General features: G+C 64.6%; 34 protein-coding genes and 1 pseudogene. 15 read left to right on the top strand and 20 right to left on the bottom strand.

What is annotated here, in order from left to right; translation table 11 throughout:
• A partial coding sequence (locus CHB99_RS14850; RefSeq protein ID WP_141137290.1) for a retention module-containing protein occupies positions 1–4,472 on the bottom strand: 4,472 nt, incomplete at its 3' end.
• A gap of 515 nt (positions 4,473–4,987) precedes the next feature.
• Here CHB99_RS14850 and CHB99_RS14845 point away from each other — a divergent pair.
• The 3 genes from CHB99_RS14845 (at position 4,988) to CHB99_RS14835 (ending at position 10,072) form a co-directional block, all read left to right on the top strand.
• On the top strand, positions 4,988–6,361 hold the full coding sequence (locus CHB99_RS14845) for a TolC family outer membrane protein (RefSeq protein ID WP_042129152.1): 1,374 nt from the start codon (positions 4,988–4,990) through the stop codon (positions 6,359–6,361).
• A 36-nt stretch (positions 6,362–6,397) separates the two neighbouring features.
• On the top strand, positions 6,398–8,551 hold the full coding sequence (locus CHB99_RS14840; protein ID WP_042129154.1) for a type I secretion system permease/ATPase: 2,154 nt from the start codon (positions 6,398–6,400) through the stop codon (positions 8,549–8,551).
• Between the two features lie 174 nt (positions 8,552–8,725).
• Complete coding sequence (locus CHB99_RS14835; RefSeq protein ID WP_042129156.1) at positions 8,726–10,072, top strand: HlyD family type I secretion periplasmic adaptor subunit; 1,347 nt, start codon at positions 8,726–8,728, stop codon at positions 10,070–10,072.
• A gap of 144 nt (positions 10,073–10,216) precedes the next feature.
• On the opposite strand, the gene CHB99_RS14830 is transcribed toward CHB99_RS14835, so the two are convergent.
• The 4 genes and pseudogenes from CHB99_RS14830 to CHB99_RS14820 all read right to left on the bottom strand — a co-directional run bounded on the left by CHB99_RS14830 (position 10,217) and on the right by CHB99_RS14820 (position 13,486).
• Complete coding sequence (locus tag CHB99_RS14830) at positions 10,217–10,810, bottom strand: tRNA-uridine aminocarboxypropyltransferase (RefSeq protein ID WP_042129158.1); 594 nt, start codon at positions 10,808–10,810, stop codon at positions 10,217–10,219.
• A 78-nt stretch (positions 10,811–10,888) separates the two neighbouring features.
• Positions 10,889–11,917 (bottom strand): methyl-accepting chemotaxis protein, encoded by a 1,029-nt coding sequence (locus tag CHB99_RS14825; RefSeq protein ID WP_377697981.1) that lies wholly within the window; start codon positions 11,915–11,917, stop codon positions 10,889–10,891.
• Between the two features lie 255 nt (positions 11,918–12,172).
• Positions 12,173–12,454, bottom strand: a pseudogene (locus tag CHB99_RS30605) (PAS domain-containing protein); the annotation flags it as partial.
• Positions 12,455–12,592: 138 nt separating this feature from the next.
• On the bottom strand, positions 12,593–13,486 hold the full coding sequence (locus CHB99_RS14820) for a LysR family transcriptional regulator (RefSeq protein ID WP_042129162.1): 894 nt from the start codon (positions 13,484–13,486) through the stop codon (positions 12,593–12,595).
• Positions 13,487–13,709: 223 nt separating this feature from the next.
• On the opposite strand from CHB99_RS14820, the gene speB reads away from it, so the two are divergent.
• Positions 13,710–14,660 (top strand): agmatinase, encoded by a 951-nt coding sequence (gene speB / locus CHB99_RS14815; RefSeq protein ID WP_042129164.1) that lies wholly within the window; start codon positions 13,710–13,712, stop codon positions 14,658–14,660.
• A 146-nt stretch (positions 14,661–14,806) separates the two neighbouring features.
• Positions 14,807–16,186 carry a sodium:solute symporter family protein gene (locus CHB99_RS14810; protein WP_042129166.1) on the top strand — a complete coding sequence of 460 codons (1,380 nt, stop codon included), beginning with the start codon at positions 14,807–14,809 and terminating at the stop codon, positions 16,184–16,186.
• Positions 16,187–16,307: 121 nt separating this feature from the next.
• On the opposite strand, the gene CHB99_RS30340 is transcribed toward CHB99_RS14810, so the two are convergent.
• Together CHB99_RS30340 and ptrR are read right to left on the bottom strand one after the other, a co-directional pair.
• Positions 16,308–16,430, bottom strand: a complete 123-nt coding sequence (locus tag CHB99_RS30340; protein WP_281177191.1) for a PA1414 family protein — start codon at positions 16,428–16,430, stop codon at positions 16,308–16,310.
• Between the two features lie 112 nt (positions 16,431–16,542).
• Positions 16,543–17,436 (bottom strand): putrescine utilization regulator PtrR, encoded by an 894-nt coding sequence (gene ptrR, locus CHB99_RS14805; RefSeq protein ID WP_042129168.1) that lies wholly within the window; start codon positions 17,434–17,436, stop codon positions 16,543–16,545.
• Between the two features lie 108 nt (positions 17,437–17,544).
• Here ptrR and CHB99_RS14800 point away from each other — a divergent pair, with 108 nt between their 5' ends.
• On the top strand, positions 17,545–18,729 hold the full coding sequence (locus CHB99_RS14800) for a YbfB/YjiJ family MFS transporter (RefSeq protein WP_042129170.1): 1,185 nt from the start codon (positions 17,545–17,547) through the stop codon (positions 18,727–18,729).
• Here the strand turns inward: CHB99_RS14800 and CHB99_RS14795 are convergent.
• The 3 genes from CHB99_RS14795 to CHB99_RS14785 all read right to left on the bottom strand — a co-directional run bounded on the left by CHB99_RS14795 (position 18,674) and on the right by CHB99_RS14785 (position 21,775).
• Positions 18,674–19,606 (bottom strand): DMT family transporter, encoded by a 933-nt coding sequence (locus tag CHB99_RS14795; RefSeq protein WP_042129173.1) that lies wholly within the window; start codon positions 19,604–19,606, stop codon positions 18,674–18,676. The genes CHB99_RS14800 and CHB99_RS14795 overlap by 56 nt on opposite strands.
• A gap of 108 nt (positions 19,607–19,714) precedes the next feature.
• On the bottom strand, positions 19,715–20,110 hold the full coding sequence (locus CHB99_RS14790; RefSeq protein ID WP_042129175.1) for a hypothetical protein: 396 nt from the start codon (positions 20,108–20,110) through the stop codon (positions 19,715–19,717).
• A gap of 339 nt (positions 20,111–20,449) precedes the next feature.
• Positions 20,450–21,775, bottom strand: a complete 1,326-nt coding sequence (locus CHB99_RS14785) for a DEAD/DEAH box helicase (protein WP_042129177.1) — start codon at positions 21,773–21,775, stop codon at positions 20,450–20,452.
• A gap of 147 nt (positions 21,776–21,922) precedes the next feature.
• Between CHB99_RS14785 and CHB99_RS14780 the strand changes: the two genes are divergently transcribed.
• Positions 21,923–23,218 carry a mechanosensitive ion channel family protein gene (locus CHB99_RS14780; protein ID WP_042129179.1) on the top strand — a complete coding sequence of 432 codons (1,296 nt, stop codon included), beginning with the start codon at positions 21,923–21,925 and terminating at the stop codon, positions 23,216–23,218.
• Here the strand turns inward: CHB99_RS14780 and CHB99_RS14775 are convergent.
• From CHB99_RS14775 to CHB99_RS14765, 3 genes are all read right to left on the bottom strand, one after another.
• Positions 23,165–24,034, bottom strand: coding sequence for a carboxylate/amino acid/amine transporter (locus CHB99_RS14775; protein ID WP_042129181.1), 870 nt, complete (start codon positions 24,032–24,034; stop codon positions 23,165–23,167). The two genes, CHB99_RS14780 and CHB99_RS14775, sit on opposite strands and share 54 nt — an antisense overlap.
• Positions 24,035–24,369: 335 nt before the next feature.
• Positions 24,370–24,969: an FMN-dependent NADH-azoreductase gene (locus CHB99_RS14770; protein ID WP_042129183.1), complete on the bottom strand. Its 600-nt coding sequence runs from the start codon at positions 24,967–24,969 to the stop codon at positions 24,370–24,372.
• 101 nt (positions 24,970–25,070) lie between these two features.
• On the bottom strand, positions 25,071–25,400 hold the full coding sequence (locus CHB99_RS14765) for a 3-phosphoglycerate kinase (RefSeq protein ID WP_042129185.1): 330 nt from the start codon (positions 25,398–25,400) through the stop codon (positions 25,071–25,073).
• A gap of 50 nt (positions 25,401–25,450) precedes the next feature.
• Here CHB99_RS14765 and CHB99_RS14760 point away from each other — a divergent pair, with 50 nt between their 5' ends.
• From CHB99_RS14760 to CHB99_RS14745, 4 genes are all read left to right on the top strand, one after another.
• The gene (locus CHB99_RS14760) at positions 25,451–26,374 is read left to right on the top strand and encodes a PA3225 family LysR-type transcriptional regulator (RefSeq protein WP_042129187.1); all 924 of its coding nucleotides are present in this window, start codon (positions 25,451–25,453) and stop codon (positions 26,372–26,374) included.
• Between the two features lie 12 nt (positions 26,375–26,386).
• On the top strand, positions 26,387–27,202 hold the full coding sequence (locus CHB99_RS14755) for an alpha/beta fold hydrolase (RefSeq protein ID WP_042129189.1): 816 nt from the start codon (positions 26,387–26,389) through the stop codon (positions 27,200–27,202).
• Complete coding sequence (locus tag CHB99_RS14750; protein WP_042129191.1) at positions 27,196–27,753, top strand: peptidylprolyl isomerase; 558 nt, start codon at positions 27,196–27,198, stop codon at positions 27,751–27,753. The genes CHB99_RS14755 and CHB99_RS14750 overlap by 7 nt, the downstream gene beginning before the upstream one ends.
• Positions 27,754–27,820: 67 nt before the next feature.
• The gene (locus CHB99_RS14745; protein ID WP_042129193.1) at positions 27,821–29,656 is read left to right on the top strand and encodes an ABC transporter ATP-binding protein; all 1,836 of its coding nucleotides are present in this window, start codon (positions 27,821–27,823) and stop codon (positions 29,654–29,656) included.
• Between the two features lie 117 nt (positions 29,657–29,773).
• Here CHB99_RS14745 and CHB99_RS14740 read toward each other — a convergent pair whose 3' ends face one another.
• Positions 29,774–30,898: a GNAT family N-acetyltransferase gene (locus CHB99_RS14740; protein WP_042129195.1), complete on the bottom strand. Its 1,125-nt coding sequence runs from the start codon at positions 30,896–30,898 to the stop codon at positions 29,774–29,776.
• 325 nt (positions 30,899–31,223) lie between these two features.
• Here CHB99_RS14740 and CHB99_RS14735 point away from each other — a divergent pair, with 325 nt between their 5' ends.
• Positions 31,224–31,931: an Abi family protein gene (locus tag CHB99_RS14735; protein WP_052419541.1), complete on the top strand. Its 708-nt coding sequence runs from the start codon at positions 31,224–31,226 to the stop codon at positions 31,929–31,931.
• Between the two features lie 179 nt (positions 31,932–32,110).
• Here the strand turns inward: CHB99_RS14735 and gudD are convergent, their stop codons facing one another.
• Positions 32,111–33,478 carry a glucarate dehydratase gene (gene gudD, locus CHB99_RS14730; protein ID WP_089266553.1) on the bottom strand — a complete coding sequence of 456 codons (1,368 nt, stop codon included), beginning with the start codon at positions 33,476–33,478 and terminating at the stop codon, positions 32,111–32,113.
• Positions 33,479–33,502: 24 nt separating this feature from the next.
• Positions 33,503–34,852, bottom strand: coding sequence for an MFS transporter (locus CHB99_RS14725; RefSeq protein WP_042129199.1), 1,350 nt, complete (start codon positions 34,850–34,852; stop codon positions 33,503–33,505).
• 326 nt (positions 34,853–35,178) lie between these two features.
• Here CHB99_RS14725 and CHB99_RS14720 point away from each other — a divergent pair, with 326 nt between their 5' ends.
• Positions 35,179–35,892, top strand: coding sequence for a FadR/GntR family transcriptional regulator (locus CHB99_RS14720; RefSeq protein ID WP_089266547.1), 714 nt, complete (start codon positions 35,179–35,181; stop codon positions 35,890–35,892).
• 958 nt (positions 35,893–36,850) lie between these two features.
• Here the strand turns inward: CHB99_RS14720 and CHB99_RS14710 are convergent.
• The 3 genes from CHB99_RS14710 to hrpA all read right to left on the bottom strand — a co-directional run bounded on the left by CHB99_RS14710 (position 36,851) and on the right by hrpA (position 43,738).
• Positions 36,851–38,164, bottom strand: a complete 1,314-nt coding sequence (locus tag CHB99_RS14710; protein WP_042126524.1) for an OprO/OprP family phosphate-selective porin — start codon at positions 38,162–38,164, stop codon at positions 36,851–36,853.
• A 302-nt stretch (positions 38,165–38,466) separates the two neighbouring features.
• Entirely contained in the window at positions 38,467–39,588 is a 1,122-nt protein-coding gene (locus CHB99_RS14705; protein WP_042126525.1) for a beta-ketoacyl-ACP synthase III, read from the bottom strand.
• Between the two features lie 238 nt (positions 39,589–39,826).
• Entirely contained in the window at positions 39,827–43,738 is a 3,912-nt protein-coding gene (gene hrpA, locus CHB99_RS14700; protein ID WP_042126528.1) for an ATP-dependent RNA helicase HrpA, read from the bottom strand.
• A 569-nt stretch (positions 43,739–44,307) separates the two neighbouring features.
• Here hrpA and CHB99_RS14695 point away from each other — a divergent pair.
• Positions 44,308–45,672 (top strand): glutamine synthetase family protein, encoded by a 1,365-nt coding sequence (locus CHB99_RS14695; protein ID WP_042126530.1) that lies wholly within the window; start codon positions 44,308–44,310, stop codon positions 45,670–45,672.
• 32 nt (positions 45,673–45,704) lie between these two features.
• The gene (locus CHB99_RS14690) at positions 45,705–47,012 is read left to right on the top strand and encodes an NAD(P)/FAD-dependent oxidoreductase (protein WP_042126532.1); all 1,308 of its coding nucleotides are present in this window, start codon (positions 45,705–45,707) and stop codon (positions 47,010–47,012) included.
• Between the two features lie 177 nt (positions 47,013–47,189).
• Here the strand turns inward: CHB99_RS14690 and fadD1 are convergent, their stop codons facing one another.
• Positions 47,190–48,887, bottom strand: a complete 1,698-nt coding sequence (gene fadD1 / locus CHB99_RS14685) for a long-chain-fatty-acid--CoA ligase FadD1 (RefSeq protein ID WP_042126533.1) — start codon at positions 48,885–48,887, stop codon at positions 47,190–47,192.
• Positions 48,888–48,935 lie beyond the last annotated feature (48 nt).

Here is a 48,935-nt window from a genome sequence, read left to right as displayed (position 1 = left end):
CTTTCGGCCAGGCTATTCACGCCTCCCGCATTCAGCAGGGTGTAGCTGTAGGACACCGCCCCGGTGCTCGGGTCGTAGCCAGTGACTGTCAGCGTGTTGCCCAATGGCGTGGTCACGCTTTGTGGGAAGGTAGCTGCAACACCGCCAGCAATGACACTGATGCCCCCGACACTGAGGGTCTGCAGACCATCCGGAGCGCTGACGCTGAACGACCCAGTCTGAGTCAGAGCACCCGCGTCCGGGCTGCTGCCATCGCCCAGGTTCTTCTCGTAGACACTCAGTTCACCACCACTGGCATCCAGCCCGGTCAACACCACCGGATCGTTGAGGTTGCTGATATTCAGCACCAGATTCGCAGTGCTGGTATCCCCATCCGCATCGGTCAGGGTGTAGGCAAACGTCTCGGTGCCCGTACCTCCACCGTGCAGATTGAAGAAGTCCGGATCGGCCGGATTCAGGGTGTAGGTGTAGGAACCATCCGAAGCCAGGACCAGAGTCCCGTAGGTACCCACGAAAGTGCCGGCGGTAATCGGTCCGACAACCCGGTCAGCACCTTGCACATCATTGGTCAGCACATTGCCCGTCAGCACCGTGGCCGCTTCGGTCGCTACCGAGGCATTGCTGTCCGCCACCGCTGTCGGCACGTCATCGACGATATTCACGTCGAGGCTGCCGCTGATGGTGCTGCCGTCTGTATCCGTCGCGGTGACCGTGAAGCTCTCGGCCAGGCTATTCACGCCTCCCGCATTCAGCAGGGTGTAGCTGTAGGACACCGCCCCGGTGCTCGGGTCGTAGCCAGTGACTGTCAGCGTGTTACCCAAGGGCGTGGTCACGCTTTGTGGGAAGGTGGCTGCCACGCCGCCAGCAATGACACTGATGCCCCCGACACTGAGGGTCTGCAGACCATCCGGCGCGCTAACGCTGAACGACCCGGTCTGCGTCAGAGCACCCGCGTCCGGGCTGCTGCCATCGCCCAGGTTCTTCTCGTAGACACTCAGCTCGCCACCACTGGCATCCAGCCCGGTCAACACCACCGGATCGTTGAGGTTGGTGATATTCAGCACCAGATTCGCAGTGCTGGTATCCCCATCCGCATCAGTCAGGGTGTAGGCAAACGTCTCGATGCCCGTGCCGCCACCGTGCAGATTGAAGAAGTCCGGATCAGCGGGATTCAAGGTGTAGGTGTAGGAACCATCCGCCGCCAGGACCAGAGTGCCGTAGGTACCCACGAAGGTACCGGCGGTGATTGGTCCGACAACCCGGTCAGCACCTTGCACATCATTTGTCAGCACATTGCCCGTCAGTACCGTGGCCGCTTCGGTCGCTACCGAGGCATTGCTGTCCGCCACCGCTGTCGGTACGTCGTCGACGATATTCACGTCGAGACTGCCGCTGGTGGTGCTGCCGTCGGTGTCGGTCGCGGTGACCGTGAAACTTTCGGCCAGGCTATTCACGCCTCCCGCATTCAGCAGGGTGTAGCTGTAGGACACCGCCCCGGTGCTCGGGTCGTAGCCAGTGACTGTCAGCGTATTGCCCAAGGGCGTAGTCACGCTTTGTGGGAAGGTAGCTGCCACACCGCCAGAAATGACACTGATGCCCCCGACACTGAGGGTCTGCAGACCATCCGGCGCGCTGACGCTGAACGACCCGGTCTGGGTCAGAGCACCCGCGTCCGGGCTACTGCCATCGCCCAGGTTCTTCTCGTAGACACTCAGTTCACCACCACTGGCTTCCAACCCGGTCAACACCACCGGATCGTTGAGGTTGCTGATATTCAGCACCAGATTCGCAGTGCTGGTATCCCCATCCGCATCGGTCAGGGTGTAGGCAAACGTCTCGATACCCGTGCCGCCACCGTGCAGATTGAAGAAGTCCGGATCGGCCGGATTCAGGGTGTAGGTGTAGGAGCCGTCTGCTGCCAGAACCAGGGTGCCGTAGGTGCCCACGAAGGTGCCAGCGGTGATCGGTCCGACGACACGGTCAGCGCCTTGCACATCGTTGGTCAGAACATTGCCCGTCAGCACCGTGGCCGCTTCGGTCGCCACCGAGGCATTGCTGTCCGCCACCGCTGTCGGCACGTCGTCGACGATATTCACATCGAGGCTGCCGCTGATAGTGCTGCCATCGGTATCCGTCGCGGTGACCGTGAAGCTTTCGGTCAGGCTATTCACGCCTCCCGCATTCGCATGCGCTTCGCTGTCCAGCAGGGTGTAGCTGTAGGACACAACCCCGGTGCTCGGGTTGTAGCCGGTGACTGTCAGCGTATTGCCCAAGGGCGTGGTCACGCTTTGCGGGAAGGTAGCTGCCACACCGCCAGCAATGACATTGACACCACCGACGCTGAGAGTTTGCAGGCCATCCGGCGCACTCACGGTAAAGCTGCCGTTCTGGGTCAGCGCTCCGGTATCCGGGCTACTGCCGGTCGCCAGATTTCTCTCCAATACGCTGATCTCGCCACCACTGGCATCCAGCCCGGTCAACACCACCGGATCGTTGAGGTTGCTGATATTCAGCACCAGATTCGCAGTGCTGGTATCCCCATCCGCATCTGTCAGGGTGTAGGCAAACGTCTCGGTGCCCGTGCCGCCACCGTGCAGGTTGAAGAAGTCCGGATCCGCAGGGTTCAAGGTGTAGGTGTAGGAACCATCCGCCGCCAGGACCAGGGTCCCGTAGGTACCCACGAAGGTACCGGCGGTGATCGGTCCGACAACCCGGTCAGCGCCTTGCACGTCGTTGGTCAGCACGTTGCCAGTCAGCACCGTGGCCGCTTCGGTCGCCACCGAGGCATTGCTGTCCGCCACCGCTGTCGGTACGTCGTCGACGACGAGGACATTCAGGTTGATGCTGCTGGAGCTGCCATCGGTATCGGTGGCCACCACACTGAAGCTTTCGCCCAGGCTGTTGGTCGCGCCGCCGGCCGGGTGGGCCTCGTTTTCCAGCAGGGTGTAGCTGTAGGTCACCACGCCGGTGTTCGGATCGTAGCTGGTCACGGTGAGGGTATTGCCCAGGGGGGTGACCACCGACTGCGGCGAGGTGATCGCCACACCCCCCGTGATCACATTGATTCCGCCCACGCTCAGGCCCTGCAGACCATCCGCGGCGCTGACGGTGAAACTGCCGCTCTGGGTCAGGGCCGCCGCGTCGGGGCTGCTGCCGGTGCTCAGGTTCTTCTCGTAGACGCTGATGATCCCGCCATTGGCGCCGATGCCACCCAAGCTCACGCCGTCGTCGAGGTTGGTGATGTTCAGCACCAGGTTGGCGGTGCTGGTGTCGCCGTCGGCATCGGTCAGGGTGTAGGTGAAGGTTTCGCTGCCCTTGCCACCGCCATGCAGATTGACGAAGTCCGGGTCCGACGGATTCAGGGTGTAGGTGTAGGAGCCATCCGAAGCCAGGACCAGGGTGCCGTAGGTGCCGACAAAGGTGCCGGGAATGATCGGATTGGCGACCCGGTCGGCGCCCTGGATATCGTTGGGCAGCACATTGCCGGTCAGTACCGTGGACGCTTCGCTGGCGACAGACGGGTTGGTATCGTCCACCGCTCTTGGCACGTCGTCGACGATGGTGACATCGAGGCTGCCACTGGTAACGTCGCCATTGCTGTCGCTGGCCGAGACCGCGATGCTCTCGCCCAGGGAGCTGCCGGCGGAGGTCAGGGTGTAGCTGTAGCTGACCACGCCGGTGGCCGGGTCGTAGCCGGTGATCGTCAGCACGTTGCCGGTGGGGGTGGTGACGGACTGCCCGACACCGGTCACGGCGCCGCTGGTCAGCACATTGATGCCACCGACATTGAGGTTGAACACCCCATCCGCGGCCACCACGCTGAAGGTGCCGGTCTGTACCAGGGCAGCGCCATCGCTGGCCGAGCCCGACGGCAGATTGGCCTCGTTGACCGTGACCTCGCCCCCCGCCACCGACAGTCCTTCGAGGCTGATCGGGTTGTCGATCGCGGGCAATGCCTCGTTGTGATCGATCAGCCCGGTATCGAGATTGGCCAGCTCACCGAAGAAATTGAAGCCGGCCGTGGGAAAGCCGATGACCGGATCGACACGCCCACCGACCTCGGTGAGCAGCACGAAAGAATGTCCACCGCCCAGCGCCCCCGGCGCGCCATTGCCGGGACCGGCCGCGGTGGCCTCGGCGTCCAGGGTCGGGTCGCCGCCAGCGGCGATCGCTTGCTGAAGTTTCTCGACATCGGTCAGTTGCGCCTCGCTGGGGGTGATCACCTCCGGCGCCAGCACATGGGGAGCCTGGTTGGCCAACAGGGCATTGGACAGGGTCAGGCTGCTGTCGCGGCCCAGGGTCAGTTCCTCGCCGTTGGCCAGGTGCACCGCAACCGCCCCCGCCGCGCCGGTTTCCAGTTGTTCCCCCACGAACAACCGGTCCCCCTCGACCACCAACCGCCGGCTTCCATCAGCCTCGACCACGAACACCTGACCGACCACCTTGCTGACCACACCGATTGACTTAGCCATCTGGCCACTCCTCTCGACTTCCGACGTTCTCTTGCAGGAAAGCCTGTGGTGTCTCGTGGGAGAACCGCTATGACCGGGTCCGCCTCGATGTCGCGCGCCCTATCGGGGACCGCAGGTTTTCCCTGGAAAACCAATGGTCTGGGAAGGATTTTCGCGACGGAGTGACAACAATGACTGGCGAGCATTTAGCGTCAATTTTTCGTCGCCAGCGTTTCCGTTATCCCTCTTCCTCCACTCCTTTCTTGCCCTGTGCCGAAAAACGGCTTGAAAACTTTCTGGCGCCAGTAAAAAAGCGCCACAGCGCCCGGTATACATGACGCCTGGGTTAAACAATGTGCTGGATTTCTTAGACCGCATAAGTTTTTTTTCGCATAAGCCTTATGAAAATTTCTTCTTAGGTTTACGTGCAAATGTTCTTAGCTCAGTTGTTACAAGCCTGAAACGGTTTGAACCTTCTTTTTCGTCAATAATTTGGCGATCGCAAGACCAAAAATGGAATCAGGGAGAAGTAACCCATGCGCGTTTTGAACCCCATCACCAGTGCGTTGTTGTTGGCCATGACCTGTGCCAGTGCCCAGGCGATGTCGCTGCAGGAAGCCGTACAGAGCGCCGTGGATTACCACCCGGAAGCCAAGGCGGCGATCAACAGCCGGTTATCCGCGGATGAGGACGTGAAATTCGCCCGTGGCGGCTACTACCCGAGTGTCGACCTGGTGGCCGGCTATGGCCGCGAACGCTCGGACAACACCAATACCCGTGGTCTGAATGCAAACGGTACGCGCAACCACAACAAGGAAACGCTGAACTACACCCAGTCCGAACTGCGTCTGCGGCAGATGCTCTTCGACGGCTTCAATACCTCCAATGAAGTCGCCCGCACCGAAGCGGTGGTGAACTCCCGCGCCTACTACCTGCAAGCCACCTCGCAGACCGTGGCCCTGCGTGCCATCGAGGTCTACCTGGAGGTGCTCAAGCGCCGCGAGCTGGTGACCCTGGCCAAGAACAACCTGCAGGCACACCTGCGGGTCAACGACCAGATCGGCCTGCGCAGCGAACGCGGGGTGGGCAGCACCGCCGACCTCGATCAGTCCACCGCCCGCCGTGCGCTGGCGGAAAACAACCTGAACACCGCCGAAGTCGACCTGGCCGATGCCGAGGCCAACTTCTTCAGTGTCATCGGTCGCGAGGCCGATCAACTGGAAGCCCCGTCATCGATCCAGGGCCAGATGCCCGCCAGCCTCGGCGATGCGCGTCAGGACATGCTGGCGAACAACCCCTACCTGAAATCGGCGCAAGCCGACGTGCAGGCTGCCGAGCAACAATATGAAGTCGCCAAGTCACCCTTCTACCCGCGCCTGGATGCCGAGCTGTCCACCGCCGCCAACAACAACATGGGCGGCGAGGAAGGCCATGCCAACACCGACTGGCGGGCGGGCGTGGTGATGACCTACAACCTGTTCCGCGGTGGCAGCGACAAGGCCCGCCTGCAGTCCGACGCGCACAAGATCAACCAGGCCATGGACATCCGCAACAACGCCCTGCGCACCCTCAACGAGGACCTGTCGCTGTCATGGAACGCCATGAACAATGCGATCAAGCAGACCCCCTCGGCGCGGCAATACGCCGAAACCACCACACGGGTGCGTGCTGCCTACCAGGACCAGTTCGGCCTCGGCCAGCGCACCCTGCTCGATGTGCTGGACAGCGAGAACGAGCTGTACAACGCCAATCGGCGCTACGTGGAAGTGCGCTACATCGAAGAGTTCTCGCGCTACCGGGTGCTGGCCAACATGGGGGATCTGCTGACCCGGCAGAAGATCTCGCTGCCACCGGAAGCCATCGCCAAGAGCGAAGTGAAGACTGACGCGCGGTTACCTGAAATGCGTTGACTCGATTCCGTCCCCTCGGCGGAGAGGTAGGCCATTGTGACCAGCATGCAACCGGCGAGCTCGGCGGACCAACGCCAGAGTTTCGATGATCCGTTACTCGATGGGCTGTTGATCCTCTGCAAGCTGCACGGTTGCACGGCGAGCCGTGCCAGCCTGAGCAGCGGCCTGCCGTTGCCCCAGCAGCGGCTCGATTTCGACCTGCTGCCGCGCGCGGCGGCCCGCGCCGGATTGCAGGCACGCATCCTGCGCCGCGAGCTGTCTGCGATTGCCGCGCTCAACCTGCCGGTGCTGCTGCTGTTCAAGGACGGCCGCTGTGCCGTGCTGCGGCGCTGGAAGGACCAGGACCAGGCGCTGATCCTGCCCTGCGAAGCCGATGGCGGCGAGCAGTGGGTCAGCCGCGAGGAACTCGCCGAGGTCTATTCCGGCCACGCCCTGTTCGCCCGTCCCCGGCATGAGCTGGAACAGCAGCGCGCGCCGCTGGTGCCGCGGGTCCACGCCTGGTTTCGCGACACCCTGCAGCAATCCCGCTGGCTGTACAGCGATGCCCTGCTGGCCAGCCTGCTGATCAACCTGCTGGGCCTGCTGGTGCCGCTGTTCGTCATGCAGACCTACGACCGCGTGGTGCCCAACCAGGCCATCTCGACCCTGTGGGTGCTGGTCATCGGCCTGTTCATCGGCACGACGTTCGAACTGGTGCTGCGGGTGGTCCGTGCGCACCTGCTGGACCAGGCCGGCAAGAAGACCGACATGATCCTCTCGGCAACCCTGTTCGAGCGCATCACCGGCATGTCGATGAAGGCCCGCCCGGCCACCATCGGCGGCTTCGCCCAGAGCATCCACGACTTCCAGGGCCTGCGCGAATTCCTCACCGCGGTGACCCTGACCAGTGTCATCGACCTGCCCTTCGTGGTGCTGATGCTCGCCGTGATCGGCCTGCTCGGTGGCTGGCTGGTGCTGATCCCGATGATCGCCTTCCCGGTGACCATCGTCTTCGCCCTGCTGATCCAGGTGCGTCTGCGCGACACCGTGCAGAAGAGCCTGAGCCTCGGCGCGGTGCGCCAGGCGCTGCTGATCGAAACCCTCGGTGGCCTGGAAACCCTCAAGGCCTGCGGCGCCGAAAGCGAGCGCCAATACCAGTGGGAAAGTACCCACGGCGCCCTCACCCAACTGGACGCCCATGCCCGCAATCTGTCTGCCCTGGCCACCAACGGCACGCTGTTCGTCCAGCAGTTCTGCGGCATGGCGACCATCGTCGCCGGGGTCTACAGCATCATCGCCGGCAACCTCAGCGTCGGCGCCCTGGTGGCCTGCTACATGCTCGGCAGCCGGGTTCTCGCGCCACTGGGCCAGATCGCCGGGTTGATCACCCGCTACCAGCAGGCGCAACTGACCATGCGCAGCACCGATGCGCTGATGGCCCTGCCCCAAGAGCGCCGCGCCGACCAGCAGCCGCTGGAGCACGCCCGCCTGCAGGGCGCGCTGGAGGTCAGCCGGGTCAGCTTCCGCTATGCCGGACAGGCCGCGCCGGCCCTGAACAACGTCAGCTTCAGCGTCAAACCCGGCGAACGCATCGGCATCATCGGCCGCAGCGGCTCGGGCAAGAGCACCCTGGCGCGGCTGGTGATGGGCTTCTACGAACCGGACGACGGGCAGATCCTCCTCGACAACCTCGACCTGCGCCAACTGGACATCAGCGAACTGCGCCAGCAACTGGGCTACGTCGCCCACGACCTGCCGCTGCTGGCCGGCAGCCTGCGCGACAACCTGACCCTCGGCGCACGCTACGTCAGCGACGCGCGCATGCTCGAAGTGGCGGAACTGACCGGCGTCAGCGAACTGGCCAAGCAGCATCCACGGGGCTTCGACCGGCCCCTTGGCGAACGCGGCCAACTGCTCTCCGGTGGTCAGCGCCAGGCGGTACTGCTGGCCAGGGCGATGTTGCTGGAGCCGCCGATCGTGGTTCTCGACGAACCCACCAGCCACATGGACAACAGCAGCGAGGAACAACTGCGCCAGCGCCTGCATGGCTGGATCGAGGGCAAGACGTTGCTGCTGGTGACCCACCGCACCTCGATGCTCAGCCTGGTGGACCGCCTGCTGGTTCTGGACAACGGCAAGATCGTTGCCGACGGTGCCAAGGATGCGGTGATCGACGCCCTGCGCAAGGGCCGTATCGGTCAGGCGCTCTAACAAGATCGACGCGCTCCCTGTAGGAGCTGGCTTGCCTGCGATGGACCGCACAGCGGTCCCGGACCTCACCGCAATCAGGGACCGCTGCGCGGTCCATCGCAGGCAAGCCAGCTCCTACACACACGGGGCCGCACCAGCCAACGAGTCATGTGCTGTTTCACAAGAGGCGTACCCATGTCCTCCCTTCGCAGCTACTTCAACAGCTTCAGCAAGACCGCCGACCGCGACTACCTGCCGGACCTGGCCAGCGCCACGCTGCAGGATTCGCCACGGCTGTCGCGCATCACCGTGTGGCTGGCGGCGGCGTTGCTGCTGATCGCGCTGGTCTGGGCCAGGCTGGCGGTGCTCGATGAGGTGACCGTCGGCGAAGGCAAGGCGATCCCGTCGAGCAAGGTTCAGGTGATCCAGAACCTCGAAGGCGGCATCGTCACCGAGATCTTCGTCCGTGAAGGGCAGATGGTGAACAAGGGCGACACCCTGCTGCGCCTCGACGACACGCGCTTTCGCTCCAACAAGGGCGAGAGCGAGGCCGACCGCTATGCCCTCACCGCCCAGGTCGAACGCCTCTCGGCGGAGGCCGAGGGCAAGCCGTTCCAGCTCTCCGAGGAAGTACGCAGCAAGGCACCCCAGGTGGCCGAGGACGAACTGGCGCTGTACCAGTCGCGTCAGCGTCGCCTGAGCAGCGAGAAGCAGACCCTCAACGAGCAACTGCGGCAGAAGAACCAGGAACTGGCCGAGTTCCGCTCCAAACTGGAGCAATACCGCTCCGGGCTGGCCCTGCTGCAACAGGAGCTGGACATGTCGACGCCGCTGGTGAAGACCGGGGCGATCTCGCCGGTGGAAATCCTCCGCCTCAAGCGCAGCGCGGTGGAAGCCCGCGGCTCGATGAACGCCACCAGCCTGGCGATTCCCCGGGCCGAGGCGGCGGTGGCGGAAATCCGCAGCAAGATCGAGGAGTCCGAGGCCAGCTTCCGCTCCGAGGCGGCCAAGGAGCTCAACGAAAAACGTACCGACCTGTCGAAGATCACCGCCACCAGCGTCGCCATCGACGACCGGGTCAACCGCACCACGGTGGTGTCGCCGGTGCACGGCATCATCAAGCTGCTCAAGGTCAACACCATCGGCGGCGTGGTCCAGCCCGGCAGCGACCTGGTGGAAGTCGTGCCGCTGGAAGACAACCTGCTGATCGAGGCCAGGGTACGCCCGCAGGATGTGGCGTTCCTGCATCCGGGGCAGAGCGCCATGGTCAAGTTCAGTGCCTATGACTACTCCATCTATGGCGGGCTCAAGGCGAAGCTGGAACTGATCGGCGCCGACACCGTCACCGACGACAAGGGCAACGCGTTCTACATGATCCAGGTGCGCACCGACAAGAATCACCTGGGCGGGGACAACAAGCCGCTGCTGATCATCCCCGGAATGGTGGCGACGGTGGACATCATCACCGGCGAGAAGAGTGTGCTGGACTACCTGTTGAAGCCGGTGCTGAAGGCGCGCACGGAGGCGTTGCGCGAGCGTTGAGTCAGTGGGATCGGTGTCGCCTGCATCGCTGGCAATGCCAGCTCCCACAGGGTTCGGCGGCGCCCGCTGTCCCTGGACTCCACAGTTCGGTGGCGCACGCGGTCCTTGTGGGAGCTGGCGTTGCCAGCGATGAGGCCCGAAAGATCAACGCAGGTGATTACGCTCGAACGTCTCCCGCCCCATCGCCGCGATCTGCCCTTCGATCAGCGCATCGAACGGCCTGAGCAAGGCATCGAAACGCCCCTCCCCCTCCAGCGCATTCAACGCCTGGGTCACCGCCTCCACCGTCGACAATGCCCCCGCCTCCGGCGCCTTGCGCAGCCGATAGCGTGACGGCTGGACAGTGCCAAGGGTGACCCGTGGCAGCGTCTCCAGCAGCGGATTCAGATAGAGCAGCTTGCGTGCCTTGCGCCAGGTGCCGTCGGGCACGATCAGCAGCCAGGGACGAGAGTCCGTTGCATAGGATTGCAGCGCCGTTGCCTGTTCGCCGGGAAACAGCAACCCCACCCGATACCCCGGCGTGGCGATCAACGGCGCCAGGTCCTCGAACACCTCGCCCACGCGCAACTCCGCGTTATTCAGGCCAAGCGCCGCCAACCGCGCGGTATTCAGCGCATGACGAACTTCATCGGGATGCTGCAACAGCACCACGCGGGTGCGGCTGTCGAGGGACGGGATCAAGGGGCAAAGGCAGTGGTTCTGCGGACGCAGGCAACGTTCGCACTGGATTCTGGACATCGGGCTCTCCTGGGCGGGCAAGTGTGCCACAGCAGTCCCGGAAAACACCCACATCCCTGTGGGCCGGTCATCGCGAGGCTAGCGGTTGAAACGCTCCGCCAGGTCGTGCAGGTATTCCGCCATGCGTTCCAGTTCCAGGCTGATCTCGGCGCCCTGCCGGGCCTGGCCGGCGCTGCGATCGCACAACTGGGCGATGCGCACGATCTGCTGGTTGATGTCTTCCACCACATGGCTCTGCTGCTCGGACGCCGTGGCGATCTGCTGGCTCATGCCGGTGATGCGGCTGACCGCCTCGCTGATCCCGCCCAATGCCTGCTGCACCGCTTCGACACTGTGCACGCTGTCGCGGGAGATCTGCTCGCCCTTGCTGGCGCTGCTGACCGCGCGATCGGCACCGGCGCGCAACGAGGCGATGATCTGGTGGATTTCCTCGGTGGAGGCGCGGGTGCGCTGGGCCAGGGAACGCACTTCATCGGCCACCACGGCGAAACCACGCCCCTGCTCCCCGGCCCGCGCCGCTTCGATGGCGGCATTGAGCGCCAGCAGGTTGGTCTGCTCGGCGATCGAGGTGATCACATCCACCACGCTGCCGATGGACTGGGTCTGCTCGGCCAGGGCGTTGACCGCCGCACCGATATCGCTGACCGCCTCGGCCATGCTGCCCATCGCTTTCAGGCTCTGCTGCGCGAGTGTGCTGCCCTGGCGGGTCAGTTCGTCGGCATCGGACGCGGCGTGCGCGGTGCTCTGCACGTTGTGCGTGACCTGCTGGATGGTCGCCGCCATCTGCGCCACGGCGGTGGCCGACTGGTCGGTCTCGCTGCGCTGGCGATCGAGCATCTGCGCCTGGGCATCGGACAGATCCGAGGACTGCGAAGCCCGGGTGCGGACCCCGACGCCGGCATCCACCAGGCGCGTCAGCGCGGTCTGCAAGCGCGCCTCTTCGCTGATCATGGCCAGGTCCAGTTGCCCCTGCGGACCGAGGTTGCGGCTGTAGGTCAGGGCCACCAGCGGACTGGTGAAGGCTTTCGGGTGCTCGGCCAGGGTGCGCCGAATCACGCGGTTCTGCCGGCTTTCCAGGAGGTACCAGGCGCTCAGCAGGCTGGCCATGAGCACGCCCAGCGCGGCGTACCGCGGCAGCGTCAGGTAAGCGCCCACCGAGACCACCCCGGCGGCCAGCAGCGGCCAGCCATGCTCCAGCACATCGGCGACACGCGCCGCGACCGGCGTCGGCGAGCGCCCGGCGTTCAGCCGCGCGTACAGCGCCGAGGCCCGCGCCACCTGCTCGCGGCTCGGCAGCGAGCGAACCGACTCGTAGCCGCTGATCCGACCGTTCTCGTAGATCGCCGTGACATAGGCGCTGACCCAGTAGAAATCGCCGTTCTTGGCGCGGTTCTTGACCACGCCCATCCACGGCTTGCCGTCCTTGATGGTCTCCCACATATGGGCGAAGACCCCGGGTGGCATATCGGGATGGCGGACGATGTTGTGGGGCTGGCCGATCAGCTCTTCGCGGGTAAAACCGCTGATGGCGACGAAGGCGTCATTGCAGTAGGTGATGCGACTGCTGAGGTCGGTGGTTGAGATCAGTCGCTGTTCTTGGGGGAATGTTCTTTCCTGCTCAGTGACGGGCAAATTCTTGCGCATCTTGGGCGTTCCCTGCTGATGAGATTGTCGGAAAATTCATCACAGCAAGAAAAGGTCTAGCAGAGCATTCATCCGGATGTGGGCATCTGGCCAGTATTTTTACCATAGACACAAAGTATTAATGGCCAATAGCCGCCATCAAGCGGGCGTCAATTGCGCACGAAGCAGATCACGGAAAGTCTGGATCAAGGGTTCGCGGCTGCGACCACGGCGGATGATCATGGAAAAGGGCGCCTGGTATCCAAACGTGGCCGGCGACAGCACCCGCAGGTCGCCCTTATCGACCCAGGCCTGGGCATAGTGCTCGGGCAAATAGCCGATGTAGGCGCCGGACAGCACCAGGATCAGCTGCGCCTCCATGCTCTCCACCGTCGCCGCGCTGTGCTTGAAGCCGTGCCGGGCCAGTTCCGCCTGGCTCCAGTAACCGCGCCCGACCATGCGCTGCTGGGTGATGACCGGCTCGGGAATGCGCCGCTCGTGGTACAGCGGGTGGCGGTTGCTGCAATACAGCCAGTGCTGCTCGCGGTACAGCGGCTGGTAGACCAGCCCACTCATTCGCGTGGAGAAAGCCCCGATGGCCAGGTCCAGGCGGTTGTCCTGCACACCCAGCTGCAGCTCGTAGGGACTGGACACCGACAGGTGCAGGTGCACCGCCGGGTGTTCCTGGCTGTAGGCGCCGATGGCTTCGGCCAGGGGCAAGGCGCGGTCGCCGACGGTGGAGTCGATCACACCGAGGTTGAGGGTACCGCGCAGCTCGCCCTTGAGCGCCGCCGCGTACTGCTCGAAGCCATCCAGCTCGGCGAGCAGGCGCAGGGTCTCCTGATGGAACAGTTCACCCTTGCTGGTCAGGCTGAAACCGCCACGGCCGCGATGGCAGAGGACGATGCCCAGGGCGGACTCCAGCTGGCTCATGTAGGTGCTGATCGCCGAAGTGGACAGGTTGAGGTCGCGCTGGGCATTGGCGAAGCCCTGGTGGCGCACCACGCTGGCGAAAATGCGCAGCAGCTTCAGGTCGGGCAGGTTCGAGGCCATGAAAACGGGAGTCCGCGGGTCGGAAATGAGCACAGTCTAACCGTGCTTCGGCCGATAGTTCAGAAAATCCTGAACTAAGTATTTGCCGGTAGCGATTCTTCTCGCGCACTACCTTTTGCAGACTGCACCGCACAGCAACTGTTCCAGGACATTTCCGGCTGACTGGCCGTTGTCGAGAACAGATATCAACAACTAGAACAATCGAATCGATGAGGCCCGAACCGTGGACAAGATTCTTCACCAACCACTGGGCGGCAACGAAATGCCGCGCTTCGGCGGCATCGCGACCATGCTCCGCCTTCCTCACCTGCAAAGTCCCGCCGGCCTCGACGCCGCCTTCGTTGGCGTGCCGCTGGACATCGGCACCTCGCTGCGCTCCGGCACCCGCTTCGGCCCGCGGCAGATCCGCGCCGAGTCGGTGATGATCCGTCCGTACAACATGGCCACCGGCGCCGCGCCATTCGACTCGCTGTCGGTCGCCGATATCGGTGACGTGGCGATCAACACCTTCAACCTGCTCGACGCCGTGCGCATCATCGAAGAGGCCTACGACAAGATCGTCGAGCACAACGTCATCCCCCTGACCCTGGGCGGCGACCACACCATCACCCTGCCGATCCTGCGGGCCCTGCACAAGAAGCACGGCAAGATCGGCCTGGTCCACATCGACGCCCACGCCGATGTCAACGACCACATGTTCGGCGAGAAGATCGCCCACGGCACCACCTTCCGCCGCGCCGTGGAAGAAGGCCTGCTGGATTGCGATCGGGTGGTGCAGATCGGCCTGCGTGCCCAGGGCTACACCGCCGAGGACTTCAACTGGAGCCGCAAGCAGGGCTTCCGTGTGGTCCAGGCCGAAGAGTGCTGGCACAAGTCGCTGGCGCCGCTGATGGCGGAAGTCCGCGAGAAGGTCGATGGCGGCCCGGTGTACCTGTCGTTCGACATCGACGGTATCGACCCGGCCTGGGCGCCCGGCACCGGCACCCCGGAAATCGGCGGCCTGACCACCATCCAGGCGATGGAAATCATCCGTGGCTGCCAGGGCCTGAACCTGATCGGCTGCGACCTGGTGGAAGTCTCCCCGCCCTACGACACCACCGGCAACACCTCGTTGCTGGGTGCCAACCTGCTGTACGAAATGCTCTGCGTGCTGCCCGGCGTAGCCCGTCGCTGACGGCCAAGGCAAGGAGTTACATCGCTCGGCAGGAGCCATGACGGCGGCGCGTTGACGACGCGCCGCGCAACTACGAAGAAATGACCCGCGGCGGCCCACCGCACGCGGGATCGATCTCACATAAAAAAGATAATTGGAGACACCCCATGGCCTTGGACATATTCGTTGTACTGATATACGCCGCCGGCATGCTGTTGCTGGGCTGGTACGGCATGCGCCGCGCCAAGACCCACGAAGAATACCTGGTGGCCGGACGCAATCTCGGCCCGAGCCTGTACATGGGCACCATGGCGGCAACGGTCCTGGGTGGCGCGTCCACCGTCGGCACCGTGAAGCTGGGCTACGTCCACGGCATTTCCGGCTTCTGGCTGTGCGCCGCGCTGGGCCTGGGCATCATCGCCCTCAACCTGTTCCTCGCCAAACCGCTGCTGCGCCTGCGCATCTTCACCGTGACCCAGGTCCTGGAGCGGCGCTACAACCCGATGGCGCGCCAGGCCAGTGCGGTGATCATGCTGGCCTACGCGCTGATGATCGGCGTGACCTCGACCCTGGCCATCGGCACCGTACTGCAGGTGCTGTTCGAGCTGCCGTTCTGGGCCGCGATCCTGCTCGGCGGTGGCGTCGTGGTGGTGTACTCGACCATCGGCGGCATGTGGTCGCTGACCCTGACCGACATCGTCCAGTTCGTCATCAAGACCGTGGGCCTGATGTTCGTCCTGCTGCCAATCTGCCTGTACCGCGTCGGCGGCTGGGACGAGCTGGTGGCCAAACTGCCGGCGGCCAGCTTCAGCCTGACCACCATCGGCTGGGACACCATCATCACCTACTTCCTGATCTACTTCTTCGGCATCCTGATCGGCCAGGACATCTGGCAGCGGGTGTTCACCGCCCGTGACGAGAACGTGGCCAAGTACGCCGGTACCACCGCTGGCGTGTACTGCGTGATCTACGGCCTGGTCTGCGCGGTGATCGGCATGGCGGCTCACGTGCTGCTGCCGGACCTGGACAACGCCAACAACGCCTTCGCCGCCATCGTCAAATCGGCACTGCCGGACGGTATCCGCGGCCTGGTGATCGCCGCCGCGCTGGCCGCGATGATGTCCACCGCGAGTGCCGGCCTGCTGGCAGCGTCCACCGTACTGACCGAAGACCTGCTGCCGAAACTGCGTGGCGGCAAGCAGTCGAGCCTGACGATCAACCGCCTGTTCACCCTGCTGACCGGCCTGGCGGTACTGGGCATCGCCCTGGTGGTCGAGGACGTGATCAGCGCCCTGACCCTGGCCTACAACCTGCTGGTGGGTGGCATGCTGGTGCCGCTGATCGGTGCCATCTACTGGAAGCGCGCCACCACCCGCGGCGCCATCGTCAGCATGACCCTGGGCTTCGTCACTGCCCTGGCGTTCATGATCAAGGACGGCATGGATGCGAACACGCCGATCTACTACAGCCTGGCGATCGGCCTGGTGAGCTTCGTGGTGGTCAGCCTGACATCGCGTCCGGCGGTGAATGCGGCCAAGCTGGCCTGATATTGATGTAGGAGAAGAGGCCCGCGCTTGCCGCGGGCTTTTTCATTGTCCGGGACGGGCAAGCTCAGACCCCGTAGGAGCGTGGCTTGCCCGCGAAGGACCGCAACGCGGTCCCTGACGATCAGCGCCGCGGCTGCTGCTTGCGCTTCTCTTCGTCACTCGGAATCGGCACCGGCTGCATCGGCGGGATCAAGCCCAGCGCAACGGCGAGGTCGTGGAGCCAGTTCATCATCAGGTCTTTCATATGTCCCCCTTGAGGGTCATCGTCCAATCCAGTTTGGCTACGATGTTTCTTACACATCATAGTCTCAAGTCCTACGTATCGCTCACAGAAAACACGCCGTTTCTGACCTGCATCAAGCGCTGAGCGCCTCGCCGACGGACGGTCCCTGGTGCAGCGCTTCCTGCAGGTTGATCCAGGCATCCAGGTTCGCCCCGCGCATGCCGCGGCGCCACACCAGCCAGGTGGTGGCCTGGTCGAACGGGGTCTGCAGGCGATGCACCGCGACGTTCTCGCGCCCCGGCAGGCTGTCGAGCATGGACTGCGACATCAGCGCCACCCCGGAACCGGCCACCACGCAGGCGAGCATGCTCGGGTAGGACTCGATCTCCATGGCCCGGCCCATCGCCGCATGGTCGTGGGCGTACCAGGCTTCCAGGCGCATGCGATAGGAACAGCCCTTGCGGAAGGTGAACACCGCGCGCCCGGCCACATCCCGCGCGCTGCGCACTGGCGGATGCTCGGGTTCGGTGATCAGCACCAGGGTTTCCTCGCACAGCGGCACACCATCCAGCCCCGACAGCGACAGCGGGCCATCCAGCAGGGCGGCATCCAGGCGTCCGGCGAGCAGACCTTCGAGCAGCTCGCCGCTGGGCGCGGTCTGCACCTGCAGGTTCACCGCCGGATAAGCCTTGTGATAACGCGCCAGCAGGTCCGGCAGATGGATCGCCGCGGTGCTGTACATGCAGCCGAGAATGAACTCGCCGGCCGGCTGGCCGCCCTGCACCGCGGCGAACGCCTCGTCATGCAGGGCCAGCATGCGTCCGGCGTAATCCAGCAGCACCTTGCCGGCGGGCGACAGTTGCAGGCGCTGGCGTTCGCGGTGGAACAGCTCGACGCCCAACTGCTCTTCGAGTTGGCGCAGACGCGTCGACAGGTTCGACGGCACCCGGTGCAACTGCTCGGCGGCGCGGGTCACCGAGCCGGTCTCGGCCACGGCCTGGAAGATGCGCAGCTGACTCAGCTCCATGGTTGTTCTCCAAAATTGAACAAGTCGCTCATTATTATTCAATTTTTAAGAATGCCAAGCGCCAGTAGTCTGAACGCCATCAACCGCTTTCCACCGAGGAATCCCGCCATGTCGCCAAGACTCCGCCTGCTGGCCAGCTTCGTCGCCCTGATGATGGCGATGGGCATCGGTCGTTTCGCCCTCACGCCGCAACTGCCGCACCTGGTCGGCGAAGGCCAGTTGAGCCTGACCGCCGCCGGCCTGGTGGCCGCGGCCAACTACCTGGGTTATCTGCTTGGCGCGCTGGATGCCATGTTCGCCCGCGGCCCGCGGCAGGTCCGCCTGCGCCTGGACATCGGCCTGTGGCTGTGCGTGCTGCTGACCCTGGTGTCGTTCTGGGCCGACGGCTTCGTGGCCCACGCCCTGCTGCGCTTCGGCACCGGCGTGGCCAGCGCCTGGGTGCTGGTGATGATCACCAGCCTGACCCAGCCCCTGGCCGCCCACCACAACTTGCCGCGCCTCGGCGCGCTGGTGTTCGCCGGACCCGGCCTGGGCATCCTGCTCACGGGCCTGCTGGCCCTGGGTTCGAACCTCTACGGTCTGGGCTCGGCGCCGCTGTGGCTGATCTATGCCATCGCCGCGCTGGTCATGCTGCTGGCGGTGCGCCCGATGATTCCGCGCCCCGAGCATCTGCCGGCGGCGCCGCTCGCGGCCCCGGGCATCGGCGCGCCAAGCCGCGGCATCGCCCGCCTCGGTCTGATCTACGGTCTCTACGGTATCGGCTACATCATCCCGGCGACCTTCATGTCGCAGATGGCCAGCGCACGCTTCCACGGCAGCTGGATGGCGGATCTGTTCTGGCCTGGCTTCGGTCTTGCCGCGGCACTGGGTGTCCTGCTGCTGAGCCAGCGCCGGGCCACGCCGAACGGCACATCGCACTGGCTGATGCTAACCCTGTGGCTGCAGGCGGCCGGCGTCTTCGCCTGCCTGCTGGGCAACGGTCCGGGGCTGGCCCTGGGGGTCATCTTCTGCGGCGCGCCGTTCCTGGCCTGCATGCAACTGGTGATGCAGCGCTCGCGGGAACTGGCGCCCCACGCCACCCAGCGCAATGCCGGCCTGCTCACCGCCTGTTTCGCCATCGGCCAGCTCGGCGGGCCGCTGCTGGCGGCGCTGAGCAATCAGTTCGCCGGCAGCCTGCAACCGGCGCTGATCGTCGCCGGCAGCGGCCTGCTCCTGGCCGGCGCGCTGGCCTGGCGGCCTAGCGCTGCCCCAGCAGTGAACGCAGGCGCCTGCGTACCCATTGCTCCGCGCTGACCAGGACGATACCGGCCAGCACGCACAGGGCGCCGACGATGAAGTTCAGGCTCAGCGGCTCGTCCAGCAGCAATACACCGAAGGTCACGCCGAAGATCGGCGTGACGAAGGAGAACACCGCGAGGTTCGACGCCAGGTATTTGCGCAGCAGCCAGAACCAGGTCAGGTAGCTGAAGAACGACACCACCAGGGCCTGGAACAGCACGCTGCCGACCGCGATGGGCGTCAGCGAGACATGGGTCAGCTTGCCGCTGAAAGCGGCGATCAGCAGCAGGCCGACGAAGCCCACCGCCAGTTGGTAGAACAGGGTCAGGGTCGCTGGTGCCTCGGACAGCCGCGAACAGCGCACCACCACCGTGGTCGCGCCCCAGGCCGCGCCGGCCAGTACGCCGAAGGCATCGCCGAGCAGCATCGGGCCGCTGAGGTCCGCCAGCGACACCCCGCCGGCGAAGGCCACGGCGATCCCGGCGAAGGACAGCAGAATGCCGATCCACTGCAGCGGCCGCAGGCGCTCGCTGGGCAGGCGGAAATGCAGGCCGAGGGCGGTGAATACCGGCGCGGTGTAGAGGAACACCGACATGTGCGCGGCGGAGGTCAACAGCAGCCCTTCGGCGATGAACAGGAACTCGATGCCGAACAGCGCCCCGGCCAGAAGTCCCGCGCGCCAGGTGCTACCCACCTGCTCCCAGCCGCCGCGCCAGCAGATCAGCAGGCCGACCAGCAACGCGGAAATACCGGAGCGGGTCGCCGCCTGCATCACCGGAGCGATATCGGCGGCGGCCCATTTCACCATCACCTGCTGGATCCCCCAGATCAGGCACAGCCCCAGCATCACCTGGAAGGCAAAGGCATCGGGATCGCGACGCACAGCGTTCATCGGCGCGCCCCCACTTCTGACAACGACATGACGACCTCACGGCAGCGAAGAATTGACGCCAATTATGAGGACCGCCGGTCAGTCATTACCAGATATGTCTGAACGTCACTACGCAATCTGTGCCTTGGCCGCCACTTCCTCGAACGTCGCCTCGTCGAGTGCGTCGCCCTGCTCATCGAGCACCTGGCGCGGATGCTCGTTGCCCGGGATGCTGCTGTCGATCAGGCTGAGCAGGCGCGAGCCGCGCTCGGTCAGTACGTAGTTCTCGCCGTTGCCGCCCTCGTTTTCCGGACGGTCGGCGATATAGCCGCGCACCAGCAACAGGCGTTCGTAGTCGCAGGCGCGGGTCTTCAGGTGATCCACGTCCGGCACCGGCTGCCCCGCCGCCGCCAGTTGCGTGGCGTGCTGTTCGGCGTAGGGACGCGGGGTGAAAGGCTGGCCGGCACTGTTCTGTACTTCGTGGAGCAGGCGTTCGATAAGGTCCCAGTCATACACGGTGCTCATGGGTATGGCCTCCGTTGGGGGTGTATGGATTGTGACCGGGGCGTTCGCCAGCGGTTCGACTGAACTTTCCCGTGCGCGGGATGAAGCTGGGAACGCAGAGCAAGGACCTGCCGGACAAGTGCCAGTTGATCGACAAGCAGTTGCAGGCGTTGCGGGAGGTGGCTGACAGTGATGGCGACGCGCGCGCCCGTAGGAGCGCGGCTTGCCCGCGAAAGGACCGCATAGCGGTCCCATTCCGAGTAGCCCGCACGGGGGACCGCTATGCGGTCCTTTCGCGGGCAAGCCACGCTCCTACGGGGGGCGGTAGCCCGTTTACGGGACGCGGTAGCCCTCTCGGAATTACTCGGCCGCCGGCGCGCGTTTCTTCTTCAGCGGTGCCAGGCCATCGGAGCTGGCCAGCGGCGCATTCGGTTTCGGCTTGGCGGTCGGCTTGCGCTTGGCCGCGGTCTTCTTGTCACCGGCCTTCTTGTCGACCTTTTTCTTCTTCGCCCCAGCCGCCTTGCCCGACGCCTTGACCTTCTTCGGACCGCTGTAGGTGCCCTTCACTTCCTTGATCACCCGGCGCTCGAAGCTCTGCTTCAGGTAGCGCTCGATGCTCGACATCAGGTTCCAGTCGCCGTGGCAGATCAGCGACACCGCCAGGCCTTCGGCCCCCGCGCGACCGGTACGGCCGATGCGGTGCACGTATTCGTCACCACTGCGCGGCATGTCGAAGTTGATCACCAGGTCCAGGCCATCAACGTCCAGGCCACGGGCCGCGACATCGGTGGCCACCAGCACCTTGGCACCGCCGGTCTTCAGGCGCTCGATGGCCAGCTTGCGGTCCTTCTGGTCCTTCTCGCCGTGCAGCACGAAGGCCTTCACGTCCTTGGCCACCAGGTGACCGTAGATGCGGTCGGCCATGACCCGGGTGTTGGTGAAGATGATCGCCTTCTGGTAGGTCTCGTTGTCCAGCAGCCACTGCACGATCTGCTCTTTGTGCTGGTTGTGGTCGGCGGTGATGATCTGCTGGCGGGTGCCTTCGTTGAGCTGGCTGACCGCGTTGAGCATCAGGTGCTCAGGGTCTTTCAGCACCTTGCCGATCATGTCGCGCAGGCCGGCGCCGCCGGTGGTGGCGGAGAACAGCAGGGTCTGCGCGCGGTTGGCGCACAGGCCGCAGAGGCGCTCGACGTCTTCGGCGAAGCCCATGTCGAGCATGCGGTCGGCTTCGTCCAGGACCACCACCTGCACGTGTTCCAGGTCGAGGTTGCCGGCGTTCAGTTGCTCCAGCATGCGGCCCGGGGTGCCGATGAGGATGTCCGGGACCTTGCGCAGCATCGCCGCCTGTTCCTTGAAGTCCTCACCGCCGGTGATGATCCCCGACTTGATGAAGGTGAACTGCGAGAAACGTTCGATTTCCTTCAGGGTCTGCTGCGCCAGTTCGCGGGTCGGCAGCAGGATCAGGGCGCGGATCTCGACGCGCTTCTGGTTCAGGTCGACCAGGCGGTTGAGCAGGGGCAGGACAAAGGCCGCGGTCTTGCCGCTACCGGTTTTCGCCGTCACCCGCAGGTCACGCCCCTGCAACGCCAGGGGAATGGCCGCAGCCTGCACCGGCGTCGGCTCGACAAAGTTGAGTGCGGCGACAGCTTTGAGCAGGCGTTCGTGCAGGGCGAATTGGGAAAACACGGATGTAACCTCGGGCATGAGCGGAAATTCAGCCACATAGGGTAACGTTTTCCGCCGCCGGAGCCGAATTTCTTTTTGCCCCGGAGCCGTCGGGGCAGCTCTAATGGACGGTCTGTTTTTCACTTCTGCGGAGTTTTTGCGTTACCCATGGCTATTCAACAGTTCTGGCAAGACGCCCTCGACCTCTGGGGCACCCTCGACCAGCACCCGCTGCTGCACGCCGGCCTCGGCCTTGTGTTCCTGCTGGTCATCGCCCTGGTGCTGGGGCGCGTGGCACGCTTCGTCATCCTGCACACGGTCAAGCTGCTCGGCCGACAGCCGGCGCTGCACTGGCTCAAGGACCTGCTGCAGAACAAGGTGTTCCAGCGCCTGGCGCAGATCACTCCCTCGCTGGTGGTGCAGTTCGGCCTGAAACTGGTGCCGGAGTTGAGCGTCGCCAGCCAGCATTTCCTCGGCAACCTGGCCCTGGCCTTCACCATCCTGTTCCTGCTGCTGGCGGTCGCCGCCCTGCTCGATGCGCTGCTGGACATCTACGCCCGCACCGAACACGCCCGCACCCGCTCGATCAAGGGCTACGTGCAACTGGCGAAGATGGTCCTCTACGTGTTCGGCGCCATCATCATCGTCGCCACCCTGATCGACCGTTCGCCGCTGTTGCTGCTGTCCGGTCTGGGTGCGATGTCGGCGGTGATCCTGCTGGTCTACAAGGACACCCTGCTGTCGTTCGTCGCCAGCGTGCAACTGACCAGCAACGACATGCTGCGGGTCGGCGACTGGATCGAGATGCCCCAGGTCGGTGCCGATGGCGATGTGGTGGACATCACCCTGCACACGGTGAAAGTGCAGAATTTCGACAAGACCATCGTCTCCATCCCCACCTGGCGCCTGATGAGCGAGTCGTTCCGCAACTGGCGCGGCATGCAGCAGTCCGGCGGGCGGCGGATCAAGCGCAGCCTGTTCATCGATGCCGGTGGCGTGCGCTTCCTCAACGCCGAAGAACAACAGCGCCTGGGCGGCGTGCGCCTGCTGGGCGACTACCTGGCGCAGAAACGCAACGAGCTGCATACCTGGAACGAAGCCCAGGGCCAGGTCGCCGAGCTGTCCGCCAACCGCCGCCGGCTGACCAACATCGGCACCTTCCGCGCCTTCGCCCTCGCCTACCTGAAGAACCACCCCGACGTACAGACAGACATGACCTGCATGGTCCGGCAGATGCAGACCACCGCCGAGGGCGTGCCGCTGGAGATCTATTGCTTCACTCGGACCACGGCGTGGGCCGAGTACGAGCGCATCCAGGGCGATATCTTCGACTACCTGCTGGCGGTGCTGCCGGAGTTCGGCCTGAGCCTGTACCAGCAGCCCAGCGGCAGCGACCTGCGTGCTGGGCTGTCAGCGATGAGCCAGCAACGCCGGGCGAGTGCCGAGCCGGCTCAGCCACACTGACGCCAGGATCACCGTCCCGCCGATGAACAGGCGTCCCAGCGGCTCGTCCTGATTCCAGATCAGCAGATTGAGCAGCAACCCCACCGGGACATGCAGGTTGTTCATCACCGCGAGGGTGCCGCCGGAAACCAGGCAGGCGCCCTTGTTCCACCAGTACAGACCCAGCGCCGTCGGACACAGCCCGAGGAACAGCAGCACACCCCACTGCACGTCGGTGCTGGGCAGGTGCTCGGTATTGCCGAAGGCGAGGAAGGCCGGCAGCACGACGATCAGCGCGCCCAGATAGAAGTAGCCGAAACGGCTGTAGTGCGGCAGGTCGCTGGGATGGCGGGCGACCAGGTGCTTGTACAGGACCTGGCCGGCGGCGTAGGTGAAGTTGGCCAGTTGCAGGAGCAGGAAGCCGATGAAGAAGTCCGGGCTGATGCTGTCGAAGCGGATCACCGCGGCACCCGCCACCGCCACCAGGGCCGCGAGCAGCGCCCAGGGGTTGAAGCGACGGTTCAGCGCGTCCTCGATCAGGGTCACGTGCAGCGGAGTGAGGATGGTGAAGAGCAGCACTTCCGGCACCGTCAGCACGCGGAAGCTGAGGTACAGGCAGACGTAGGTGATGCCGAACTGCAGCGCGCCGATCACCAGCATCGCCCGCATGAAGCGTGGCTCGACCTGGCGCCAGCGAGTCAGCGGCAGGAACACCAGCAAGGCCAGGACCACCCGCGCCAGCACGGCGAAGTAGCTGTCGACGTGCCCGGCGAGGTATTCGCCGATCAGGTTGAAGGAATACGCCTGGATCAGCGCGACGATCAGTAGGTAGCCCATGGTGGTCTCTCGGCAATGGAGGCGGCGACCTTAGCGGGTTGGAGTAGCAGGCTGCAATGCGGATCGAAGGAGCACGCCACTACCGTAGGAGCTGGCTTGTCGTGTGACGAACCACTGCGAAAGGACTGCGAAGCGGTCCCGAAATGGTACTGTCCAGGAGATTTTTGGGACCGCGTTGCGGTCCTTTCGCAGTGGTTCGTCACACGGCAAGCCAGCTCCTACAGCGGGTGGCAGCGTTGCGTGGCAATAAAAAACCCGGCCGAGCGCGAAGCATCGACCGGGTACTACACCCAAAGGAGCAAAAAGGGGTGTCAGGCAGGGAAATCTCGTTGCGATCAGGCCACCGCGGCCAGAGCAGCCTTGGCCTGGTTCAGGCCCTTCTCGTGGAAGTCGCCGCCCATGTTCAGGCCTTCGGCGTGGATGAAGGTCACGTCATGGATGCCGATGAAGGCCAGCACCTGGCGCAGGTAGGGTTCCTGATGATCGCTGGCGGCGCCGGCATGGATGCCGCCACGAGCGGTCAGGACATAGGCGCGCTTGCCGGTGAGCAGGCCCTGCGGGCCGGTTTCGGTGTACTTGAAGGTGACACCGGCGCGCAGCACATGGTCCAGCCAGGCCTTGAGGGTGCTCGGAATGGTGAAGTTGTACATCGGCGCGGCCAGCACCAGCACGTCGGCGGCGAGGACTTCGTCGGTCAGTTCGTTGGAACGGGCCAGGGCCTGCAGCTCTTCGGCGCTGCGCTGGTCCTGCGGCTTCATCCAGCCACCCAGCAGGTTGGCGTCCAGGTGCGGCACCGGGTTCAGCGCCAGGTCGCGCAGGGTGATGCTGTCGGCCGGGTTGGCGGCCTGCCACTGACTGACGAAGTCACGGGTCAGTTGACGGGAAATCGAATCCTGCTGGCGGGCGCTGCTTTCGATGATCAGTACGCGGGACATGTGAAGGTTGCCTCCATCGGCAAGGTCGCTAAGTCGATGGAGGCAAGATTAGTGATTGACCTATCGATAAAAAAGCGTAAAAACTCGGTCAAATCTATCAGTTAATTTGCTTGTTGCGCCTCGCAGCTCACCTTGATCCGCATCTTGATGATCTGCTTGTTGAAGGTGCCGACGACATCCACGCTCTTCTTCGCCGGCACATCGACACGGCGAACCCGCGGAGTTTCCGGACCGTTGTTGAAGGTCACCTTGCACCGCGCGGCGACATCGCCGTAGTTGTTCAGGGTGATGGTGGTCATGTCGTTGGCGGTGTCGTAGGTGGTGGTATCCAGCTTGATCCCCTCCCCGAGGTCCTTCTTCACCTCGATGGGGTAAGCGGCCAGCACCGACAGCGGCAGCAGGGCCAGCACAGCAACACAGAATTTCTTCATACGGCGCTCTCCTTGAGAAGTGCGCCAGCTTAGGACAACAGGAGCCGAAGATGAAAGCGCCGCGCGTAACCCTGGATCAGTGGCGAACCCTGCAGGCCGTGGTCGACCACGGCGGCTTCGCCCAGGCCGCCGAAGCGCTGCACCGCTCGCAGTCCTCGGTGAGCTACACCGTGGCGCGGATGCAGGACCAGCTCGGCGTGCCGCTGCTGCGCATCGACGGGCGCAAGGCGGTCCTCACCGATGCTGGCAGCGTGCTGCTGCGCCGTTCGCGGCAGCTGGTCAAGCAGGCCAGCCAGCTGGAAGACCTCGCCCACCATATGGAACAGGGCTGGGAAGCCGAGGTGCGCCTGGTGGTGGACGCCGCCTACCCCAACGCACGCCTGGTCCGCGCCCTCAGTGCCTTCATGCCGCAGAGCCGCGGTTGCCGGGTGCGCCTGCGCGAAGAGGTGCTGTCCGGAGTCGAGGAAGTGCTCCACGAAGGCATCGCCGACCTCGCCATCAGCAGCTTCAGCATCGCCGGCTACCTGGGCGCGGAGCTGAGCGCGGTGGAGTTCGTCGCCGTGGCCCACCCCGAACACCCGTTGCACCGCCTCGGCCGGGTGCTGAACTTCCAGGACCTGGAAAGCCAGCTGCAGGTGGTGATCCGCGACTCCGGCCGCTCGCAGCCGCGCGATGTCGGCTGGCTCGGTGCCGAACAGCGCTGGACCGTCGGCAGCCTGGCCACCGCCGCCACCTTCGTCGGCAGCGGCCTGGGCTTCGCCTGGCTGCCGCGCCACCTGATCGAGCGCGAGCTGCGCGAGGGCTTGCTCAAGCCGCTGCCGCTGGATCAGGGTGGCAGCCGTCACCCACTGTTCTACCTTTACTCGAACAAGGACAAACCCCTCGGCCCGGCCACGCAGATCCTCATCGAGTTGCTGCGCAACTTCGACACTGCGCCGCTGGACGTCCCCTTCGCCGCCCCGGCCCAAGCCTGACAGGTATCGCCCATGGCCTACTTCGAACATGAAGGTTGCTCGCTGCACTACGAGGAATATGGCCGGGGCGAACCCCTGGTGCTGGTCCACGGCCTCGGCTCCAGTTGCCAGGACTGGGAGTTCCAGGTCCCGGTGCTGGCCGCCGACTACCGCCTGATTCTTCTCGACCTGCGCGGCCACGGACGCTCCGACAAGCCCCGCGAGCGCTACAGCATCGCCGGCTTCAGCGCCGACCTGATGGCCCTGCTGGAGCACCTGAACACCGGTCCCGTGCACTATGTCGGGCTGTCGATGGGCGGCATGGTCGGTTTCCAGTTCGCCGTCGACCATCCCGGCTGGCTGCGCAGCCTGACCGTCGTCAACAGCGCGCCGGCGGTGAAGGTGCAAAGCCGCGACGACTACTGGCAGTGGGCCAAGCGCTGGACCCTGGCCCGCGTCCTGCCGCTGCGCACCATCGGCAAGGGGCTCGCCGCGCGCCTGTTCCCCAAACCGGAGCAGGCCAGTCTGCGCCAGGAGATGGCCGAGCGCTGGGCACGCAACGACAAGCGCGCCTACCTCGCCAGCTTCGACGCCATCGTCAACTGGGGCGTGGAGGAACGCCTGGGGCGGATCGACTGTCCCACCCTGATCATCAGCGCCGACCACGACTACACCCCGGTGGCGCTCAAGGAGCGCTACACCGCCCTGATTCCCGGGGCACGACTGGCGGTGATCGCCGATTCCCGGCACGCTACACCGCTGGACCAGCCACAGCAGTTCAACCAGACCGTGCTGCAGTTTCTCGCTGCGGCCTCAACCACCTCTCAAGGATCATTGAGTACATGCTGAAGAAAATCCTCATGGCCGCCTGCTCCGTCGCCTTCGCCACCGGCGTGATGGCTTCGGACAAGACCCCGCACGTGGAGCTGGTCACCAGCTTCGGCAAGATCGAGATCGAGCTGAACGCCGAGAAGGCGCCGATCAGCACGAAGAACTTCCTCGCCTATGTCGACAGCGGTTTCTACAACAACACCATCTTCCACCGCGTGATCCCGGGCTTCATGGTCCAGGGCGGCGGCTTCACCGACCAGATGGTGCAGAAGGACACCCAGGATCCGATCCGCAACGAGGCCAGCAACGGCCTGCAGAACACCCGCGGCACCCTGTCCATGGCCCGCACCAGCGACCCGAACTCGGCCACCAGCCAGTTCTTCATCAACGTCGCCGACAACGATTTCCTCAACCCCGGCCGCGACCGCGGCTATGCCGTATTCGGCAAGGTCACCAGCGGCATGGAGGTGGTCGACCAGATCGTCAACTCGCCGACCACCATCAAGAAAGGCATGCGTGACGTGCCCGCCGATCCGGTCTACATCAAATCGGCCAAGCGCATCGACTGACCGCAGTGTCACAGGGACGTGACCCGCGGGCGAGGCGCTCGCCCCCTTTACAGGAGTGAACCTCTAGATGCTGTTCCGTCGTTTCGAGCAGTTGATCGACATCTTCCGCGAGGCGCCCAGCGCGGCGCCGCCGTCCCGGGTCCTGCCCTTCTACCTCTACTACCTGCGCCAGGTCTGGCCGAGCTTCGCGGCACTGATGGTGCTGGGGCTGATCGTCGCCCTGATCGAAGTGGCGCTGTTCAGCTACCTCAGCCGGATCATCGACCTGGCCCAGGGCACGCCGAGCACCGCGCTGTTTCGCGAACACGCCGGCGAGCTGACCTGGATGCTGGTGGTGGCGCTGATCCTGCGCCCGCTGTTCGTCGGCCTGCACGACCTGATGGTGCACCAGGCCATCAGCCCGGGCATGACCAGCATGATCCGCTGGCAGAACCACGCCTACGTGCTCAAGCAGAGCCTGAATTTCTTCCAGAGCGACTTCGCCGGGCGCATCGCCCAGCGCATCATGCAGACCGGCAACTCGCTGCGCGATTCGCTGGTGCAGGCCATGGACGCGCTGTGGCACGTGAGCATCTACGCCATCAGTTCCCTGGTGCTGTTCGCCGAGGCCGACTGGCGCCTGATGATCCCGCTGCTGCTGTGGATCGCCTGCTACATCGTCGCCCTGCGCTACTTCGTGCCGCGAGTGAAGGAGCGTTCGGTGATTTCCTCCGAGGCGCGCTCCAAACTGATGGGGCGGATCGTCGACGGCTACACCAACATCGCCACCCTCAAGCTGTTCGCCCACACCGATTTCGAACAGCAGTACGCCCGCGAGGCGATCCGCGAGCAGACCGAGAAGACCCAGCTGGCCAGCCGGGTCATCACCAGCATGGACGTGGTCATCACCAGCCTCAACGGCCTGCTCATCGTCAGCACCACGGGCCTGGCCCTGTGGCTGTGGACCCAGTCGCTGATCAGCGCCGGCGCCATCGCCCTGGCCACCGGCCTGGTGATCCGCATCGTCAACATGAGCGGCTGGATCATGTGGGTGGTCAACGGCATCTTCGAGAACATCGGCACGGTGCAGGATGGCCTGGAAAGCATCGCCCAGCCGGTCAGTGTCACCGACCGGCCGAATGCCCCGGACCTGAAAGTGGAGCGCGGCGCGGTGCGTTTCGAGAATGTCGACTTCCACTACGGCAAGGGCGGCAACCGGATCATCAGCGGCCTCGACCTGGATATCCGTCCCGGCGAAAAGATCGGCCTGATCGGTCCGTCCGGCGCCGGCAAGTCGACCCTGGTCAACCTGCTGCTGCGCCTGTACGACCTCGAAGGCGGGCGCATCCTCATCGATGGCCAGGACATCGCCGAGGTCACCCAGCAGAGCCTGCGCGGGCAGATCGGCATGATCACCCAGGACACCTCGCTGCTGCACCGTTCGATCCGCGACAACCTGCGCTACGGCAAGCCCGATGCCAGCGACGAGGAACTGTGGAGCGCGGTCTGCGGGGCGCGGGCCGAGGAATTCATCCCCAGCCTCAGCGATGCCCAGGGCCGTACCGGTTTCGATGCCCATGTCGGCGAGCGCGGGGTCAAGCTCTCCGGCGGCCAGCGCCAGCGCATCGCGATTGCCCGGGTGCTGCTGAAGAACGCGCCGATCCTGATCATGGACGAAGCCACCTCGGCGCTGGACTCGGAAGTCGAGGCGGCGATCCAGGAAAGCCTGGAAACCCTGATGCAGGGCAAGACCGTGATCGCCATCGCCCACCGCCTCTCGACCATCGCGCGGATGGATCGCCTGGTGGTGCTGGAGAAAGGTCGCATCGCCGAGATGGGCAGCCACAGCGAACTGCTGGCCCAGCGCGGGCTGTATGCGCGCCTGTGGCATCACCAGACTGGCGGCTTCGTCGGCGTCGATTGAAATGGGGCCGCTTTGCGGCCCTTCGCGAGCAAGCTCGCTCCCACAATAGTTCGGTGCATGTCGTTTCTTTGTGGGAGCGAGCTTGCTCGCGAAGGGCTGCAAAGCAGCCCCCGTGTCTTAGCCCTGCCGATAGGGCAGCGCCGAGCGCGCCTCTTCGGCGTAAGCCAGCACACCCAGCCGCTCCTGGCGCAGGAAATCATCCACCGCCGTGCGCAGCCCCGGATGCAGCAGGTAATGCCAGGATCGCGTGATCACCGGCTCGAAGCCGCGGATCAGCTTGTGCTCGCCCTGGGCCCCGGCGTCGAAGCGCTGCAGGCCTTCGGCGATGGCGTAATCCATGCCCTGGTAGAAACAGGTCTCGAAATGCAGGCGGTCGAACTCGGCCAGGCAGCCCCAGTAGCGACCGTAGAAACTGTCGCCACCGACCAAGCTGAAAGCCATCGCCACCTCGCGCCCGCCCTGGATCGCCATGACCACGCGAATCGCCTCCGGCATGCGTTCGGCGAGCAGGCTGAAGAAGTCACGGGTCAGGTAGGGCGCCCGACGGCGCACCGCGTAGGTGTTGGCGTAGCAGGCAAAGACGAAGTCCCACTGCGCCTCGCTCAGCTCGGCGCCGCGGTACCAGCGGAACTCGATGCCCTGCCCCGCCACCTGCTCGCGTTCCTTGCGCATCTGCTTGCGCTTGCGCGAGCTGAGGACATCGAGGAAATCCTGGAAGTCACGGTAGCCTTGGTTGCGCCAGTGGAACTGACAGCCGAGGCGTTCCATCCAGCCTTCACGACCGCGCAACAACGCGTCGCTGGACGGGTCGGTGAAGTTCACGTGCAGGCCCGACAGCCCCTGCTCCGGCAACGATTCCTCCACTTCTTCCAGCAACCTCGCCAGCGCCTCGGGCTGCCCCAGCAGACGCGGCCCGCCCACCGGCGAGAACGGCACGGCGCAGAGCAGCTTCGGGTAATAGCGGATACCGGCGCGCTCGCAGGCGTCGGCCCAGCCGTGGTCGAACACGTACTCGCCGAAGGAGTGGGTCTTGGCGTAGGTGGGCATGGCGGCCAGCAGCCTGCCGTGGTCATCCGTGATCAGACGATGGGCTGGCGTCCAACCAGTACGCGGGCTGACGCTGCCGCTATCTTCCAGGCTGGTGAGGAAGGCGTGACGCAGGAACGGCTGGTCGTCGCCTGCCAGGGCGTCCCAGGTGGCGGCGTCGAGCTCGGCAAGGTGCTTCAGAGTGGTGGTCGGCATGCGTGCAGTCTGCCGGTTTGAAATAAAGAAAAGAAGATTCTTTGTAGGCGGTAGGAGTTTTCACATCAATGCAAGGAAAAGACGTATGCCAAGACGGCAAAGCCAAGGTGTCAGCCAGTAGAGGTGCGTGAACTGTGGCGAAGACTCTCGAATCCACGATCGAAGCTGCGCGAACCGGTGTCCGCTGAACACTACGCTGAGATCACCCGGAAAAGCGAAACCCCGGGAGAATCAGAGATTGTCCCGGGGCTCTATCCTGTGCTGAGGACGCGTGGATAACCAGAGGGGCCACATCAGCTAACAGGTAAAAACGGAATCTACACCTATGGCCGAAGCACAACAACCCTTCCTGTATTCCCGGGAGCATATCGATGCCCTGGAACGCCAGCTATCCACGAGGCGCTTCGCTACCTATGTGAAGGCGGCCGGGTTCAGGACCGATCTGGCATTCGAGCTCTACCTCTACAATGCCAGACTGGCCAAAGCCTTCCTCTTTCCGCTGCATGTCATGGAAATCGTGCTGAGAAATGCCATCGATGAAGTGTTCAGCGGGAAATTCGGCACTGATTGGCACGTCGATGCAAGATTGCGTCAGTTGCTGACACCCGAGAGTCAGGCGACCTTGAGCAAGGCGGTGAGTCGCGCGACGCGCGTGGCAGGTACTGCCAGCAAGGATGACGTCGTTTCCCGCCTCACCTTCGACTTCTGGTCAAACCTGTTTCGCCCCCACTACGACCGACCTATCTGGCAAACCGCCATGAAGCAACTCCTGCCCAATGCCAGCACAATGACCCGCGCGCGCTTCAAACCACTGGTGATGGGCATCAACCAGCTGAGAAATCGCATCGCGCACCACGAACCAATCTTCGCGCTCGACGTGTCCAATCAGTACCGCGACATTCTCACGGCTGTCGGCTATCGCTCGGCAGTGGCCTGCCATTGGTTGCAAAACCATGCGACAGTGAATCGGACAATGCGTACCCGCCCCCTGCCGGGCGCGACTCAACGGCTACCGAGGCCGTTCAAGGAGTGATTTGCCGGCCATCGGCAGCTTGAACCTGAATCGAGCAGAAGTCCGCTCAGCCTCCTCGGCGCTGTTCGCTGCTCAGCACGTCAGAAGGCAACATCACCTACAGAAAAAAACCCCGGTTTCCCGGGGCCATGCCGCCATGGCGCCTGCCTGCGCGGGTCAGCAAAACAACTTTCCGAGCGCTAGCGCACCAGGCAAGGCCGCTTGTTATCGAACTGCCAGCCGGGAATCAGGAACTGCATCGCCACGCTGTCATCCCGCGCCCCCAGGCCCATGTTGCGGTAGCACTCGTGGGCCTTGGCCAGTTGATCCTCATCCAGCTCGACGCCCAGCCCCGGACGCTCCGGCACGCGCACATGACCGTCGACGATGCGCAGCGGCTCGCGGGTCAGGCGCTGGCCGTCCTGCCAGATCCAGTGGGTGTCGATCGCGGTGATCTCGCCCGGCGCCGCCGCGGCCACCTGAGTGAACATCGCCAGGGAAATGTCGAAGTGGTTGTTGGAGTGCGAACCCCAGGTCAGGCCCCAGTCGTTGCACATCTGGGCAACCCGCACCGAGCCCTGCAAGGTCCAGAAATGCGGGTCGGCCAGGGGAATGTCCACCGCCTGCGCCTGGATCGCATGGCCCATCTGCCGCCAGTCGGTGGCGATCATGTTGGTCGCGGTGGGCAGGCCGGTGGCGCGACGGAACTCGGCCATCACCTCACGACCGGAATAGCCGTCCTCGGCGCCGCACGGGTCTTCGGCGTAGGCCAGCACCTGATGCTGGTCACGGCACAGGGCGATGGCCTGCTTCAGCGACCAGGCCCCATTGGGATCGAGGGTGATGCGCGCCTCGGGAAAACGCTCGGCCAGGGCCGTGACCGCCTCGATCTCTTCCTCGCCACGCAATACGCCACCCTTGAGCTTGAAGTCATTGAAGCCATAGCGTGCCTGCGCCGCCTCGGCCAGGCGCACCACGGCCTCCGGGGTCAGGGCCTTTTCGTGACGCAGGCGCAACCAGGCATCGTCGGCCTCGGCTTCGTTGCGGTAGGCCAGGTCGGTCTGCCCACGGTCGCCGATGTAGAACAGGTAGCCCAGCATCTTCACCGCATCGCGCTGCTGGCCCTCGCCCAGCAGGGCCGCCATCGGCACGCCGAGGTGCTGGCCGAGCAGGTCGAGCAGCGCCGCCTCGATGGCGGTCACCGCATGGACGGTGATGCGCAGGTCGAAGGTCTGCAGGCCACGCCCCGCGGCGTCACGCCCGGCGAAAGTCTGGCGCATGGCGTTGAGCACGCGCTGGTAATGACCGATCGGCTGGCCGAGCAGCAAGCCGCGGGCGTCTTCCAGGGTCTGGCGGATCTTCTCGCCGCCGGGCACCTCGCCCAGCCCGGTGTTGCCGGCGCTGTCGCGCAGGATCACGACATTGCGGGTGAAGAACGGGCCATGGGCACCGCTGAGGTTGAGCAGCATGCTGTCATGCCCGGCCACCGGAACGACGCGCAGGTCGGTGACCACCGGGGTGTCGCCATGGGCCGCGCTGCTGCTGAAAGCGTGCGGAGTGCTCTGCATATTCATGTTGGTTGTCCTGCAGGTTCAGTGATTCTGGCCCAAGGCGGACGGCGCCTTGAGGTCATCGAGAGCGTTGTCGCGGGGACGGAGTCGGACGAAGAACACCACGATCGCCGCCAGTACCGAGGTCACGGCCAGGCCGTACAGGCCGCCCTGGATCGAACCGGTCTGCTGCTCCAGCAGGCCGAAGGTGGTCGGCGCGACGAAACCGCCGAGGTTGCCCACCGAGTTGATCAGGGCGATCACCGCTGCGGCGATGCGGGCATCCAGGTAACCCTGGGGGATCGGCCAGAACAGCGACGAGGCCGACTTGAAACCGATGGCGGCGAAGCACACGGCGACGAAGGCGAATACCGGCCCGCCGGTGGTCGACATGAACATGCCGAGGGCGGCGATCAGCAGCGCCCCGGCGACCCAGGCTTGCTGGAATTTCCAGCGCGCGGAACCGGCGGCGAAGGCGTACATGGCGATGATCGAGATCAGCCAGGGAATCGAGTTGAAGAAGCCGACCTGGATGTCGGAGAGATCGCCCATGCGCTTGATGATGCTCGGCAGCCAGAAGGTCGCGGCGTAGATGGTCAACTGGATGCAGAAGTAGATCAGGCAGAACAGCAGGATCTGCCGGTCCTTGAGCAGCTGCCACGCCGATGGCCGGGCCACGCCCTGCACTTCACGCTCGAGCTGCTCGCGGTCGATGGTCGCGACCAGGGCGTCCTGTTCCTCGCGGCTCAGCCATTTGGCGTCGTGCGGGCTGGAATCGAGCCAGAACCAGACGACGAAGCACAGCAGCACCGAAACCATGCCCTCGACGAACAGCATCCACTGCCAGCCGTGCAGGCCCAGGCCCTGGATCTGCATCAAGGCGCCGGCCAGCGGTCCGGAGATCAGCGAGGCGATGGCCGAGCCGCTGAGGAAGATGGCGATGGCCTTGCCACGCTCCACCGCCGGCAGCCAGCGGGTGAAGTAGTAGATCACCCCTGGGAAGAAACCGGCCTCGGCCACGCCGAGAAGAAAGCGCAGCACGTAGAACTGGGTCTCGTTCTGCACGAAGGCCATCGCCGTGGCCACCAGGCCCCAGGTGAACATGATGCGGGTCAGCCAGAGCCGCGCACCGACCCGTTGCAGCAGCATGTTCGATGGCACTTCGAACAGGGCGTAACCGATGAAGAACAGACCGGCGCCGAAGCCGTAGGCAGCGGCGCTGATGCCCAGGTCGCTCTCCAGGTGCGGGCGGACGAAGCCGATGTTGACGCGGTCCAGATAGTTGACGATGAACATGATGACGAACAGCGGCAGAACATGGCGCTTGACCTTGGCCACGGCGCTCGCCAACACGTCGTCACGGCGGACGGACGGATCGAGGGTGTCGTTCACTGGGGAATCTCCCACTAATTGTTTTTGTGCGGGTCGATGGATGTCGTGGCGAGGGCAGTCCGCCAGGTTGTCTGACATGCCAGTGAGAAAAGCATATGGGCTTCAAGGTTGTACGACAAGATCAAAAACAGCCGACAAAAAGCAAAATACAAGCTATTAAAAGGCTAAATTTCCTAGAAAAATCAGTAAAAACAAAAAACAGCACCCTTATCAGGACACCATTATCCACGCAAAAATAGTTGAAAAAACTTACTTGTCATACAAGTATGCGTACTCAGCCCCCCTCATCCATCCTTCACTTGTACGACCACCCAGGAAGCCGTGCCATGACCCCCTCCGCGCCACTGGAACCCGCACGCAAACGCAGCCACAGCCGCGCCCACGACCTGGTCTCCCATCTGACCCGACAGATCCTGCTCGGCACCTTCGAACCCGGCGACAGACTGCCCTCGGAAAACACCCTGGTGCGCGAACACGGGGTCAGCCGCACGGTGGTCCGCGAGGCCTTGTCGAAACTGCAGGCGTCCGGGCTGGTCGAGCCGCGCCATGGCATCGGCACCTTCGTCATCGAGCGCCAGGAGCAGTCGCAACTGCGGGTCGGCGCCGAAAGCGCGGCGAGCGTGCGTGACCTGCTGGAGCTGCGCATCGGCCTGGAAGGCCAGGCTGCCGCCCTCGCCGCCCTGCGCCGGAATGACGGGCACCTGGCACGCATGCGCCAGGCCCTGGACGACTATCAGGACCTGGCGGCCGCGGGGGACAGCTGCATCGAGGCGGACCGGCGTTTTCACCTGCTGATCGCCGAAGCCACCGGCAACCTGTATTTCAGCGAGATGCTGGCGCAGCTGGGCAGCCGCATGATTCCGCGCAACCGCATGGCCGAGGACGAGCGCTCGGGCGCCAAGCTGGCCCGCCACGCCTACCTGGCCAACCTCGAGCACGAGGCGATCCTCAACGCCATCCGCCGCCAGGACCCGGATGCCGCGCGCGCGGCGATCTGCCTGCACCTGTCCAACAGCCGCGACCGCCTGCTGCCGGAGTGAATGCGCGGGCAAAAAGGTTCTTCACGGAATTACGGGGTTGCAGGGGTGGCAATCGGCATCGGCATCGGCATCGGCATCGGCATCGCGAACTTATCCAGTGCGGGCGGTGACGCCACCGGCCCCTTCCGCCTCTACGGCGGGTCCATTTTGTCTTGGCAAAATGGACGAAAACCGCCCGCTCCCACAGCCGGCCCTACGCTGCGCTTCGGGTCCCCTCCTTCCGGTGCCTTGCGGGGGCTCCGCGGCCTACGACTTGCTGCGCAAGTCTTCACCTCGCGTCTTCGGCTACGCCGAAGGGTGCTGCGCACCTGCCCCCTCCAGACACCTCCACTCGGCCGGCTGAAGTCGCAATTGGCTGCGTCTGAACGTACGCGCACACAGAGCAAGAGCAAGAGCAAGAGCAAGAGCAAGAGCAAGAGCAAGAGCAAGAGCAAGAGCAAGAGCAAGAGCAAGAGCAAGAGCAAGAGCGCCTTGATTGTCTCTGGTTACCGATACCGATGTTGTTTTCGAAGATGGGTTCGTCGTGTCGCCACCCGTAACTCGCGACGTCAGGAGGCCGAGCGGAGGTGTCTGCCGGGGCTGTGCGCAGCACCTTCGGCGTAGCCGAAGACGCGAGGTGAAGACTTGCGAAGCAAGTCGTAGGCCGCGGAGCCCTGGCAGGCGCCGGAGTGAGGGGACCCGGAGCGCAGCGTAGGGCCGGATGCAGGAGCAAGCGGTTTTCGTCCATTTTTGCCAAGACAAAATGGACCCGCCGTAGAGGCGGAAGGGGCCGGTGGCGTCACCGCCTGCAATGGATAAGCTCGCGACACCGATACCGATACCGATACCGATACCGATACCGATACCGATACCGATACCGATACCGATACCCCAATCTCCCGGAATTCCGTGAAGAACCCAAAAAAAAGCCCCACCGAAGTGGGGCCTGAAGAAGTAACGGATGAAGGAGCGATGTCGCTTAGAACACGTACTGCGCGCGCACTACGAAGCCGTCGCCGTCGTCGTCGCCGTTGGCGTTCTGGGCGTTGTCGACCTTGGCCTTGACGTAGGTGCCGCTCAGCTTGATCGACTCGTTGGCGTACCAGTTCAGACCCAGGTTGTGCACCTTGCCTTCGATGTCGGCAACGCGGGCGAAGGCGCCGTTGTCGTCTTCGGCTTCGATGTGGTCATAGCGGTAGAACACTTCCCAGGCACCGATCTGCTTGTTCGAAGGCTTGATCGCATCGAACTTGCCGAGTTTGTAGCCACGCGCCTCGCCAGTGATGGTGTAGGCGATCTGGCCGTAGTAACCGGTGGCCTTGATGTCCTGGTAGGCGGCAGCGTCAGCTTCGACCTTGCGCTTGAGGTATTCACCCTGGATCGAGAACGGACCGGTTGCGAAGGCCGCTTCCAGACCCCAGGCACGGTCGGTGTCGTAGGCACCGGCCGGGGTGTTGTTGGCGCCAGCGAGGGTCAGGCGGTTGCCGTTGCTGCCGGCATCCTGGCCACCGTCGGTGCTCACACCACGCATGCCCAGGCGGCTGCGGATACGGCCGTCGAAGGCGGTGTCGGACAGGTCGCGCTGCGCCACGTTCAGACCGAAGTGCAGGACGTTGCCGTCGCTGTGCAGCGGTGCGAAGACGCCGCGGAAGTTGAACTGCTTGGTGCTGTCGCCGTCTTTGTCGGCGTTGGTCGCATCCTTGGCGTAGGCACCGCCGGCCAGGTAGACCGACTCACCGATGTTGCTCGAAGCCTGGATACCCATACCGCCGTTGTGACCGTTGACCCAGTCAGCCAGGTCGTAGGCAGCGGTACGCTCTGGAGCGGTTACCCACTTGGAGCTGGTGGCCTTTTCCAGACCGAACTCAGGGTCGAAGCGACCGACCTTGATCGACACTGGCTTGAAGCCGTTGTAGGCCAGCGAGGCTTCGTCGAAGTAACCGTCTTCGGAACGGTTGTCACCGCCACCGTTGTGGGAGAGGTCGTAGTTGATCTGGTAAGCCCAGTCGGTGGCCAGAACGCCGCCGATTTCCACGAAGGCACGACGGAAGTAACCGGCGTCGGCAGTGTTGCCGTTGTTGGTGTAGAAACCGTCGAAGCGGCTGTAGTCAGCCTGGATACGACCACCGATCTTGAAGCTGTATTGCTTGTCAGTAGTAGCGACCTCGAGGCCACCTTTGGTCTTGACTACGATATCGGCGCCGTCGGTGGTCACGGTACCCGCGAAAGCCTGGGCGGTAACGGCCATGGCCAAGGCGCTGGCTACGAAACCTGCGAAGTGCTTACGGATCATCGATGAAGCTCCCCTAACGTTTATGGTCTTGATTACGTTGAAAAAAACACGCGGCTCAGGCCACTTGTGCTGGGAAGGAATCTTGGCGGGGGGTTATTTCAGATCAGTGGCTTTTATATAAATGTTTTGTTACAGCGGAACTTTTTTACTTCGAACAGGAATATGGCAAAACGCCCGGCCCACGGGCCTCTCCGGCATTTCCGCCGGCTTGCCCATGGACCGTTTCAGCAGCGCGCAGGCAAAAAAAACGCCCGGTCCGCTAAAACGGACCGGGCGTATTACGTTTTCAGTCGCTTGGGCGATCAGCGCTTGCGCAGGATCACGCTGCCGATGGAGTAGCCGGCGCCGAACGAGCTGAGCACGCCCAGAGCGCCCTCGGGCAGGCCGTCCTGGTGGCTGTGCAAGGCAATCACCGACCCCGCCGAACTGGTGTTGGCATAGCGGTCGAGAATCACCGGTGCCTCTTCCTCCATGGCATCGCGGCCGAGCAGCTTCTTCACGATCAACTGATTCATGCTCAGGTTGGCCTGATGCAGCCAGAAGCGCTTCACATCACTGACATTGAGGTTGTTCTCCGCCAGGTGCTGGCCGATCAGTTCGGCGACCATAGGGCAGACCTCGCGGAATACCTTGCGGCCTTCCTGGACGAACAGCTTGTCCGGCGCGCCGATGCCCTCTTCCCCGGTGCGATTGAGGAAACCGAAGTTGTTGCGGATGTTGTTGGAGAACTGGGTCAGCAGCTTGGTGCTGAGGATCTCGAACTGATTTTCCGAGGTGGCCAGATCGGCCCGTTCGACCAGCACCGCGGTGGCGGCATCACCGAAGATGAAGTGGCTGTCGCGGTCACGGAAGTTGAGGTGGCCAGTGCAGATTTCCGGGTTCACCACCAGCACCGCGCGGGCCTGACCCAGGCGCACGCTGTTGTAGGCGGTCTGGATGCCGAAGGTGGCCGAGGAACACGCCACGTTCATGTCGAAGCCGAAGCCATTGATGCCCAGGACCTGCTGCACTTCGATGGCGATCGCCGGATACGCTCGCTGCAGGTTGGAGCAGGCGACGATCACCGCGTCGACATCGGCGGCGGTCCGCCCCGCCCGTTGCAAGGCCTGCTCGGCGGCGGCCACGGCGATCTGGCAGAGAATCGACGGTTCGTCGTTGCTGCGCTCGGGCAGGCGCGGGGTCATGCGCTGCGGATCGAGGATGCCGGCCTTGTCCATGACGAAGCGGCTCTTGATCCCCGAGGCTTTCTCGATGAAGGCGGCGTTGGATTCGGTAAGCGCCTCGATCTCGCCGCGCTCGATGGCGGCGGCATTGTCGGCGTTGAACTGCGCGACATAAGCGTTGAAGGACTCCACCAGCTCTTCGTTGGAAATGCTGTTGGCCGGGGTGTACAGGCCAGTGCCGCTGATGACGACGTTATGCACGGTCGATCCTCTGTTCGGGGCCGACGCCAGGCGGGCGCCGACCGGGTCGGTTCGGCGAGCTGGCACCAAGGTACCAACTCGTACAGGCAATGCACCCGATCATACGAGGCATTGCCGAGTGTTTGTCATCGCCACCCGGGGAAATCCCCCCGATGGCGAAAAATATCGCCAAGTGTGCCACAACTGCGCCGGGTTGGCCTCTGCCCGGCCATCCCCGGCACCTGCCGGTCGAGGGTGATCAGGCTTCCACCTGACTCCACTGTTTGCTCAGGCGTTTGTCGGAAATCGGCACCTTGGTCCCGAGTTGCTGGGCGAACAGCGATACCCGGTACTCTTCCAGCCACCAGCGATACAACTGCAGCTGTTCGTCGCGCTTGCCTTCCTGGGCATGCTTGTCGGCACGGGCCTTGTACTGCGTCCAGCAGTTGCCCAGTTCGCCGCTCCAGACCCGGTCCTTCTGCACCTGCGCGCCGAGTTTTTCCAGACGCAGTTCCACCGCCTTCAGGTAGCGCGGCAGTTCCTTGAGCCAGATCCCCGGGGTTTCCCGGACGAACCCCGGGTACACCAGGTTGCCGACCTGCTGCTTGATATCGTTGAGCGCCACCGCCTGGGCCAGGTCGATCTTGCCCTTGAAGCGCTTCTGCAGGCCGTGCCACAGCTTGAGGATGTCCAGAACCAGGCGCGCCAGGCGCTCGGCATGATCGCTCCAGTCACCGCGCTTGCGCTCGGCCAGCGAGGCCAGGGCCGCGCCATCGCGCGGCAGGGTGCTTTCGCCTTCGAGCACGCAGCTGTCGAGGCTGGCCAGGAGGATATCCTCGACCAGCGACTCGACCCGGCCCAGCTCGCGATAGAGCAGGCCCAGTTCGGTCAGGCCCGGCAGTTTGCCGCGGAGGAACTTCGCCGGCTCCGCCAGTTGCTGCAGGAGCAGGCGCTGCAAGGCGCGACGGTGCTGGAAGGTCGCCTCGGCCTGGGTCGAGAAACGCCCTTCCTTGACCGTGCCGCCCTCTTCCACCAGCGCCGGATAGACCGTCATCGACAGCCCGGCGATCTTCTGCTGGGCGGTCTGCTCGACCTTGCCGAAGCCCTTGGCTTCCACCGGTTTCTGCGTTTTTTCCGACTGCGGCACGGCCAGCGCCGCCTGGCTGGCGGCGGCGAAGCGCGCGGTCAGTTCTGCCAGGTCGCGGCCTTCACCGAGGAACTTGCCCTGGCCGTCGACCACTTCGATGTTCATCTTCAGGTGGTTTTCCACCTGCGCCGCCGCCTCGGCCCAGGCCTCGTCGGCGACCCGCGCGCCGGTCATGCGCAGCAGCTCGCGGCCCAGCGCCTGGGGCAACGAGCCCTCGGCGAAGGTCATGCGCGCCAGCGCCGCCTTGACGAAGTCCGGCACCGGCACGAAGTTCTTGCGCAGGGCCTTGGGCAGGTTGCGCACCAGGGCGATGCACTTGGCCTCCAGCAGCCCCGGCACCAGCCATTCCAGGCGCTCGCCCGGCAGGCTCGGCAAGAGCGGCGCCGGGACCCGCACGGTGACGCCATCGCGCGGGTGGTTGGGCTCGAAGTGATAGCTCAGCGAGAGCTTCAGATCGCCCAGGCGCAGGGTGTCCGGGTACTGCGCGGCGGTGACCTCGCTGGCCTCGCGGGCCAGTACGTCCTCGGCGCGCATGATCAGCAGGTTGGGGTCCTGCTGGCTATTGACCCGGTACCAGCTGTCGAAGGTCGCGGCCTGGTGGATCTCCGCCGGCAGACGCTCCTCGTAGAAGCCGTAGAGGGTTTCCTCGTCGGCAAGGATGTCGCGCCGGCGGGCCTTGGCCTCCAGTTCGTCGAGTTCTTCCAGCAGCTTCTTGTTCGCCGCCAGGCACCTGGCGCGGGAGTTGATCTCGCCACCGACCAGACCTTCGCGGATGAACAGCTCGCGGGAGGTCTGCGGATCGATCGGGCCGTAATGCACCGGGCGCCGGCCGACCACGATCAGGCCGTACAGGGTCACCTGCTCGAACGCCACCACCTGACCGCGCTTCTTCTCCCAGTGCGGCTCGAAGTGGTTTTTCTTCAACAGATGCCCGGCCAACGGCTCGATCCAGTCGGAATCGATCTTGGCCACCATGCGCGCGTAGAGCTTGGTGGTTTCCACCAGTTCGGCGGTCATCAGCCATTGCGGGCGTTTCTTGCCGATGCCGGACGACGGATGGACCCAGAAACGCCGCTGGCGCGCGCCGAGGTAGTCGCCGTCCTCGGTCTTCTGGCCGATCTGGCTGAGCAGGCCGGAGAGGATCGCCTTGTGCAGCTGCGGGAAGTCCGCCGGCTCCTTGTTGATGCCCAGTTGCAGGTCACGGCAGATCAGCCCGAGTTGACGATGGGCGTCGCGCCATTCGCGCAGGCGCAGGTAGTTGAGGAAGTTCTTCCGGCACCAGTTGCGCAGCGGACTGGAGGTCAGCGCCTGGCGCTGCTCCTCGAAGCCGCGCCACAGATTGACCAGCGCGGCGAAATCGGAATCGGCGTCCTTCCATTGCGCGTGGGCCTGGTCGGCGGCCTGCTGGCGCTCCGGCGGACGCTCGCGCGGATCCTGCACCGACAGGGCGCTGGCGACGATCAGCACTTCCTGCAGACTGCCCTGTTTCGCCCCTTCCAGCAGCATGCGGCCCAGCCGCGGGTCCACCGGCAGGCGCGCCAGCTGACGGCCGAGCGGGGTCAGCTGGTTCTCGCGATTGACCGCCGAGAGCTCCTGCAGCAGGTTGAAACCATCGCTGATGGCCTTGCCATCCGGCGGCTCGATGAACGGGAAGGCATCGATCTCGCCGAGGCGCAGATGGAGCATCTGCAGGATCACCGCGGCGAGGTTGGTACGCAGGATTTCCGGATCGGTGAAGGCCGGTCGCGCGTTGAAATCCTCTTCGCTGTACAGGCGCACGCAGATGCCCGGCTCGACCCGGCCGCAACGGCCCTTGCGCTGGTTGGCGCTGGCCTGCGACACCGCCTCGATCGGCAGGCGCTGGACCTTGGCGCGGTAGCTGTAGCGGCTGATGCGCGCGGTGCCGCTGTCGATCACGTAGCGGATGCCCGGCACGGTCAGCGAGGTCTCGGCGACGTTGGTCGCCAGTACCACTCGACGCCCCGGATGGGACTGGAAGATGCGCTGCTGCTCGGCCGGCGACAGACGCGCATACAGCGGCAGGATCTCGGTGTGGCGCAACTGCGCCTTGCGCAGCACCTCGGCGGCATCGCGGATCTCGCGCTCGCCGGGGAGGAACACCAGCACGTCGCCCGGGCCCTTGCCGACGCTGCGCTCGTGGGCGGCGATCTCGTCGAGGGTGGCGAGGATCGCCTGGTCCACGGTGAGGTCGTCCTCGACCCGGTTGCCCTCCTCGTCCTGCTCGCTGGTCAGCGGGCGGTACCAGGTTTCCACCGGGTAGGTGCGCCCGGAGACTTCGATGATCGGCGCGTCGTCGAAGTGCTTGGAGAAGCGCTCCAGGTCGATGGTCGCCGAGGTGATGATCACCTTGAGGTCGGGACGGCGCGGCAGCAGCGTCTTCAGGTAACCCAGCAGGAAGTCGATGTTCAGGCTGCGTTCGTGGGCTTCGTCGACGATGATCGTGTCGTAGCGTTCGAGGAAGCGGTCGTGCTGGGTTTCGGCCAGGAGGATGCCATCGGTCATCAGCTTGACCAGGGTATTGGCGTCGCTCTGGTCCTCGAAGCGCACCTGGTAGCCGACCAGTGCCCCCAGCGGCGTGCCCAGTTCCTCGGCGACCCGGCTGGCGACGCTGCGCGCGGCGATCCGCCGTGGCTGGGTGTGGGCGATCAGGCCGTACTGGCCGCGGCCCAGCTCCAGGCAGATCTTCGGCAACTGGGTGGTTTTCCCCGAACCGGTTTCGCCGGCGATGATCACCACCTGGTTTTCCGCGACCAGTTTCTTGATCTCGTCGCGCTTGGCGGCGATCGGCAGGCTATCGTCGTAGCGGATGCTCGGCACGCTGGCCTTGCGCGCGGCGGCCTGGTCGCAGGAGGCCTGGACCCGCTCGGCCCACTGGGCGAGCTTGGCGTCGTCGGGGCGCTTGCGCAGTTCGTGCAACTGCCGGCGCAGACGGTGGCGCTCGGCGGCCATGGCGTGATCGAGGTTTTTCAGCAGTTGCCCGATGGCGGCGTTCTGGTCAGTCATGAGGTCTGTGGCGGCGCAGGTTAGCCGGCGATTGTCGCAGATTTGCCGGGGCTCGGCACGATTCCCCGGGCATGGCTGGCCACAAACCCGTAGGAGCGTGGCTTGTCGTGTGACGAACCACCGCGAAGGACCGCGCAGCGGTCCCAGATGGCACTGATGTCAGGGACCGTTGCACGGTCCTTCGCGGGCAAGCCACGCTCCTACGGGGTTTTAGGCAGAGATCGCCCTGGATTGTTTAGCAGAACCTTGCCTGAAGTTACACAAACGCCAATTTAATAACCCTTAGCCAGCATGGGAGTATCAAGGAATGATTTTGCCCACCGCTGTGTCCCATCCGTGCCAGGCCCTTTCGTTCCCGAAGGTGCGGGCTCGCCGTGGGGAAAACCCGCTGATCCACGTGATCCTCGCCTTCTGGGCCCTGTGGCATTGCCGTCACGCACGCCCACCAGATTCCGTTCTCGCCTGACCGACCCCACTGCCGGCGCCCGTGCGCCGGCCATTCCGTCGATTGCCGCCGCGCCCCGAGGCGCGGACGGTCTGCGCGCCCGCGTGGCGCAAGCGAGAACACCATGCACTTTGCCCCCATCGAGCAAGCCCGCGAATTCCTGGCCGCCAACCCCGATATCGAGATGATCGAGCTGTTCATCCTCGACGCCAACGGCGTGCCCCGCGGCAAGCTGCTGCACCGCGAGGAACTGCTGGCGGTCTACGAAAGCGGCCGGCCGCTGCCCAGCACCATCCTCGGCCTGACCCTGCACGGCGAGGATGTGGAAAACTCCGGGCTGGTCTGGGACGTCGGCGATATCGACTGTCGCGCCTATCCGCTGGAAGGCAGCCTGGTGCGCCTGCCCTGGCGCAGGATCCCCACCGCGGCGGTGCAGGTCAGCATGCACCCGAGTGCGGGTCTGCCCGCCGCGGTCGCCGATCCGCGGCATGTCCTGCTGCGAGTGATCGAGGCGCTCAAGGCCGACGGCTACCACCCGGTGATGGCCTGCGAGCTGGAGTTCTACCTGCTCGACCAGCAGCGCGATGGCCAGGGCCGACCGCAGCCGGCGCTGGATGCCGACGGCGGGCGACCGCGAAGCACGCAGGTCTATGGCCTGCGTGAACTGGAACAGATCGAACCCTTCCTCGCCGACCTCTACGCCGCCTGCAAGGCCCAAGGCATCCCGGCGCGCACGGCGATTTCCGAATACGCCCCGGGCCAGGTGGAAATCACCCTGGAGCACGGCGACGCGCTGCTGGCGATGGACCAGGCGGTGCGCTACAAGCGCATCGTCAAGGGCGTGGCGCACCAGCACGGCATGCAGGCCTGCTTCATGGCCAAGCCCTTCGATCACCTGGCCGGCACCGGCATGCACCTGCATGTGAGCCTGGCCGATGCCGACGGCAACAACCTGTTCGCCAGCGAAGACCCGGCCGGCACGCCGCTGCTGCGCCAGGCAGTGGGCGGGATGCTCGCCGCCCTGCTCGACTCGCTGCTGCTGTTCTGCCCCAACGCCAACTCCTACCGCCGCTTCCAGGCCAACAGCTACGCGCCACTGGCGCCGACCTGGGGCATCGACAACCGCACCGTGAGCCTGCGCGTGCCCGGCGGCCCGGCCCCGACCCGACATATCGAGCACCGCATCTGCGGCGCCGACGCCAACCCGTACCTGGCCGCCGCCGCCCTGCTCGGCGCGGTCCATCATGGTCTGCGCCAGCAACTCGACCCGGGTGCGCCGGTGGAAGGCAACGGCTACGCCCAGGCCACCGAACTGCTGCCCACCGACTGGCTCAGCTCGCTGCAAGCCCTGGAGCGCTCGGCCTGGGCCCGCGACACCTTCGGCGCCGACTTCCTCGGCGTCTACCTCGCGGTCAAGCGCGCCGAATACCGTCAGTTCATGGCCGAAGTCGGCGAACAGGACTGGCGCTGGTACCTGACCCAGGCCTGAACCGCTTTTCACTTTCGCCAAGGATTCGCCTCATGAACGCAGCTTTGAACACTGGCACCGCCCAGCGCGCCGCCTCCTATTACAGCGCCAGCCTCAACGACCAGACCCAGTACCCGACCCTGCAAGGCACGGTGGAGGTCGATGTGGCGATCATCGGTGGCGGCTTCACCGGTGTCGCCAGCGCGGTGGAACTGGCCGAGCGTGGCCTCAAGGTGGCCATCGTCGAAACCAACCGCATCGGCTGGGGCGCCAGCGGGCGCAACGGCGGCCAGGTCACCGGCAGCCTGTCCGGCGACGAGGCCATGCGCAAACAGATGCGCGCCCGCCTCGGCGATGACGTCGACGATTTCATCTGGCACCTGCGCTTTCGCGGGCACGACATCATTCAGCAGCGGGTGGCGCGCTACGGCATCGACTGCGACCTCAAGCGCGGCCACCTGCATGCGGCGATGAAGCCGTCGCACATGGCCGAGCTGGAGGGTTTCGCCACCGAGGCAATGCTGCGCGGCATGGGCGACCAGGTCGAGCTGCTCGACCGCGAGGGCGTGCGGCGCCACCTGGACTCGCCGCTGTACCTCGGCGCGCTGAAGAACCAGCGCAACCTGCACCTGCATCCGCTCAACCTGTGCCTGGGCGAAGCCCGCGCGGCCCATGGCCTGGGCGCGCTGATCTTCGAAAACTCGCAGGTCCTGGAGATCATCCACGGCCCGCGTCCGGCGGTGGTCACCGCGCAAGGGCGGATCGAGGCGAAGCAGGTGATGCTGGCCGGCGACGTCTATCACAAGCTCGAACCGGGTCAGCTCAAGGGCAAGATCTTCCCGGCCATGGGCGGCATCGTCACCACCGCGCCGCTGGGCGACCTGGCCCGCCAGCTCAACCCGCACGACCTGGCTGTATACGACTGCCGCTTCGTCCTCGACTACTACCGCATGACCGCCGATGGCCGCCTGCTGTTCGGTGGCGGCGCCAACTATTCGGGACGTGACTCACGGGATATCGCCGGCGAACTGCGGCCGTGCATCGAGCGCACCTTCCCGGCGCTCAAAGGCGTGCCGATCGAGTTCCAATGGAGTTGCGCCATGGGCATCGTGGTCAATCGCATTCCGCAACTGGGCAAGCTGTCGGAGAACGTCTGGTACTGCCAGGGCTATTCCGGGCACGGCATCGCCACCAGCCACATCATGGGCGAGATCATGGCCGAGGCGATCACCGGTACGCTGGAGCAATTCGATACCTTCGCCGGCTGCTCGCACATTCGCGTGCCGATGGGGGATCTGCTGGGGAATCCGCTGTTGGCGGCGGGGATGTGGTACTACCAGATGCTCGAGAAACTGCGCTGACGTGCACGCAATCCCCCCGTAGGAGCGTGGCTTGCCCGCGAAAGGACCGCACAGCGGTCCCCGATGACATCTCAATGGGACCGCTGTGCGGTCCTTTCGCGGGCAAGCCACGCTCCTACAGGCGGAAGTACGCGCGCATTGAAAAGGGCCGCATGTGCGGCCCTTTCGGCAGGAAGATCAGGCGATCTTCTTGAGTCCCAGCTTCTTCAACTCTTCATCCCGCAGCTCGCGCCGCAGGATCTTGCCGACGTTGGTCGTCGGCAGCGCATCGCGGAACTCGACGTAACGCGGCACCTTGTAGCCAGTGACGTTGGCACGCATGTGCTCCATCACCTGCTCGCGGGTCAGGGTCACGCCCGGCCTGGCGACGATGAACATCTTGATCACCTCGCCCGACTTCTCGTCCGGCACGCCGATCGCCGCGCACTGCAGCACACCCGGCAGGGCCGCGAGCACGTCTTCCAGCTCGTTGGGGTACACGTTGAAGCCGGAGACCAGGATCATGTCCTTCTTGCGGTCGACGATACGCATGTAGCCGTCGGCCTGGATCAGCGCGATATCGCCGGTCTTCAACCAGCCTTCGCCGTCGAGGATCTCGTCAGTGGCATCGGGACGCTCCCAGTACCCTTTCATCACCTGCGGGCCCTTGATGCACAGCTCGCCGACTTCACCCAGCGGCAGTTCGTTGCCGGCGTCGTCGATGATCTTGCACAGGGTCGAAGGCACCGGAATGCCGATGGTGCCGATCTGGTTGCGCTCGGCCGGGTTGACCGCCGCCACCGGGCTGGTCTCGGTCATGCCGTAGCCTTCGCAGATGGCGCAACCGGTGACATCCTTCCAGCGCTCGGCCACCGACATCTGCAGGGCCATGCCCCCGGACAGGGTGAGCTTCATCCCGGAGAAGTCGAGGCGGCGGAAGTCCTCGTTGTTGCACAGGGCGACGAACAGGGTGTTGAGACCGACGAAGCCGCTGAACTTCCACTTCGACAGTTCCTTGACCATCGCCGGCAGGTCGCGCGGGTTGCTGATCAGGATGTTGTGGTTGCCGATCAGCATCATCGCCATGCAATGGAAGGTGAAGGCGTAGATGTGATACAGCGGCAGCGGGGTGATCAGGATCTCGCAGCCCTGGTTGAGGTTGGAGCCCATCAACGCCCGGCACTGCAGCATGTTGGACACCAGGTTGCGGTGGGTCAGCATCGCGCCCTTGGCCACACCGGTGGTGCCGCCGGTGTACTGCAGCACGGCGACTTCGTCGCTGGCCGGCGAGGCTTCCCTGACCGGCTTGCCGCGCCCCTTGGCCAGCGCGTCGTTGAAGCTCACCGCGGTCGGCAGGTTGTAGGCCGGGACCATCTTCTTCACGTACTTGATCACGCTGTTGACCAGCAGACGCTTGAGCGGCGGCAGCAGGTCGGCGACTTCGGTGACCACGATGTGCTTGACCGACGTCTTCGGTACGACCTTCTCGGCCAGGTGCGCCATGTTCGCCAGGCACACCAGCGCCTTGGCACCGGAGTCGTTGAATTGATGTTCCATTTCCCGCGCCGTGTAGAGCGGGTTGGTATTGACCACGATCAGGCCGGCACGCATGGCGCCGAAGACCGCGACGGGATATTGCAGAACGTTCGGCAGTTGAACGGCGATGCGATCTCCGGGTTGCAGGTCGGTATGCTGCTGCAGGTACGCAGCGAAAGCACCGGACAACTCGTACAGCTCGCCATAAGTCAGGGTCTTGCCCAGATTGCTGAATGCCGGTTTATCGGCGAAACGCTGGCAGGACTGCTTCAATACCGCCTGGATATTCGGGTACTCGTCCGGGTTGATCTGCGAAACGACCCCGGCTGGGTACTTATCCTTCCAAAAGTTTTCAATCATGGAAGCCCACTCCTCCAGCAACAGCGAATTCACCGCGTCGATGCGATT

Origin of the sequence: Pseudomonas japonica (assembly GCF_900188455.1) — a bacterium.
Classification (GTDB): Bacteria; Pseudomonadota; Gammaproteobacteria; order Pseudomonadales; family Pseudomonadaceae; genus Aquipseudomonas; species Aquipseudomonas japonica.
The sequence above is the reverse complement of the archived record's forward strand: the minus strand, read 5'-3'. Positions and strand labels throughout refer to the sequence as shown.

Coding starts and splice junctions, on each gene's coding strand:
- fadD1 (WP_042126533.1), bottom strand. CDS start 48,887: ATGATTGAAAACTTTTGGAAGGATAAGTACCCAGCCGGGGTCGTTTCG.
- CHB99_RS14800 (WP_042129170.1), top strand. CDS start 17,545: ATGTCGCCAAGACTCCGCCTGCTGGCCAGCTTCGTCGCCCTGATGATG.
- CHB99_RS14770 (WP_042129183.1), bottom strand. CDS start 24,969: ATGTCCCGCGTACTGATCATCGAAAGCAGCGCCCGCCAGCAGGATTCG.
- CHB99_RS30340 (WP_281177191.1), bottom strand. CDS start 16,430: ATGAAAGACCTGATGATGAACTGGCTCCACGACCTCGCCGTTGCGCTG.
- CHB99_RS14810 (WP_042129166.1), top strand. CDS start 14,807: ATGGCCTTGGACATATTCGTTGTACTGATATACGCCGCCGGCATGCTG.
- hrpA (WP_042126528.1), bottom strand. CDS start 43,738: ATGACTGACCAGAACGCCGCCATCGGGCAACTGCTGAAAAACCTCGAT.
- CHB99_RS14845 (WP_042129152.1), top strand. CDS start 4,988: ATGCGCGTTTTGAACCCCATCACCAGTGCGTTGTTGTTGGCCATGACC.
- CHB99_RS14755 (WP_042129189.1), top strand. CDS start 26,387: ATGGCCTACTTCGAACATGAAGGTTGCTCGCTGCACTACGAGGAATAT.
- CHB99_RS14835 (WP_042129156.1), top strand. CDS start 8,726: ATGTCCTCCCTTCGCAGCTACTTCAACAGCTTCAGCAAGACCGCCGAC.
- CHB99_RS14780 (WP_042129179.1), top strand. CDS start 21,923: ATGGCTATTCAACAGTTCTGGCAAGACGCCCTCGACCTCTGGGGCACC.
- CHB99_RS14720 (WP_089266547.1), top strand. CDS start 35,179: ATGACCCCCTCCGCGCCACTGGAACCCGCACGCAAACGCAGCCACAGC.
- CHB99_RS14820 (WP_042129162.1), bottom strand. CDS start 13,486: ATGGCCTCGAACCTGCCCGACCTGAAGCTGCTGCGCATTTTCGCCAGC.
- CHB99_RS14745 (WP_042129193.1), top strand. CDS start 27,821: ATGCTGTTCCGTCGTTTCGAGCAGTTGATCGACATCTTCCGCGAGGCG.
- CHB99_RS14750 (WP_042129191.1), top strand. CDS start 27,196: ATGCTGAAGAAAATCCTCATGGCCGCCTGCTCCGTCGCCTTCGCCACC.
- ptrR (WP_042129168.1), bottom strand. CDS start 17,436: ATGGAGCTGAGTCAGCTGCGCATCTTCCAGGCCGTGGCCGAGACCGGC.
- CHB99_RS14760 (WP_042129187.1), top strand. CDS start 25,451: ATGAAAGCGCCGCGCGTAACCCTGGATCAGTGGCGAACCCTGCAGGCC.
- CHB99_RS14710 (WP_042126524.1), bottom strand. CDS start 38,164: ATGATCCGTAAGCACTTCGCAGGTTTCGTAGCCAGCGCCTTGGCCATG.
- gudD (WP_089266553.1), bottom strand. CDS start 33,478: ATGCAGAGCACTCCGCACGCTTTCAGCAGCAGCGCGGCCCATGGCGAC.
- CHB99_RS14775 (WP_042129181.1), bottom strand. CDS start 24,034: ATGGGCTACCTACTGATCGTCGCGCTGATCCAGGCGTATTCCTTCAAC.
- CHB99_RS14790 (WP_042129175.1), bottom strand. CDS start 20,110: ATGAGCACCGTGTATGACTGGGACCTTATCGAACGCCTGCTCCACGAA.
- CHB99_RS14735 (WP_052419541.1), top strand. CDS start 31,224: ATGGCCGAAGCACAACAACCCTTCCTGTATTCCCGGGAGCATATCGAT.
- CHB99_RS14740 (WP_042129195.1), bottom strand. CDS start 30,898: ATGCCGACCACCACTCTGAAGCACCTTGCCGAGCTCGACGCCGCCACC.
- CHB99_RS14765 (WP_042129185.1), bottom strand. CDS start 25,400: ATGAAGAAATTCTGTGTTGCTGTGCTGGCCCTGCTGCCGCTGTCGGTG.
- CHB99_RS14825 (WP_377697981.1), bottom strand. CDS start 11,917: ATGGCCAGCCTGCTGAGCGCCTGGTACCTCCTGGAAAGCCGGCAGAAC.
- CHB99_RS14830 (WP_042129158.1), bottom strand. CDS start 10,810: ATGTCCAGAATCCAGTGCGAACGTTGCCTGCGTCCGCAGAACCACTGC.
- CHB99_RS14690 (WP_042126532.1), top strand. CDS start 45,705: ATGAACGCAGCTTTGAACACTGGCACCGCCCAGCGCGCCGCCTCCTAT.
- CHB99_RS14795 (WP_042129173.1), bottom strand. CDS start 19,606: ATGAACGCTGTGCGTCGCGATCCCGATGCCTTTGCCTTCCAGGTGATG.
- CHB99_RS14695 (WP_042126530.1), top strand. CDS start 44,308: ATGCACTTTGCCCCCATCGAGCAAGCCCGCGAATTCCTGGCCGCCAAC.